We start from the raw sequence: 57,671 nt of genomic DNA, 5'->3' as shown, positions 1-57,671 counted from the left end.
TAGGTGGAGCTGGTTATACAGCAGGTGAATTAATTAGATTGTTAATTCATCATAAAGAAGTAACAATTGATTTTGTGTATAGCACTTCAAACGCTGGTAATCCAATTAGTGCGATTCATCAAGATTTAGTTGGATCTATAGATCAAAAATTTACAGACACAATTAATACTAATGTTGATGTTTTGTTTTTGTGCTTAGGACACGGGAATTCTGGTAAATTTCTTGCGAAATATCAATTTTCAGATACTACAAAAATTATTGATTTAAGTAATGAATTCAGACTTGTAAACAATAAAGTATTTCAAGGAAATGAATACATATATGGTTTACCTGAAATCAATAAAGAGGAAATAATTAATGCGAATTATATTGCAAATCCAGGTTGTTTTGCAACTGCAATTCAATTAGCAATTGCTCCTTTAGCATCAGAAAAACTAATCACAAATGACATTCATGTAAATGCTATAACTGGCGCAACTGGTGCAGGAACTAGCTTATCGAAAACTACACATTTTACCTGGAGAGATAATAACTTCTCCTATTACAAGCCTTTTACGCATCAACATTTAGGAGAGATTTATCAAACCATAGAAAAATTTCAATCAGAGAGTAAACACCAAGTTTTATTCTTACCAAATAGAGGAAATTTTTCTAGAGGAATATTCGCTACTTTATATACTGAGTTTTCAGGTTCAGAAGAAGAAGCTATTAAAATTTATAAAGAATTTTATAAAGACGCTGCTTTCACTTTTGTGGCTGACCAAACTTTACATCTGAAGCAAGTAGTGAACACTAATAAATGTTTAGTTCATGTACATAAACATGAAAATCAATTATTAATTACAAGTTGTATTGATAATTTATTAAAAGGAGCTTCTGGACAAGCAGTACAAAACATGAATTTAATGTTCGGTTTTGAAGAGACAGAAGGATTACAATTAAAAGCTAATTATTTCTAAATATTAAACTGATGAAAATAGCAATCATAGGAACAGGAAACTTAGGAAAATCAATAGCTAAAGGATTGATAAAAGGTCAGAACTTTAATTCACTGTACTTAACTAAAAGAAACGTAAGCGAATTAAACGATTTACCAAAACAAGAGAACATTATTATTACCAGTAATAATAGAGAAGCAATTCAAAATTCTGATGTTTTAATTTTTGCAGTTCAACCAAAGCAATTGGAAGAAATTTTGTTTCAATCAAAAAAATATATCAATAAAGAGCAACTTGTAATCTCCACAATCACTGGTTTTTCCATAGAAAAAATTGAAAATATATTAGGGCAAGATTTTTCAATCATAAGAGCAATGCCCAATACAGCTATTGCCGTAGAAAAATCAATGACCTGCATTTCTTCCAATACTAATGATACTAATAAAATTACTATTGTTGAATCTATTTTTAATCAACTTGGAAATACCATGATTATTCCTGAAAACTTAATGCAAGCTGCAACAGTAGTTTGTGCAAGTGGAATTGCTTTTTGGATGCGTTTAATCCGCGCTACAACACAAGCTGCTATTCAATTAGGTTTTGATGCTAAAGAAGCTCAAGAATTAGCCATGTTCACAAGTGAAGGAGCTGCTAATTTATTAATTCAATCTGGAAATCATCCAGAACAAGAGATCGATAAAGTAACTACACCGAAAGGATGTACAATTGAAGGTTTAAATGAAATGGAACACAAGGGTTTAAGTTCTTCATTAATTCAAGGAATGGTTGCTTCTTTCAATAAAATTAACACTATTAAAAAAGAACAAATATGAGTTTATTTAACGTTTATCCATTATTCGATATCACTCCTGTAAAGGCTAAAGATGTATATGTGTATGATGAAAATGGCACACAATATTTAGACTTATACGGGGGACATGCTGTGATTTCCATTGGTCATTCTCACCCTACTTATGTAGAAAAATTACAACAACAACTAGCAAATATTGGATTTTATAGTAATTCTATTCAAAATCCCTTACAACAACAACTGGCAGAAAAATTAACTTCCGTATCTAGATGTAAACTTTACGAATTATTTCTATGTAATTCTGGAGCAGAAGCAAATGAAAATGCAATAAAATTAGCTTCTTTTCATACACAAAAACATAAAGTAGTGGCTTTTAAAAATGCATTTCACGGTAGAACTTCGGCAGCTGTAGCTGCAACAGATAATCCGAAAATTGTTGCACCAATTAACGCTCAACAAACTGTTGATTTTGTTGAGTTTGGAGACATTGAAACTTTAACTAAGATTTTAGCTAAAGGAGATGTTTGCGCAGTAATCACAGAGATTATTCAAGGAGTTGGCGGTTTAGATGAAGCTTCTACAGAGTTTTACAAAACTGTAGAACAACTTTGTAAACAATTCGGAACCTTACTGATTGCTGATGAAGTTCAATCTGGTTTTGGAAGAACTGGTGATTTCTTTGCTTTTCAAAAACATGGAATAGAACCAGATATTATTTCAATGGCAAAAGGAATGGGAAATGGTTTTCCTGTTGGAGGAATTTTAATTCATCCGAAAATTAAAGCATCATTTGGTTTATTAGGTACCACTTTTGGCGGAAATCATTTGGCCTGTACTGCTGCATTAGCAGTTATAGAAACGATTCAACAAGAAAAATTATTAGATAATGTTGAAGAAATTTCGACTTATTTTATCGATAAAGTATCACAAATTTCAGAAATAAAAACAATTAAAGGACGGGGTTTAATGCTTGGTTTAGAATTTGACTTCCCAATTGCAGAATTACGTAAAGAATTGATTTATAATCATCAAATATTTACAGGAAGTTCTAAAAATCCGAACTTACTTCGTATTCTTCCTTCTTTAACAGTTAAGAAAGAACATGTAGATGTGTTTATCAATGCATTAACAAAAGCATTAGAGTTACAAAAAGTATAAAAATTAATTATCCGTCATGCTGTATTTTTTTTAGTATTTCATTAAATAAAGTTTAAAAAAAATTGAAATCCTGATATAAATTCAGAATGATCTTATACAAAACTCAATCCCATGAAAAAATATACTGAAATCAATGATATTAAAAATATACCCCAAACAATAACAGAAGCAATAGCATTAAAAAAAGCTCCATTTGAGCATAAAAACTTAGGTAAAAATAAAACCTTAGTGATGTTGTTTTTTAATGCTAGTTTAAGAACTAGATTAAGCACCGAAAAAGCTGCTAAAAACCTAGGAATGGATGTTATTTGTTTACAAATTAGTGACTCTTGGAATTTAGAATTTGAAGACGGAACTGTGATGAATTTATCAACATCTGAACATATTAAAGAAGCTGCAAAAGTAATTGCGCAATATGCAGATATAATTGCGGTAAGAGCATTTCCAACACTAAAAGATAAAGAATTGGATTATGCAGAAGTTATTATGAATAGTTTCTCAAAATACGCAGATGTTCCTGTAGTGAATTTAGAAAGTTCTACAGCTCATCCGTTACAAGCATTAGCAGATGCAATTACTATAAATGAATTTAATTCAGATGCAATGCCAAATGTTGTTTTGTCTTGGGCACCACATCCTAAAGCCTTACCGCAGTCTGTTGCAAATTCTTTTGTAAACATGATGCAAAAATTGCCGGTAAATCTAACAATTACACATCCAAAAGGTTATGAATTAAGTACTGAAATCACAAAAGATACTCAGGTAAATTATAATCAAGAAGAGGCTTTAAAAAATGCGGATTTTGTTTATGTGAAAAACTGGAGTTCATATGCGGATTACGGACAAATATTGAGCCAAGATAGCGATTGGATGATCACGCAACATAAGCTTAATAATGCTAAATTTATGCATTGCTTGCCTGTAAGAAGAAATGTAGTTGTTGAAGATGCAGTTTTAGATTCGGATAATTCTTTAGTAATAAATCAGGCAAACAATAGAACATATGCAGCTCAGGTTGTTTTAAAAAACATCCTCGAAAACTTATAATATGCAAGAATTAAAGATTATAAAAATTGGTGGAAACGTAATCAACAATGAAAAGTTATTAAATGATTTTCTTGATGATTTTGCAAAACTTGAATCACCAAAAATTTTAGTGCATGGTGGCGGAAGAGCTGCTTCAGAATTATCAGTAAAAATGGGAATTAGGCCTAATATGGTTAATGGACGTAGAATTACTGATGCTAATACTTTAGAGATTATAACTATGGTTTATGGTGGAAAAATCAACAAAAATATTGTTGCGCAATTACAAGCTAGAAAATGTAATAGTATTGGTTTTTCTGGTGCTGACGGCAATACAATTGTTTCTGTAAAAAGACCTATAACTACTATAGATTATGGTTTTGTTGGAGATGTTATTCAGATAAATACTGACACTTTACGGATTTTACTAGAACACAAAATTAGTCCTATTTTCTGTGCCATTACACACAATGAAAAAGGACAATTACTAAACACAAATGCTGATACTATTGCTGCCGAACTAGCAATAGCATTATCTAAATCATACAAAGTTGCGCTTTATTACTGTTTTGAAAAAAATGGTGTATTAACAGATATTAATGATGATGATTCCGTAGTTGAAAGGATTGATGAAAAAATATTTGAAGATTTAAAGCGTGAAGAAATAATTAATGAAGGTATGCTTCCTAAAATACATAACTGTTTACAAGCAATTAAAAGAGGCGTGAATAGTGTTCATATAGGAAATAACGCAATGCCTTTTAACACGAATGTAAAATGTACAACGTTTCAACAATAATGACACAAAAAGAACTTACCTATAGCGCTATCGATCTCTTAAAAAAACTTATAGAGATTCCATCGTTTTCTTCAGAAGAAGATAAAACTGCCGAGGTTTTAGCCTATTGGTGTACGATTCATAGTATTGATTATAAGAGAACAAATAACAATGTTTGGGCTGTAAACAAATATTTTGATGAAAGTAAACCAACTATTTTATTAAACTCTCATCACGATACTGTTTATCCAAATAACGGATACACAAAAGATCCACACAAAGCCATTGTAGAAGATGGAAAACTATATGGTTTAGGAAGTAACGATGCCGGAGGATGTTTGGTTTCTTTATTAGCAACATTTACTCATTTTTATCATCAAGAAAATTTAAACTATAATTTAGTTTTTGTTGGTTCTGCTGAAGAAGAAAGTAGTGGTCCGAACGGATTAAATAGCATGTTATCTATAATTCCTAAAATTGACGTAGCCATTGTTGGAGAACCAACGTTAATGCAATTAGCTATTGCGGAAAAGGGATTGATTGTTTTTGATGCTAAAGTAAACGGAACACCAAGTCACGCCGCACATCCTAATGAGGATAATCCAATTTACAATACAATAGAGGTTCTAGAATGGTTTAAAAACTACACATTTGATAAAACTTCAGAAGTTTTAGGTAATGTAAAAATGACAGTCACACAAATTAATGCAGGGAAACAACATAATGCTGTTCCATCTGCAGTAGATTTAGTTGTAGATGTCCGTGTGAACGATAAATATACCAACCAAGAGATTGCTGATTTATTACAAAAAGAAGCTCCTTGTGAAATTGTGCCGAGAAGTTTACGATTAAATTCATCATCAATAGATAAAAATCATGAATTAATTCAAGCTGGTATAGCTTTAGGCAGAGAAACTTATGGTTCTCCTACCCTATCAGATCAATCAGTTTTAAGTTGTCAGTCTGTAAAATTAGGTCCTGGTGATAGTAGACGTTCTCATACCGCAGATGAATTCATCTACATTGATGAAATTAAAGAAGGAATAGATATTTATATTAAAATACTTACTACAATTCTCACTGATCATTGATCAATTAACTAGTAAGTGATAACCGAAAACTGACAATTGAAAACATGAAACTTTGGAAAAAAGAATTTTCTCTAGATAAAGTCATTGAAGATTTTACAGTTGGGAATGACAGAGAAATTGATTTACATATTGCAAAATACGATGTGATTGCTTCAAAAGCACACGCAAAAATGTTGGCTTCAGTAAAGATTATATCTGAAAAAGAAGCAAACCTATTGATTCAAGCTCTAAACTCTTTACTTAAAGAAATAGAAAATGAGTCATTTATTATAGAGAATGATTTTGAAGATATACATTCAAAAATCGAATATGAGTTAACTAAAAAACTTGGTGAAATTGGCAAAAAAATTCACACAGCAAGGTCAAGAAACGATCAGGTTTTGGTTGCATTACAACTGTACTACAAATATGAGATACAATTCATTTTAGAAAAAGTAAGTGAATTATTCAATACTTTAATTTCGTTAGCTGAAAAGCATCAAGAAAAATTATTGCCTGGATACACACATTTACAAGTAGCAATGCCTTCATCTTTTGGTTTATGGTTTTCTGCATATGCAGAGACACTATTAGATGATATTGAATTATTAAAAGCTACTTTAAAAATTGTAGATCAAAATCCACTAGGCTCAGCAGCTGGTTATGGAAGTTCTTTTCCAATAGATAGAGATTTTACTACTAAAGAATTAAAGTTTTCTACTTTAAAATTTAATGTAGTAGCTGCTCAGATGTCTAGAGGAAAAAATGAAAGAATTCTATCAAGCTCTTTGGGTAATTTAGCAAATACTTTAAGTAAATTTTCTATGGATATTTGCTTGTATATGAGTCAAAATTTTGGTTTTATTTCTTTTCCTGATGAATTAACAACAGGAAGTAGCATTATGCCACACAAGAAAAATCCAGATGTTTTTGAATTAATTAGAGGTAAATGTAACCAAATTCAAGCATTACAAACTGAAATGTTGTTGTTAACAAATAATCTACCTAGTGGTTATCATAGAGATTATCAATTGTCAAAAGAAAACAGTATTAAAGCAATAGAAAACACAAAACTAATTTTAGACATCTTTAATTACAGTATCCAACAAATCATTGTTAAAAATGTTGATATTAATGATGAAAAATACAAATACCTCTTTACTGTAGACAACATTAATAATCTGGTAACTAATGGAATGCCTTTTAGAGAAGCATATTCAAAAATTAGTGGTGAAATTGAAGATAAAATATACGTTTCAGACACCTCAAAAAAACATACGCATATTGGAAGTATAAATAACTTATCATTAAATAAAATCAAACAAAAAAAACTTAATATTTATAAACTGTAGATCGATTAAATTTCTATTTTTACCAGAAATTGTCTAACCTAAAAAAACTAATTGTTATGAAGAAAAAAATACTTTCTTTATCTACATTTTTATTCTTATTTTTTTATTTACAAGTTAATGCAACTGTATATTATGTTAACTTAAATGCAACAGGAAACAATGACGGTTCCAGTTGGCAAAATGCTTTTAATTCTTTAGACACGGCATTAAGCTCGAGTACTTCTGGTGATGAAATTTGGGTTGCTAAAGGTACATATAAACCTTCTTTTGATGGATTTAATATTCCTAGTGGTGTAAAAATTTATGGAGGCTTTATTGGTAACGAAAGTAATCTTAATGAACGAGATTATTCTACTAATACTGTAACATTGGATGGAAACATAGGAGATTTATCTAAATCAACCGATAACGCAAATCATGTTGTATTTATGAGAAACGTTAGTGCCTCTACTAGATTAGATGGTTTTAAAATTATTAATGGTAGAGCTAATAATTTTTCAAATGACTCTAAAGGAGGTGGTTTATATAACTTAAATGGAGCACCTACCATTGCTAACTGTCAATTTTATGATAACTTTTCTGATGATTTTGGAGGAGGAATTTGCTCAGAAAGCGGAAATATAAAAATTGATAATTGTGATATTTCTAATAACACTGTAGAAGGTATTGGTGCTGGTGTATATTTAAGTCAGAATGGTACAGCTATTATAACAAATTCTAAAATTAATTCTAACACATCAATTTATAATAGTGGTGGTGGAATTGCTTCAGGAAATGGTTTTGATTCTTTAATTATAGATAGAACTGAAATATCTGGTAATACTGTTCAAGATTTTGGTGGAGCAATAACCATAGGAGATGATACAAGTTTAAAAATATATAACTCTTTATTCTTAGGAAATGTCGCCCGTTTAAGGATTATAAATATGCATACAACTTTTAACCTTCAATCTCATAAAGTTGTAAATTGTACTTTTTCAGGTAATAAAAGTACTGAAAGAGTTAGTAAATCTTCAACAATCGTTTTTAATGATAATACAGAAATTGCGAATTCTATTTTTTGGGATAATGAAGCTCCTGATGGGAATATTTATAGATTTAATACATTAATTGATCCATTAGTATCTAATTGTATTATTGAAAACGGACATGAATCTGGTAATAATAATATTACAAATTCTCCAGAATTTAACAATCCATCATCTAAAGATTTTGCTCCTTTTACAAACGAAAATTTAGATTATAGCTTAAAACCAAATTCTCTAGGCATTAATGCTGGTAATAATAACTTTTTATCAAATGCGTTTAATAAAGATTTTACAGGGGCACCACGACAATATGGTTCTAAACCTGTAGATATTGGAGCTTTTGAATTACAAAACGACTCTACTCTTAGTATTAAAGAAGATGATTTCTTTAAAACTAGAACTTTTTATAATAAAGAAAGCGAGAGCATTGAAATTATTAACTATAATCTTTATAATTTAAATTATATTATTTATGACATTAAAGGTCGTTCAGTTAAAAAAGGGAATACAACAAAAGATATTTCAACGATTAACTTAAGTAAACTAAGTAACGGTGTTTTTATAGTAAAAATAACAAATGAAAAGTCACTTAAAACAATGACTAAAAAGTTTGTAAAAATCTAACATTACAACATCTTTATAAAAATAGATTTAATGGTAACTTAAAAATGGATTAGCTACTAAAATTTAGTTAAAATTCTTTTTAAACTAATCTGTGAATAATTTAAAATGTACTTTGTGATAAATTTTTTTTTTATGAAAACTATTATCACTGGGTACATTTTTTTTCTTTCTTTTATTACTTATAGTCAAACTAAAAAAGTTGTCCCGTTAGATAAAAATTTTAAACAGTTTATAAGTTGTAGAGATTTCACTTTATCTTCAAATGGAAAGGAAGCCTATTTTACAATTCAAAATTTAAATGAAAATAAGGGAACTATTGTAAAATCTGAAAGAATAAATAACACTTGGACTAACTTTACAATAGTATCGTTTTCTGGTAAGTTTAGAGATATTGAACCTTTTTTAAGTCCAAATAATTTAAGGTTATACTTTTCATCAAATAGACCTAAAAACAATTCTACAAAAGAAGCAGATTATGACATTTGGTATGTAGAAAGAAAAACTATAAACTCTAATTGGTCTGAACCAATAAACTTAGGAGCTCCTATAAATACTAAACATAACGAATTTTATCCTTCTCTAAGTAAAAATTATAATATTTATTATACTTCAGATAAAAATGTAACAACTAGTAAAGATGACATTTTATTTGCTAAATGGAATGGTTCTAGTTACGATCAACCAATAGTTTTAAATGAAAATATTAATAGCAAAGGTTATGAATTTAATTCATATATCTCTCCTAATGAAGATTTTCTTATATATTCAATTTACAAGGCTAAAGATGGTTTAGGAAGCGGTGATTTATACATTAGTTTTAAGAATAAATCAGGAATTTTTCAGAAAAGAAAAAACCTAGGTTCAATGATAAATTCTAATAAAATGGATTATTGCCCTTTTTACAACAAAAAGACTAACACTTTATATTTTACAAGTAAAAGAGACGAAACAAAATCTAAAAAATCAAGTGATTTTTCTGAATTTAATTCAATTGCAAATAGTTATATGAACGGACAAAGTAGAATATATAAAGTGAAAGTTGATTTAGAAAAGATTCTAAAGTAATTTTTTAAGCTACAAAATATGAATTTAAATAAGCCTTATTATAACTCTTAATATCATTATCAAAACAAAGAGATATCAATTATTGATCATTAATAGTAAATTTATATCAACCTATTTTAGGAAGATTCATATTTCTTTTTAAATTTCTCTATGAGAAATACATTTCCAAATAACATGGTAAATGCATAACCTATATCTTCTACAGGTATTGTTACTAAACGAATTCCTAAGTTTTCCGTATTATTATACCATACTACTGGTTCTTCAATACCTGTTCCTGTTAATACTCCATTAACGATAAAAAAAGGAATTAAAATGATTAAAAAAGCAATATAAAAACGTCTTAAATATTCAATTCCAAAGAAAAAACCAATAAGTAACATCCCGATTAAAAAAGAATAATTTACAGTTGTATAAGCTTTCCCAAAATTTAAAATTAAAATAGGGGTTACAATAGCTATTGTAGCTAACGTAATTAATTTAGTATTCTTTTCAGAAATTAATAAGTTGGGTTTAAAGTATTCTAAAGAATAATGGATAAAAATACTTGCATAAGGAATACAAAAGAAAAATAACCATTCCTCTATCGGCATACCTAAAAGTAAAAACGATAAATGGTAATCTGGGTTAAATCCCCATACTCCATTTTTGGTAAAAATAGCATCCCAAATTAAAAAAACAGTTGATACTATAGTTAAAGATAGTAGAACAGCTTTCCAATGTTTGATAAAACGCATATTCTTTTCAAAAGAATATAATAACGGAATACTTAAAGAACCAAGATTTAAAAGTAAATAAAGATATTCCACTATTTTAAATATTCTTTAAAATATTTAAAGGGAACAAATAACATTCCGAAACATTCTCCTTCGTGTTTCCCTAATTTTTTATGATGAATTTTATGAGCTTTTCTTAAACCTCTAAAGTACCAATTGTCAGTTTTATCAAACCACTTAAATCGACGATGAATTAAAACATCATGTATTAAAAAATAAGCTAATCCATATAACAAAATACCTAAACCTATAAAAAACAAGAAATTAAGTTCTGGTCTAATACCAAAGAAAAAAAGCATCATACTTGGTATTGCAAAGACTACAAAAAAAGCATCATTTTTTTCAAAAACATGTGGATAACCAGGTTGATGATGATCTTCATGTAAATACCAACCAAAACCATGCATTACATATTTATGAGTGCACCATGTAATTCCTTCCATTAAAATAAATGTTCCTAGTGTAACTAAAGTAAATGTCATTAAATTAAGTTTAATTTATATTTCACATAACTTCTAGCCAACAAATTTATCTTCATTGGGTTAGAAATCCTAATTCTAGTATCCATAATTTTAGCTGATGGAGTTGCCTTTAATTTATTTAATAATTTTCTATAATAACGATATGCCATATATACTCCAAACTTAGCATCTACAGGTAGCTGTAAAATTCCATTAGAAAAAGCATAATCGAAATCTTCTTCAATTTCTGCTATTATTTCTTCTTTAGATTTATTATCTAATTCTTTCAAATTTACATTTGGAAAATACGAACGGTTTAGTAATTCTACATCATCTTTTAAATCACGTAAAAAATTTACTTTTTGAAAAGCAGAACCTAAACGCATTGCAGGGGCTTTTAAAGCTTCATATTTACTATTATCTCCTTTTACAAAAACCTTCAAGCACATTAATCCAACAACATCTGCAGATCCGTAAATGTATTCGTTATACTCTTCTTGAGTATTATATTCAGTTTTATGAAGATCTGCACGCATACTCTTTAAAAAAGCTTGTACCATATCATCTGTAATGTCGAATTTATTTACAGTATGCACAAATGAATTTAAAATAGGATTTAAACTTATTCCAGAATGTTTTGATAAATAATAATCCTTTTCGAAACGGTCAAGTAAATCTTCTTTGTCATAATCATGAAAAGTGTCTACGATTTCATCTGCGAAGCGCACAAAACCATAAATATTATAGATGTGAGATCTAATTGATTTCGATAACATTTTTGTGGCTAATGAAAAAGATGTACTGTAACTGTTGGTAACAATTTTGCTACACTTATAAGAAACGTCGTCAAATAAATTTTTCATGATAGGTGGTTTTTTAAAATTAAATCTGAAGCTATTTTACCCGAAATTAAAGACGGTGGTACACCAGGACCAGGTACTGTTAACTGTCCTGTAAAGTATAAGTTTTTAACCTTCTTACTTTTTATATTAGGTCTTAAAAATGCTGTTTGTGTTAAAATGTTTGCTAATCCATAAGCATTTCCTTTATATGAATTATAATCTTCTATAAAGTCATTAACACAATAGCTCTCTTTAAAGATAATATTTTGTTTAACATCTTGATTAGTTAAACGTTCTAATCTTTCTATAATTATGTTAAAATACTTTTCTCTTATCTCTTTAGTATCTTCTATACCAGGTGCTAATGGAATTAAAAAAGTACCTGCTTCTTTACCTTCAGGAGCAAAAGAACTATCGGTAATACTAGGAAAACTGGCATAAAACAAAGGATTCTCTGGCCATCTTGGTGTATCGTAAATATCTTTTGCATGCACATCAAAATTTGTATCAAAAAATAAAGTATGATGTTCTACATTTTTAAGTTTTTCACTAAAACCCACATAAAATAATAAAGATGAAGGCGCAAAAACTCTATTATCCCAGTATTTCTCAGAATATTGTCTCAAATTAGTACCTAATAAAGTTTCAGTATGATGATAATCTGCACCACTTAAAAGTAAATCAGTTACTATTTCTTCATTGTTGACAGTGATACTTTTGACTTCATTTTTTTCATTTACATTAATGCTTTGAACTGCTGAGTTATTTTTGAACTCAACTCCAAGCTGTTTTGCTAAAGTTACCATACCTTCAATAACTTTATACATACCTCCTTTAGGGTGCCAAGTTCCTAAACCAAAATCTGCATAATTCATAAAATTATAAAATGCAGGAGTGTTACTAGGTTTAGCTCCTAAAAACAAAACTGGAAACTCTAGTATTTGTATTAATTTTTGGCTTTTTATTTTTTTACGAACTTGTTTTTTAATAGTTGAAAAAAACTGTCCTACTCTAATTGCTGTTTTAGGAGTTATTAATTCTAACGGAGAAATTCCTGGCCTGTAAACGATATCTTTTACAGCTATCTCATAATTATCTTTAGCTGCTTTGATAAATTTTCTTAAATGTTTTGAACTACCTTTCTCTTCTTTTTCAAATATTTCACATATTTCTTCAAAGCTTCCCGGAATGGTTATGGAATCGTTTTCTCCAAAATAAACTTGATATGCAGGATCTAACTTTTCAAGAGTATAATAATCAGATGGTTTTTTACCAAAATCTGCAAAAAACTTTTCAAAAACATCTGGCATCCAATACCAAGTAGGACCTATGTCAAATGTAAATCCTTCATTTAAATACTGCCTAGCTCTTCCTCCTAGTGTATTATTTTTTTCATAGATAGTAACCTTATATCCAGCTTTAGCCATGTAACAAGCAGATGATAAAGAAGAAAATCCAGAACCTATTATTGAAATTGATTTTTTCAAAGTAAAATATTTATGATACTCTAAAGGTAACAAAAATATTTTTTGTTTAATGGTTTTAATTAAAAATTAAACAAAAAATTATAGGTTCTCTACCATTTCTATTACTGAAGAATAGATTTCAATATTAGAAGTAAAAACTTTACCTGAAGCTAACATTGCTTTTTTTCCAACTGCAACTAACTTATGCTCTGTACTTTTCAATATCGAATCTATTTCTGAAAAATATTCAAAAACCCTGTCATCGCTTGGCTGAACAGTCATTGAAGTAATAAAACACACTTTTAATTCTCCTTCGAAAAAATAATTAAGATTATTTAAAGGTAAACTTTGTCCTAAGTAAATAGTTTGACAACCTCTTAAAACCAATTCAAAATTCAAATACATTAAACCTATTTCATGAATTTCTCCATCAGGTAAGAAAAGCACATAAGTATAATCTTTATTTGTGGCAGAATACTCTAGTTTTTCTGTATTTAATTGAATTTTTTGTATTATTAAGTTAGAAATAAAATGTTCATGTGCTGGCATTAAGGTTTTTGTTTGCCATAACAAACCAATATGATTTAAAAAAGGAATGAAAACCTCTTTAAAAATTTGTCTGAATGTTTTCTTATGTAACAATTTTTCATATGTACTATTAAATAATACTTTATCAAACTGAAACATAGACATTTTGAAAGCATTTATAGCTTCATCATTTGCAGCAAATTTAAATGCCAACTCCCTAGTATTAATTAAAATTTGCTCATCAGACATTTGAGCAATTTTAGATATTTTATAATTATGTTTATTTAATAAAGCTACATTAAGTAATTTCAATAAACTATCTGAAGAGTAATATCTAATATTAGTATCTGTTCTATTCGGCTCTAATAAATTATAACGCTTTTCCCATATACGAATAGTATGTGCTTTGACTCCTGAGATGTTTTCTAAGTCTTTAATAGTAAATACTGTCTTAATATTGTTCAACGTTAATTGCTTTTTATTAAACAAATATAATAAATATAAAATTGATTTATAAAATTTTCTTAAAAAATACTGTAACATTTTATATATTTCGACTACTAACAATGTAACTAACCAATCAATATTGTGTCAAAAAGTCTAGAAGACAAATTTTTAGATGATTTCGAATCTAATCAAAATATAGTTCATAAAATTTGTAGAATTTACACTACAAATCAAAGTGATCACAATGATTTGTTTCAGGAAATAACTATTCAAGTATGGAAAAACTATGTCAAATTTAGAGGTGATGCTAAATTTAGTACATGGCTATATAGAGTATCACTTAATACAGCTATTTCTTTATTTCGAAAATCATCTAGAAAAGTTAAAACTCAAGATATCTCAGATATTGCTTTTAAGATAAAGGCTATAGAATATGACGATACCCAAGAAGTGCAGCTAAAAGCATTATATGGAGCTATTCAACATTTAAATGATATAGACAAAGCTTTAGTTTTTCTTTATTTAGAAGATAAATCGTATAAAGAGATTTCCGATACTCTTGGTATTAGCGAAGTTAATGCAAGAGTAAAAATGAATAGAGCAAAAGATAAATTAAAAAAAATACTAAACCCATAAAAAATTATATGGACGTATTAGAAAAATATAAAGAAGCTTGGGATAATCAACCTGAGAACTCAAATAAAGTATCTAAAAGTGAGATTTATAAAATGATGAAATCTAAATCTTCATCAATAGTTAAATGGATTTTTATAATAGGATTATTTGAATTTATACTTATTGGATCTTCATTTTTCTTTTTTGATATAGAGAAAAGTATAAAAGCTTATGAAAGCATTGGACTTAATAAGTATTTCATGCATTTTAATACTATAGTTGGTTTAAGTATAATTTTATATTTCCTTTATAAATTCTATGTTAATTTTAGATCAATTTCTACTACAGAGAATACTAAGAGTTTAATGAATCAAATTCTTAACACGAGAAAAACGGTTAGAAATTACGTGTTAATAAACCTATCATATTTGACTATTTTCTATCTTATAGCATTGGTTTTAATGATTAAAAAACAGTTTGCAGATCTATCGACAATTCAAACTATAGGGGTTGCTATAGCTTCTTTAATTGCTTTAGCTATTATGTTAGCTGTAATATGGCTTATTTACCAATTACTTTATGGAATTTTACTAAACAAACTGAACAAAAATTATAAAGATTTAGCTAAATTAGAAGAGTAAAAATTTTACTCATGAAAAAAACACTTTTTTTCTGTGCTCTTCTAATTAGTACAATTTCATTTTCTCAAGAAGATTCTAAAACGAATTTTTGGGATAATGTTCAATTTGGAGGTGCTTTTGGTTTAGGTTTTGGAAATAACTCTACAACAATAGCCATTGCTCCTAATGCTATTTATAATTTTAATTCAAATTTTGCTTTAGGTTTAGGCTTAGGATATCAGTATGCTAAACAAGGTGATTTCAAAAATAATGTATACAGTACTAGTATATTAAGTTTTCACAACCCAATAGAAGAAGTTCAAATTTCTGCTGAATTTGAACAATTATTTGTTAATAGAACTTTCGAAGGAAGCAAGGAAAGTTTTAGTTATCCTGCACTCTATTTAGGAGCAGGATATCGAATTGGAAGAAATATTTCTATCGGTTTTCGTTACGATATTTTATTTGATGAAAGCAAAAGCATTTATGCCTCTGCTTTTTCACCAGTATTTAGAGTTTTCTTCTAAGTTAAAATTTCAACATTTGATAATTCTGTAATGCTTGTAATAAAACCTTATGCATTTTATCAGTATAATCTAAATGCGTAACAATTCTTATTTTTCCTTCTCCCATTGAAATTAATAAAATTCCTTTCTCTTCCATATCTTTAATAAAATCATTGGCATTAATATTGTCGTTAACATAAAAGATCACAATATTAGTTTCGATTGGCTCTACTTTTTTCACATAAGATAATTGAGCTAAGGTCTCTCCTATTTCTTTAGCTTTTTGATGATCTTCTTGTAAACGTGCTACATGATGATCTAAAGCATAAATTCCTGCTGCAGCTAAATATCCTACTTGTCGCATAGCTCCACCAAATAATTTTCTAATGCGCAAAGCTTTTTCCATATGCTCTTTAGAACCAACTAAAACAGAACCAATTGGCGCACCTAAACCTTTAGATAAACATATAGAAATTGTATCAAATAATTTTCCGTATTGTTTAGGTGTTTCATTCTTTTCTACAAGAGCATTGAATAATCTTGCTCCATCTAAATGATAACTTAAATTAAATTGATCTGAAACTTTTTTAATGTTTTTTAATTCTTCAAAATCCCAACAAGCTCCTCCGCCTTTATTCGTAGTATTTTCAATACAAACTAATCGAGAATATGGAACATGAATATCAGATCTTCCTTCAGCAATATATTGTAATTGATCGGCTGTAAACATTCCTCGATCTCCATCAATTAATTTACAAGAAACTCCAGCATTAAAAGCTGCCCCTCCACCTTCATAATTGTATACATGAGCCCATTTGTCACAGAACAATTTATCTCCTGGTTGTGTATGTAGCTTTATTGCTGTTTGATTAGCCATTGTTCCTGAAGGAAAAAATAAAGCATCTTCCATTCCAAACATATCTGCTACTTTCTCTTGTAATAGGTTAACAGTTGGGTCTCCTTTAAATACATCATCACCTACATTAGCACTCATCATTGCTTTTAACATTCCTTCTGTAGGTTTAGTAACAGTATCACTTATTAAGTTTACTTGCATGCTGTAATATTTCTTTTTGTGTTGTTGTTTTATTTTATTTCATTCCTATTGGAGACCCATCAGGAATTTTTAAAGTTTTGGGTTTCTTATTGTATTTAGAAGGATTGCTTTTAAAATCCTTAATCAACAATAAAAACTCTTGGTCAATTGCCTTATCACTATTCTTCAAATCCATTACAATACTATTTATTTTTTCGTTAACAATAGCTTTTCCTTCAAAATAAATAGCATTGTTGTACAAATAAAATAGATTTGATAAAATTTCTTTTTTAACTACGTTATGTAATCCATTATAATAAGAGTCTTTATATTCTTTTTTGAAAGATTTTTTGATTACTGTTGTTAACATTTCATCTAATCCAAGCTGAGAATTATCAATATTATAATGTTGTAATAAACGATTTACTCGTTCTGGATGAAATAAATAATCTAGTGTAAACGCAACATTGGTTTGAACAGCTCCATAAGGATCGAAAGCTACGCCCGATTTACTTTTAAAACTTTCTCTAGTTCTACTATAACCATAAGCTCTAGGTGGAAAAAGTGCTAATAATCGTTTCGGAACTGCAATTTCATTTACAGCTATAGTTCTTAGTAATTGTTGCAAAGCTTCACGTTCTACATTTCCTTCTATTCGTTTTACAACAATATCTTTTTGACCTTTTACAGCATAAGTATAATCAAGTCCACCAATTAATTTTGAAGCTGCATCAGTTTGATATCTATGTAAGAAATACAAAGGAACAAATACATCTTCCAAAACCGAATAAGGTTGGTTACTTTTTATATTATCAATTGAAAAATTCTTTATAGCCTCGTTTCTAATTTCTAATATATTTTTTAATTCTTCAGAAGCACTTTTTCCGTTATCCCACAAATGTGCATATGCATGTGCACTTCCTTTTGGTCTTGCATCTGCGTCAGAAATAAATCGTAATCCTTTTTGCGAAGCTTCATCTAAGATTTTAACTAAACCTTCTTTTTCATTACTTGGAAAATCTTGATAAGCATAAGCAACTGTTATTTTATCCCAAGCTCCAATTTTATTATCGTAAGCATTAGAAAAGTCAATTTTACCATTTTTAAGTGTAAGTTTTGGATGCGGATAATCCATAACTGAAGACCTCTCATTTGTACTTGCAGCAAAATTATGCGCAAAACCTAATGTATGTCCGATTTCATGAGCTGATAATTGACGAATTCTGGCTAAAGCCATTTCTAAAGCAAATTTATCTTCATTTTTACCATTTGCATAAGGAGCTTGTAAAGCTTGAGCTATTAAAAAATCTTGACGAATTCTTAAAGATCCTAAACTTACGTGACCTTTTAAAATTTCGCCGGTTCTAGGATCTGAAATATTTCCTCCATAACTCCAACCCCTTGTAGAACGATGCACCCATTGAATTACATTATAACGAACATCTAACGGATCGGCATCTTTTGGTAACATTTTCAATTGAAAAGCATCTTTATAACCAATTGCCTCAAATGCTTGATTCCACCATCTTCCTCCTTCTAATAATGCTGAACGTACAGGTTCTGGTGTTCCTCTATCTAAATAATAAATAATAGGTTCAACAGCCTCACTAACTTTAGCGTTTGGATTTTTCTTCTCTAGTCTGTGTCTATAAATAAATCTTTTTCTAATGGATTGATCTACTGGAGTTGCATAATCTAAATATGTCATTTGCCAAGAACCACAACGAGGATCGTAAACTCTAGGTTTGTATTTATTATCTGGTAATTCTACGAAAGAATGATGCTGATGAACAGTTACTAAAGAAGCATTTGGAGTTACACTTCGAATATTATATCCTTTAGGTTTTCCTGAAAAAGTAAGCATTAAATCAAACTCCACATTTTTAGGAAAAGCTTTTGTTCTTTCTAAATAAAACGCACTTTTACTCTTATCTAATCTATAACTTCCCTGATTATTAGAAGCTAGCCTATCTGCTACTCCATGAGCATCACGCATTAAAAAATCGGTTGCATTAATTAAGAACTTACTATTTTTTTCTTCAGTAATTAAAAATCCATGTAATATCGATTTTGCAAACGCTTCTTTTACGGATTGTTTCTCCTCTATATTTTCTGTAACAGCTCTATAATTTTGATTGGGTTGAATTAATAATAGCTTATTACCTGCTTTAACAAACTTAACTACTACCCCACTTCCTAACTGACCTCTATCTAAACCAATATCATTAGAACCAACACCTTCTGACAATGCATTCACATACAATAACTCTGTGTTTAGTTTTGAAATCTCAAGGTAAATTTCATCAGTTTTTTCATTATAATAAAAAGGAATAAATCCTTCGTATTTCTTTACATTTTTCTTTCCATCAAAAAATTGTGAAAAAGTAGAAATAGCAAAAAAATAACAGATAAAAAATATTGTTTTTTTCATGTAGTAATTAGGTTTAGATTTAAAAGGCTGTTAAAAATACTAAATCTTTTTTTTACCTTATTTTTGCCATTATGATTACACACGACCAGTTAAAAAACATAAGTGAACGCGTAGAAAAACTTAAAGGTTATTTAGATATAGAACAGAAATTAATTGAAATTTCTAACGAAGAAGAAAAAACAGCCGATCCTAATTTTTGGAATAATCCTAAGGAAGCTGAAACTTTAATGAAATCATTACGTTTAAAAAAGAAATGGGTTAATGATTATAATGAAATCGTTGCTTTAAATGAAGATTTAAATGTTCTCTATGATTTTTACAAAGAAGGTGATGTTGAGGAGAATGAAATTACGGAACAATTTGAAAAGACAAATACATTCTTAGAAGATATTGAATTCAAAAATATGCTTTCCGAAGAAGGTGACAGTCTAAGCGCTGTTATACAAATTACAGCTGGAGCTGGAGGAACTGAAAGTTGTGATTGGACAGAAATGTTAACTCGAATGTATACGATGTGGGCAGAAAAACAAGGTTTTAAATTAAAAACTTTAAATTATCAAAGCGGAGATACAGCTGGAATTAAAACAGTTACTATTGAAATTGATGGAGATTATGCCTTCGGATGGTTAAAAGGTGAAAACGGTGTACATCGTTTAGTGAGAATTTCTCCGTTTGATAGTAATGCAAAACGCCATACTTCTTTCTCATCTGTTTATGTATATCCGGTTGCTGATGATTCTATAGAAATAGATATTAATCCTGCTGATATCGAAATTACAACAGCTCGTTCTAGTGGTGCTGGAGGACAAAATGTAAATAAAGTAGAAACAAAAGTTCAATTACATCATAAACCTACAGGAATTCAAATACAATGTTCTAATTCTAGATCTCAACACGACAATAGAGCTACTGCATTACAAATGTTAAAGTCTCAATTATATGAAATTGAACTACAAAAAAGACAAGCAGCTCGAGCTGATATTGAAGCTAATAAACTAAAAAATGAATGGGGAAGCCAAATTCGTAATTATGTAATGCATCCTTATAAATTAGTTAAAGATGTTAGAACTGCTCATGAAACTGGAAATGTAGATGCTGTAATGGATGGAAACATTAACCCATTCTTAAAATCTTATCTAATGATGATGGGACAGAAAGAGAACTAAAAATCTGAAGTCCCTAAATTTTCTTTTTATAATTCACTTTAATAATTAATTTATAAAAATATGATCAAAATATATCACAACCCTAGATGTTCAAAATCTAGACAAGGATTAGCTATCCTTGAAGAAAGTAAAAAAGAGTTTTCTATAGTTAAATATTTAAATGACACTTTAAACGAAACAGAACTAACTGAAATTATTACACTTTTAAATATTTCTCCAATTGATTTAGTTCGAAAGAATGAAAGTATTTGGAAAGAAAACTACAAAGGGAAAGAATTATCTGATAATGATATCGTTAAAGCTATGGTGGAAAATCCAAAATTAATAGAAAGACCAATAGTTATTCACAATAAAAAAGCTGTTATTGGTAGACCTCCACAAAAAATTTTAGAAATTCTGTAACAGATTCTTAAATATTAACACTTATTAACAGAGAAAGTTCAAAATTAAATTGCTTTCAGCGTATATTCGCGTCAATTATTAATACTTCAATTTACTATGAAAAAAGCTGTAAAACTATTTACACTAGCACTATTTGTGTCCCAAATAGTAGTAGCACAGTCTACAAAAATCCCAAATGACCCTTCTGTTAAAACAGGTAAATTATCTAATGGTTTAACTTATTTTGTAAAACAAAATGCAAAACCTGCAAACAAAGTAGAACTTCGTTTAGCAATTAAAGCTGGTTCAGTTTTAGAAGATGAAGACCAATTAGGTTTAGCTCACTTTATGGAGCACATGAACTTTAATGGAACTAAAGATTTTAAAAGAAACGAATTAGTTGATTACTTACAATCTATAGGTGTTAAATTTGGAGCACACTTAAACGCATATACAGGTTTTGATCAAACTGTATATATTTTACCTATCCCAAGTGATGATCCAGCAAAACTTGATAAAGGTTTTCAAATTATAGAAAACTGGGCTCATGGAGCATTATTAGAAGGTAAAGATATTGATGAAGAACGTGGTGTTGTTCTTGAAGAATATCGTTCTCGTAGAGATGCAAACTCTAGAATGTTAGAAAACTACATCGATAAAATTGCATATGGATCAAAATACGCAAAAAGATTACCTATCGGTACAAAAGAAAACATCGAAAACTTTAAACATGAGAGTATCCGTCGTTTCTTTAAAGATTGGTACAGACCAGACCTAATGGCTGTTATCGCTGTTGGAGATGCAGATGTTGCTGTTTTAGAGCAAAAAGTAAAAGATTATTTTTCAAAGATTCCAGCGTCTAAAAATCCAAGAAAAAAAGAACACTACACTTTAAAGAATCACAAAGAGACATTTATTGCTATTGAAGCAGATAAGGAAGCTCCTTTCTCTAGTGTAGAGATTATGTACAAAGATCGTGAAGATAGAAAACCAGTTACTACTATAGACGGTTACAGAAAATCTTTAATCAACAACTTATTCGATCAAATGATTAACAATAGATTTGACGAATTAAGAAATAGTGAAAACCCTCCATTTACCTATGGATTTAGTTACTATGGTGGAACATTAGCTAAAGACAGAGGAGCATTCCAATCTCAGGCTGGAACAAGTGCTGATGGTCAATTAAAAGGATTAACTGCTTTATTAACTGAAAACGAAAGAGTAAAACGTTTTGGTTTCCAAAAGGGAGAATTTGAAAGAGCTAAAAAGAATATTATTTCTCGTATCGAAAAATCTTTTAAAGATAGAAACAAAAGAGAATCTAACCGTATTGTAGGATCACTAGTTAGTGGTTTTTTAGGTGATAGACCTGTGGCTAGCGTTGAGTGGAGTTATAAAAACACACTTAAAATGTTACCTTCAATTCAATTATCTGAAGTAAATGATTTAATTAAAAATTACTTACATGACGACAACAGAGTAGTTGTTATCACTGGTTCAAAAAAGACTGTTACAGAAGCACAAGTGTTAAAAGCTTTAAACGATGTAAAAACAAAAGAGTTAAAGCCTTATGAAGATAAAGCTGTAGCTTCTTCTTTAATTACTAAAGCTCCTACTGCAGGAACAGTAACTAAAACTACTTCTAACGATAAGTTAGGTACAAAAACATTAGTTTTAAGTAATGGTGCTAAAATTACGTTTAAAAAGACTGACTTTAAAAACGATGAAGTTTTATTTACGGCATATAGCTATGGAGGAACTTCTTTATATTCAGACGAAGAACTTAAAGCTACTTCTTTTGCAAATGGAGGTTTAACTGAAGCTGGAATTAATGGTTTCAACTTAAACGATATGAGTAAAATGATGTCTGGTAAAATTGCACGAGTTCGACCATATATTGGTAGTATTAGTGAAGGTTTTTCTGGAAGTGCATCTCCTAAATATTTAGAAGAACTTTTCCAACAAGTTCACTTATATTTTACTGCTTTAAATAAAGATGAAAAGGCATTTAAATCTTTTGTAAACAAGCAAAAAAGTTTCTTAGGGAATGTTTTAGCCAGCCCTAGATTTTTCTTCCAAAAAGAAATGGGTGATTTCATGAACGAAGGAAACTCTCGTTACAGTGGATTCCCTTCTCCTGAAAAATATGAAGCAGCTGATTATAATTTGGCTTATAAAAAGTATCAAGAGCGTTTTGCTGATGCTAGCGATTTTAATTTCTATTTCGTTGGAAATATTGATGAAAAGAAACTTACTGAATTAGCTACTAAATATATTGCTAGCTTACCTAGTACAAATTCTAAAGAGTCTTATAAAGTACATAGTTTCCGACCAAAAACTGGATCTCATACTAAAATCGTTGCTAAAGGAAAAGATCCTAAAAGTACTGTAAGTATTAGATACCAAGGAGAAGCTGATTACAATGATAAAGATGCTTTAATTTTTGATTTTATAGGAGAAGTTGTTGGTATTAAGCTTACGGAAAAATTACGTGAAAAAGAAAGTGGAGTATACTCTGCTGGAGCTCGTAGCGGAATGAGTAAATTACCATATGGAAGTTATAGTTTCTCTATAGGATTCCCTTGTGCTCCTGAAAATGTAGATAAATTAAAAGATATTTCTATTGCAGAAGTAGAGTCTTTAATTAAAAATGGTCCTTCTGAAGAAGATTTAGAAAAAGCTAAAAAAGCTATGATTAACGATCATAAGGAAGATATTAAAAAGAATAGATTTTGGTTAAATACAATACAAGGAATTGATTTTTCAAATGACAATCCTGATGATGTATTCACTTTTGAAGAAAGAGTAAATGCTATTACTACAAAAGATATTCAAAGATTAGCTAAGAAATATCTTTCTAATGGACCAATTTTAGGTATTTTAAATCCCGAAAAATAAGATTTACATATTATCATATATTATAAAAGCTCGCCAATGGCGAGCTTTTGATTTTCTATATTAATATTTATTTTAAATATTATGAATTAACTTTTCACTAATGCTTTTGTTCTTCCAAAATAACAGATATACGCATAACAAACTAATGTTAATATAAATGCTGTTTTAAAGCCAAAACTATCTATTAAACCTCCAAATATAAAAGGTACAATTGCTCCACCAACAATTGCCATACAAAGTAATCCTGAAGCTTGTGCTTTTAAATCTCCTAATCCTTCTAAACTTAAAGTAAAAATAGTTGGAAACATAATAGAGTTAAATAATCCTACCGCTAAAATAGACCACATAGAAATCAACCCTGTTGTAGAAATAGAAACAAAAATCATTGTAACTGCCAAAATTGCAAAAATTGCCAAAACCTTACCTGGGGAGATAATTTTTGTTAAATATGCTCCAACAAAACGTCCAATCATAGCGCCTCCCCAATAGAAAATCACAAAAATTCCTAATAACGATTTTGGATCTGAATTTGAAAATGTTTTATTAAAAACACTAGCTATAGTATTTGCTATATTCATCATAGTTTCATTCTGAGAAATGATAGTTGCTAAGTTCATGTCTTGGAAATAATTCACTAAAAAACTACCAATAGAAACTTCAGCTCCGACGTAAACAAAAATCCCTAATGCTCCTAATAACATTACTTTATTTTTTAATAATGAAAGATAACCTCCTTTCGGACTTTCTTCCATTACTTTTGGTAATTTAATAAACGAAAACACCAATGCTAAAATTGCTATAAACCCTGCAATAAAAAGAAATGGAGTTTGCACGGTAGCAGCTTCTGCTGCATAATATTCAGATTTTGCAACTTCTGATAATTGTTCTATTTCTTCTGATGTTTTTACTGTATCACTTAATAAGAATAATGCTCCTACAATTGGCGCTATAGTAGTTCCTAAAGAATTAAATGCTTGTGATAAGTTTAATCTACTTGATGCTCCATTTTCATTTCCTAATAAAGCTACATAAGGATTTGCTGCAACTTGTAATACCGTAATTCCTCCAGCTAAAGTAAAATATCCTATTAAAAATACGGAGAAGCTTCTATAAGAAGAAGCTGGGTAAAATAATAAACAACCTAGAGCCATAATAGTTAAACCTAATACAATTCCCTTTTTATATCCAATTTTACTTAACAATTTCCCTGCTGGAACAGAAATAACAAAGAAAGCTGTAAAAAAAGCAAATTGAACTAATACTGTTTTCGCATAAGACATTTCGAAAACATCCTTCAAACGAGGAACTAACGAATCTACTAATACGGTAATAAATCCCCATAAAAAAAATAAAGTCGTTAAAAATATAAAAGCTGTTTTGTAAGATTTATTGGTTGTTGTCATAAGTTATTATTTATCTTTTAAGTAAAAATCTGATTTAATATTGTTATATCCATTAGTATCAAACATACTAAAACTAAACCACTCATGAATAGCATAGCTTCCTATTTCTCCTTTTTTATTCATAGCAATATAACAAACTTGAAAGTCTTTAAAATTACTATTAGGCTTTGTAACTATTCTTTTAATAGCTTCTTCACATGCTTGTTGTGGTGACATTCCTTGTCGCATTAATTCTACAATTAAAAAACTCCCTACTGTTTTTAAAACTTCTTCTCCTAAACCTGTAGCTACAGCCCCACCAACTTCATTGTCAATAAATAATCCCGATCCAATAATTGGTGAATCTCCTACTCTACCTCTTAGTTTATATGCTAAACCACTTGTTGTACATGCTCCTGAAAGATTTCCTTCAGCATCCATCGCTAACATTCCTATAGTATCATGATTTTCAATATTGATTATCGGTTTGTATTCTGATTTCACTTTCCATTCTTCCCAAGCTTTTTTAGAAGCTTCAGTTAAAAGATCTTCTTTTTGAAATCCTTTTGAAACCGCAAATTGCTCAGCTCCTTTCCCCGATAATAATACGTGAGGTGTATCTTCCATAACCTTTCTTGCTACAGAAATTACATGTTTAATATTTTCTACACCAACTACAGCTCCGTAATCACCTTTTTCATTCATAATACAAGCATCTAAAGTCACAAAACCATCTCGGTCTGGTAATCCTCCAATTCCTACAGTTTGATTCTTAGGATTTGCTTCTTCTACTCTACATCCTTGTTCAACTGCATCTAAAGCTGTTCCTCCGTTTTGTAAAACTTTAGCAGCAGCATTTACTGCTTCTGGTGTATTCCAAGTTGCAATTACTAAAGGTTTATTTACGGTGGTAACTGTTTGAACTTTTACTGATTCTTCTGTTTTTTTTTCTGTTTTACAACCTGTCATTAAGACAGTAGCTAACAAACCTACACTAAATAACGTTTCTTTATTTATCATTTTTCTTCCTTTAGTTCTATTATTTTATCATTATTTCGTCAATAAATATCCAAGACTTGCCATTATGTTTGTATCCTAAATGCCATTCTGGTAAATCACCTAATTTTTTAGCTACAACTTTTACATATCTAACATTACTTCCTTTCAGGTGCATTGTTACTTCTTTAATACTCGTATTTTCTTTAGGTTTTGCTGAATCAATTTTTAAGTCAGCTACTTGCTTATACGATTTTCCATCAACAGAAGTATAATACACAACCGATGTTGGTAAGAATATCCAACTACGTTGATCTTCTAAATAATTTGTACTAATACTTTCAACCCATTTTTCTTTTCCTAAATCAACAGTTGCAATTATATCTACATTAGAATATCCTTGCCAAGTTCCAGTTCTAAAATCTCTTGCTCCTTTTATTCCATCGATTAGTGCATTATCACCTCCAGCATTATATTGATTTGCATATGCTGTTTCTAATGAAATTTTAATATTCGGATCAATTTTCACAAAATTAGTTTCAATAATAGCACTTTTGGTTTCCCCTATTTTTGCATAAGCTGATAACTTTGTTTTTTCTGAAAGTTGAATCGGTTGTTCATATTTTTTAAATTCTCCATCATTTAATTTGAAATACACTTCAGCATTTGTGTCAGCATTTGCTAGTACAACTTGAGTATTTCCTTTAAAAGCAACTTCTCCTTTTTCTATAAATGGAGCAGGAACGATCAAATGATCTTCTATACTACTCTTTGGTAAAGCATTTTCTTGAGTTCCCCAATTACTTGGTGAATTTGTCATTTCAAATTCTAAAGAACCTCCGTTTACAATTTCCTCATGTCTAATAAAAGTTCGATCTAAAGTTTTACCATTTAATCTCGCGTTTTTAATATATTTATTTTCATCGCTGATTCCTTCAGCAACTACTGTAAATGTTTTACCATTTTCTAAATAAATTGTAGCTTTTTTAAGTAATGGTGTACCAATAATATATTTGTTAGAACCTGGCGTAACAGGATAAAATCCTAACGAATTAAAAATGTACCAAGCACTCATTTGTCCGCAATCTTCATTTCCAGAAATACCATCTGGAGCATTGGTATATTGTTCTGTAAGAATTTGATATATCTTCTCCTGTGTTTTGCCTGGTTTTCCTACATAATTATATAAATACGCCATATGATGACTTGGCTCGTTTCCATGTGCATACTGACCAATTAATCCTGTAATATCTTTCTGGTGACGACCTGAAGTATTTGATTCAGCAGCAAAAAGTGTATCTAAATTCTTTTCTAAAACAGAAGCTCCACCTAATAACTTAATATACCCTGAAATATCTTGTGGAACATAATTACTGTATTGCCAAGCATTCGCTTCTGTATAATTAAAGTTTACTTCATACGGATCGAAAGGTGCAAACCAAGTATTTCTGAATCGACCTCTCATAAATTGTGTTTTCGGATCGAAGACATTTTTGTAATACTGTGCGCGTTGAATGTATTCTTTATAATCTTCTTCTTTTCCCATTTGTTTAGCCATCTGAGCGATTGTCCAATCGTCGTAAGCATATTCTAATGTTTTAGATACTGATTCACTTTCTTCTTCAACAGGAATATATCCTAAAGATTTATAAGATTTTAATCCTAATTTATCTCTTGTCGCAGAATGTTTCATTGCTTGTAAAGCTTTTTCAACATCGTAATCTTTAATTCCCTTTAAATATGCATCTGCAATTACTGGAACGGCATGATAACCAATCATACAACCCGTATAATTTGCGGATAAATCCCAAATTGGCATAATACCACCTTCGTCATACTTTGCTAAAAATGTATTAATGAAATCGTTCGTTCTATCTTGCTCAATAATCGTGTATAGTGGATGAGTTGCACGATAAGTATCCCAAAGAGAAAAAACTGTATAATAATCGAAATCTTTAGTTTCATGAATTTTTAAATCCATTCCTCTATAACGACCGTCAACATCTTGATATAAATTCGGAGCAATCATTGTGTGATACATCGATGTATAGAAATTGACTTTATAATCTTCATTATCACTTTCAACAACTATTTTTCTTAATTGCTTTTCCCAAGTTTCTTGAGCTTCTTTTTTAACTGATGAAAAAGTTTTATCTCCTATTTCTTGCTCTAGATTCTTTTTCGCTCCTTCTATATCCACAGCAGAAATTCCTATTTTAACATAAACAGGTTCATTATTTGGATTAATGAATTTAAATGAAGAGATTCCTTTAGTAGCTTTAATATCCTCTACAGTTGATACTTCACTATTTATTTTAACAGGACTTAATGCATGTGAAAATTCTATGTAATAAAAAAGTTTTTGATTTGTAGCCCAAGCTTTTGAAAATCGGTATCCTTTAATAATCTTATTATTCTCTATCTCAAAATTTATGACTCCTTCTAATAACTCATCTCTATGCTCAATATCTATTGTGACAAATTGATTTTCAGTCGAAGGAAACTGATACTTATGCATTCCACTACGTTTAGAAACAGTAAGTTCAACATTAATATCGGTGTCATCTAAATGTACTTTGTAAAATCCTGGTTCTGCTTTTTCTTTATCATGTGAAAATTTAGAACGGTAACCTTCTTTACCATCTGCTCCATTATTGAAAATTACTTTATTGGTTGGCATCAATAAAATATCTCCATAATCAGAAACACCTGTTCCACTTAAATGTGTGTGTGAAAACCCGTAAATATATTCATCTGAATAATGATAACCAGAACAACCATCCCAACCATCTAAACGTGTATCTGGACTTAATTGCATCATTCCGAAAGGCATTGTTGCTCCTGGATATGTATGTCCATGACCACCAGTTCCTATAAAGGGATTAACATAAGTTAATAACGATTTTGTATCTTGTGCAAGCGAAATTTCTCGCTTTTTACAACTAACAATTAAAAAAATAATTAGTATGAATAGCTGTTTACTAAAATTCATTTGGTTTGTTGTTTTTTAAAAATCCTAAGATAATAAAATGAAGTCGTATCTCTTTTTAGTAATTCTATGTTTTTGTTTTTTAACCTGTACAAAACAAAACTCAAAAAATGCTCCTATTTCTCCAAATATTATACCTGTGCCTTTAGAACAAGAAATAAAAGAAGGTATTTTTAATCTTACAAAAGATACATTTGTTACTGGTGAATCAGAATTTAAAAATGTTATTAAATATTTGAGATCTTATCTTGACGATCAATTACAATTACACAGTAATAGTCCTTCTGCTGAAAATGAAATAAACTTTGTTACTGATACTAATATAACAGATGAAGAGGGTTATTCTCTTGAGATAAATGAAAACTCAATAATTATTGGGTCTAAGACAAGTAAAGGTGCTTTTTATGCTGTTCAAACTTTATTACAATTAATACCTGTGGTGAACAATGGAGAAGAAATTCCTATTCATTGTATAAAAATAAAAGATAAACCTAGATTTAAATATCGAGGAATGCATTTAGATGTAGGTAGGCATTTCTTTTCTGTAGATTTTATAAAAAAATATATTGATGTTATAGCCTCATTAAAATACAATACATTCCATTGGCATTTAACAGAAGATCAAGGTTGGAGAATTGAAATTAAAAAATATCCTAAACTTCAAGAAATTGCTGCTTATAGAGATGAAACTTTAATAGGACACTATAATAGCCAACCACAACAATTCGACGGAAAAAAATATGGAGGATATTATACGCAAAAAGAAGTAAAAGACATTGTAACCTATGCTAGCGAACGTTTTGTTACTATTATTCCAGAAATTGAAATGCCTGGGCACTCTCAAGCTGCTATTGCTGCATATCCAGAACTAGGTTGTTCTGACACACCTATAAAAGTAGCTACAACTTGGGGAGTTTTTGATGAAGTATATTGCCCTACAGAAACTACATTTAAATTTTTAGAAGATGTTATAGATGAAATTGTTGAACTGTTTCCTGGAAAATATATTCATATTGGTGGAGATGAAGCTCCAAAAACAAAATGGAAAACATCTTCTTTTTGTCAGCAATTAATCAAAGAAAAAAACTTGAAAGATGAACATGGCTTACAGAGTTATTTTATTACTCGTATGGAAAAATACATTAATAGTAAAGGGAAACAAATTATTGGCTGGGATGAAATCTTAGAAGGTGTTTTAGCCCCAAATGCAACTGTGATGTCTTGGAGAGGAATTAAAGGTGCAGTTAAAGCAGCTAAAGAAAAACATCATGTAATACTTACACCTACCTCTCATTGTTATTTTGACTATTATCAATCAGAAGATGAAAATGAACCTTTGGCTATCGGAGGATATTTACCATTAGAAAAAGTATATCATTTTAATCCTATTCCTGAAGATTTGACTAAAGAAGAGGAAAAATACGTTTTAGGAGCTCAAGGAAATGTATGGACAGAATATATGAAAACCCCTGAAAAAGTGGAGTATATGGTTTTTCCTAGAGCAATTGCTTTATCAGAAGTACTTTGGTCTAGTGAAAATCAAAAAAAATATGCTAATTTTATAGCGAGATTAACACATTTTCAACAAAGATTTAACGCAAAAGATATTAATTACGCAAATAATTTACATATAATTAAAGGTGATTTATTAGAAAAAAAAGGAAAACTTATGTATCAACTTTCTACTTCTAATAATGAAAAAATTATTTATACTATAGATGGAACTGAACCTACTTCTAATTTATCGACAGTATATGTAAATCCAATCATAATTAATAAAACTACTAACCTCAAAGCATTAGTTTTTGATAATCATGGTAAAAAAATAAGTTCACTTTTTTCTACTAAAATTAATTTACACAAAGCTATTGGAAAAAAAATAACATTAAGTACAGATCCGCATCCGTCTTATAATGCTGGAGGAGCTAAAGCTTTAATTAATGGTATTTCTGGCAGTAGTAAAAGATATGGTGACAAAGAATGGTTAGGTTTTTTTGGAAAAGATGTTAATATTTCAATAGATTTTGATACTCTAACTCCTATTAACTCAATAAAAATTCGTTTTCATAATGGAAACGGACAATGGATTTATGCTCCTAAAAAAATAAAATTTGATTTCGTTAGTACTGAGAATATAAAACAACAACAAGATTTTACCCCCATAAAAAATCGAGATTCTTTATTGTGTAATGTACATGTGAAATTTAAAAATGTAAAAGCTTCAAAAGTTTTTATTGACATCCCAAATTATGGAATTATTCCTGAAGGTAAACAAGGGGCTGGATATAATGCTTGGACTTTTATTGACGAAATAATTATCAACTAATGAAACTAGAAATTTGTGCTAATTCATATCAATCTGCTATTCATGCTCAAGAAGCTGGTGCTCATAGAATTGAATTGTGTTCTGAATTACAATTAGGAGGTATTACTCCATCTTATGGCTTATTAAAACTTATAGCTAACAATATAAATATTCCATCTTTCGTTTTAATACGACCTAGAAGTGGAGATTTTAATTTCTCCCCTGTGGAATATAAAATAATGAAGGAAAATATTTTATTGTGCAAAGAATTAGGTTTTTCTGGAATTGTCTCTGGTGTATTACATAGTGATAATACTATAAATATGGAGCGTACAAAAGCGTTAATAGAATTAAGTAAACCACTTCCTTTTACTTTTCATAGAGCTTTTGATATCACTCCTGATCCTTATGAAGCAATAGAACAACTTATTGATTTAGGTGTAGATCGTGTCTTAACATCTGGACAAAAAAATACTGCAGAGGAAGGTTTAGCTCTAATTAAAGATTTACATGAAAAATATGGGGATAAAATTACCATTTTAGCTGGTAGCGGAATTACCCCTAATAATGTTGAATTGTTTAAAAAAATAGGTTTAGAAGAAATTCATACTTCTGCTTCTAAAAAAATAAAATCTAAAAATAAAAATGCCAATTGTTTTGGAAATACTGATCAAACCATTTCGAATGATCAAATCATTAAAGATTTAATGAATAGAATTTTTAATTAAGCCCTTACAAATCGTTTTCACCTAACTCAATACATTTATAATTATTATTAAGATATTGTGGTACTAAATGCTTAATTTCAAATACTACTTTATTTAATTTTTCATCATAAAGCATTTCTAAAAAAGGTCTCATTATCTTTTTCTCTCTATCATACTTAAATGATAGCTCACATATTTGCATGCTGTCTAAAAGTAAAATTCTACTTTTATTTATTTTATTTATGATTTCAGGTGTAATAAGATTGTTTTTTAAGAGAATTATAGTATCATTTTTAATTGATTTTGTTCTATCTTTCCCTACTCCATCTTTATAATATTTAAAATGAAAATCGTTAGTTAATAACTCATATAGAGAATCATTATTGATTACATTTATTAATCCCACTTTAACTTTATCGTCAATTCTTGAATTACAGGAAAATAAAAGGAAAATAAAAGGAAAATTACTATTATTAGATACTTTTTAAACAAACTTAAAATAATAGTTTTAATTTAAATCACACCTTTAAAATAATCTATAACCTTAAGTAATCCTTCATCTAATGGAACTTTTGGTTCCCAATTATTCAATGTTTTCTTGGCTAAAGAAATATCAGGCTTACGCTGCATTGGGTCGTCTTCAGGCAATGGCTTAAAAATTAATTGAGATGTTGAATTTGTAATATCTATGATTTTTTTAGCTAAATCCAAAATAGAAAACTCTCCTGGATTACCGATGTTTATTGGACCAGTTACAGAATCATCAGTATTCATCATACGAATCATTCCCTCTACTAAATCATCTACATACTGGAAACTTCTAGTCTGACTTCCATCTCCATAAATAGTAATATCTTTTCCTTTTAAAGCTTGTACAATAAAATTAGAAATTACCCTACCATCATTCGTATTCATTCTAGTTCCATAAGTATTAAAAATTCGAATAATTTTAATTCGAACATTATTTTGCTTATGGTAATTCACAAATAAAGATTCTGCGCATCTTTTTCCTTCATCGTAACAAGATCTTAAACCAATAGGATTTACATTTCCCCAATACGACTCTGGTTGTGGATGAATTTTAGGATCTCCATAAACTTCACTCGTTGAAGCTTGTAAAATTTTTGCATCAATTCTCTTTGCTAATCCTAACATATTTGTTGCACCAACAACAGATGTTTTAATCGTTTTAATAGGATCATGTTGATAATGAATTGGTGAAGCTGGACATGCTAAATTATACACTTCATCTACTTCTGCATAATAAGGTTCAGTAATATCGTGACGAACTACTTCGAAATAAGGATTATTTAAAAGATGAATTATATTTTTTTTACTACCAGTAAAATAATTATCTAAACTAATTACTTCATTACCTTCATTCAATAATCGCTCGCATAAATGTGAGCCAATAAAACCTGCTCCTCCTGTAACTAATATTCTTTTCACCTACTTAAAAAATAATTTTGGAAATTGTGTTTCCGGATTTCTGTTTAATAAGCGAATGTAAAAAGTAGATTTCAAAAAAGCCAATCCGTAACCAAAAAATTGAATAAATACTGCATAAATAGATAAAAATCCAACTTTAATACTTTTGTTTAGAATTGTAGAGTGTACAAATAAAAGTAATAAATAACTTACTAAAGGAATTAAAGCAATAGAGTTTACAAATATTCCTCCTATTAAAGATAAAACTGTAAAAAGAACAAATAAGGTTGGAAACCAAAATGTTATTTTAGCTGTAACTGGATGCCACTTGGTTAAAATTGGTCGTACTAAGCCAAATTTTTTGACTTGTGTATGAAATTTCTTCCAAGAAATTCTTCTTTTATGATATACATATGCATCTGGTAAAAAACCTGTAGTAAATCCTTTATTTACTATTCTTTGAGATAAATCAGGATCTTCTCCCGGATGAATTTTAGAGAAGCCTTTTGTTACTTCAAAAGCTTCTTTAGAAATCCCCATATTAAAACTTCTTGGTTCAAACTTTTGAACTTTAACTTTACCACCTCGTATTCCTCCTGTAGTAAAGAAAGATGTCATTACATAATTTATTGCTTTTTGAAGATCTGTAAAACTTTCATGTGCAGCATCTGCTCCACCAAAGCAATCTAAATAATTTTCTGATAGAAATTTATCAATAGTAGATAAATAATGACTTGGCAATATTACATCAGAATCTAATATAATGAAATAATTTCCCCAAGCTCTTTTCATACCATAGTTTCTTGAATCACCTGGACCACTATTTGGTTTAAAAAAATAACTGATATTTAATAAAGAAGTATATTTATTAACAATGGTTTCAGAAGATTCTGTTGAACCATCTTCTACAATTACTACTTCATACTTCTTTTTGAAATCTTGTTGAATTAAGCTTTCTAAAAGTTCTTCTATTTCATCAGGACGATTGTAAACAGGTATTACAAGTGATATCTTTATTTCACTCATGCTAAAACCGATTTCTTAATTTTTTCTTCAATCCCATTCCATAAATTAATACGCATTTGCATTGATTTTCTGGCATATTCTAAAACATCATTCCATTTTTGCTCATCATTCCCACATAACTCACTAATCATTTGTAACGATAATGGTCCATGTTCATCTCCGTCTAATTCAATATGTCTTTCAAGATAATATTTAAGCTTTGTAAACTTTTTATTCTCATTTAACTCTGCTTTATTTATAATTTCTAAAAACATATCTGGAATAATATCCTCTCTACCAAACGTAAAACATGCAGCAATAATATGTGGTTGATTAATTTTTATTACATTAAAAGTAAAAGCAACAAAATTTCGGGTTGTTTCATTTATTTTAACACACTTTAATGCATTTGTTATAGAATTGACATCTGTTATTTTCTCAATAAATATGTCTATTTCAGAAGTATTTGCTTTTACTTCATTCATAGCATCTAAATACATTTCAAAATGACTCTTAGGTTCACCTAACTCATTAATATCTGTTTCTTCTCCATGCACAATTTCATTTATAAATCTTGCCGTAACCGAATTTTCTACAGGTAACCAAGGAACATTTGTATTTGTTAAATGGTATTGTAATGCTTTTAGTAACGACATAAAATCCCAAACAGCAAATACATGCTCTTCCATAAAAACTTTAATATCTTTTATGTTTTTTAATGTAGCATATAGAGGGTGAGTTTGTAATTCTTTTCTTAAATCCTGTAATTGGTTCTCTATAAATTCTATGCGCATTTTGTTGGTAATTATTACAAAAAATGCAAATCTAACGATTTGCATTTTTTGTATATAGATTATTTTCTTTATTCTTCAGTAAAACGCTCCATAACAGCATCACTAACACCTACATTAGAGAATCCTCCATCATGAAATAAGTTTTGCATAGTTACTTTTTTTGTTAAATCAGAGAATAATGAGATCGTATAATCAGCACATTCTAAAGCAGTAGCATTTCCTAATGGAGACATTTTTTCAGCATAACTGATAAATCCATCAAACCCTTTAACTCCTTGTCCAGCTGTAGTTGGTGTTGGAGATTGAGAAATCGTATTTACACGAACATTTTGATCTCTTCCGAAGAAATATCCAAAGCTTCTAGCAATTGACTCTAAGAAAGCTTTATTATCTGCCATATCATTATAATCAGGAAAAACTCTTTGTGCAGCCATGTAAGTTAAAGCTACAATACTTCCCCATTCATTCATTGCTTCTTTATTGTATAAAACGTTCATTGTTTTATGAAAAGAAACCGCAGAAACGTCCCAACCTTTAGTTGTAAAATCGTATTTAGGATCTGTATAAGCACGACCTTTACGAACGTTAACAGACATTCCTATAGAGTGTAAAACAAAATCTAATTTTCCTCCTAAAATTTCCATAGACTTTTCAACTAAATTCGTTAAATCTTCCATAGAAGTTGCATCTGCAGGAATAATTTCAGAACCAGTTTTTTCTGCTAATTCTTTTAATTGTCCCATACGCAATGCAATAGGTGCATTAGTTAAAACAAATTCTGCTCCTTCTTCGTGAGCTCTCTCAGCTACTTTCCATGCTATAGAGTTTTGGTCTAACGCCCCAAAAATAATTCCTTTCTTACCTTTTAATAAGTTATACATAATTTAGTGTTTATTATCTTATTGGTTAATTAATTTCAATCTTTGTATTAGACTCATTTTTTTTCTTACTCTGTTAATTGAAGCATAAATAGAGTCTAATGTTTTATTATTTAGTGTTTCTTTAATTGCTAACTTATAGTACTTATGGGCATTCATGATCTCTCCTTTTAACTCATAAGCTTGTGCCATTTTGTTAAAAATTGTAGACTTATCTGGTGTTGATAATTGTCTTACTTTGTTGCCAAATGTAATCATTTCATCATTAAGATTCATATCGATTAATAGATATGAATAATTACTATATGCTGCATGATAATCTGGTGCAAATTTAATAGCTAACTCTAAGTGTTTTTTAGCCTTAGGATAATTATTAAATTTTAAATTATACAACCAACCCAAATGATTGTGTGCCCTACCATAATCTGGAAATTCTGCCAAAAGATCAATAAGCATTTCTTTTGCTTCTATAATTCTATTCTCATCAATTAATTGATCTGCTTCAAAGAATAAATTTTCTGCTCTATTATCACTCATAACTTCTTAATTTAATAATTCTTTAGCATGAATTAAAGCGCTATCAGAGATATCTTTACCGCTTAACATTTCTGCTATTTCTACAATTCGTTCTTCTTTGGTTAATTGCTTTAAATTAGAAGATGTTACTCCATCTACTTCTTCTTTATATACTTTAAAATGTGACACTCCTTTAGAGGCAATTTGAGGTAAATGGGTAATAGCAATTACTTGCATAAAATTCCCCATTTTTTGCATAATATCTGCTATTTTATTTGAAACTTCACCAGATACTCCTGTATCAATTTCATCAAAAATAATAGTTGGTAATTTCGTGTTTTGAGATAAAATCTTTTTTACAGACAACATTATTCGAGATAGTTCTCCTCCTGAAGCAACCTTTTTAAGCTCTCCATAATTACCTCCTTTATTTGCAGAAAATAAAAACTGTAATTCATCCTTACCATTAGACAAGTATTTTTCTGTAGGTTGTACAGCTATAGAAAAAGTTGCATTTGGCATCCCTAATTCAGAAAGTAAAAATTCTAGTTCTTTTTTTAATTTAGGAATCGATTTTTCTCTAGCTTCAGTTATTAACTCAGCAACACTATCTAACTTAATAGCTACTTCTTCAATCTCTTTTTGTTTACTGGTTATAATTTCTGAAGCATTTTCAACTGAACTTACTTTAACTGCTAAACTTTCAAAAATGGCCAATAACTCATCAATAGTTGCTACTTGATGTTTCTTTTGTAAACTATACAGTAATTGAAGCCTATCGTTTATAGTTTCTAATTCATCAGGATTAAATTCGACTGTTTCATTAGAATTTTCTAGTTCAATAACAACATCATCTACTTCAATTTTCACACTAACAATTCTTTGATAAAGTTCTTCATACTCTTTAGAAAAACCACTTATTTTTTGTAAATTATTCTCTAAAGAACTTAATAAATTTTGAACTCCAAATTCCTCACCTGTAGTGATTTGAATTGCTTCAGATAGATTTAACTTAATATCCTCTATATTATTTAAAACATCTAGTTTCTTTTCTAACTCTTCTTGTTCATCAAGTTTAAAATCAGCTTCTTCTAATTCTTTATATAAATGTAAATTATATTCGTATTGTTGCTGTTCTTGTTCTTGGTTTTCTTTAAGTTTTTTAAGTTCAGAAATTAATATATTATATTGTTTTAAACCTCGTTTGTATGAAGCTATTTTTTTATCATTCTTTGCTAAGGCATCTAAAATAGAAAACTGAAAATCTACATCAGACAATTGTAAGGTTTGATGTTGAGAATGAATATCTATTAACTTAGATTTTAATTGACTTAAATTACTAAGATTAACTGGAGTGTCATTTACAAATGCTCTTGATTTCCCCGAAGGAAGAATTTCTCTTCTAATGATTGTATTTTCTTCATAATCTAAATCATTTTTTGAGAAAAAGCGTTCTAATTTATATGCTGCTAAATTAAATTCAGCTTCAATAATACACTTAGTATCGCCTTTTTTTAATGAAGATAAGTCTGCCCTGTTTCCTAAAACTAAACCTAAAGCTCCTAAGAGAATAGATTTACCAGAACCAGTTTCTCCTGTTATAATAGAAAGACCTTCAGTAAAATCAATAGATAACTTATCTATTAACGCATAATTTTGTATGAATAATTTTGCTAACAAATTCCAACATTTAGAGCCTATAAAAATACGGAATTTAAGTAAAAGAGGAGTCGGAAATTTCTTAGTATAATCTTAAAAGAATTCTAAGATTTAATTTCTTTCCACTGACTGCTTAAAGTTGGTGATATTCGTTGTAAAGTTTCTTTAATTTTATTCTCCATACCTATCGTTTTTCCTTGAGAAAAAGTTTCTCTTATCTCATTCGATTTAGCATCAAGAAAAACTCTGATCATGTAATTACCAACAGTAATATTGAATAATTTATCTAATTGAAGAATACTATTTGCAATATTTTGTTTTGCTTCTCTCTCTTTATCTGCAAATAAATCGAAACCTTTTCTGTGATATTCATAATAAATAGAACGTAAAGTTCCGAACTTAGATGACAACAAACTATCTATTAAAGCAAAACGGTTTTGTTCTCCTATTTTATTTTCCCAACCAGATTCACCTCCTTGTTGAGCCTGAAGCATTACATTTTCAGCTTGTTTAAAATAATTTTCTCCTCCTCTTAAAGCAAACGTATCAGCATCTACACCCAATATAACATAAACATAAAATACAATTGTAGAAACTAAATTAGAATCAAAAGAATTCGGGTTGAATAACAATTGTTCAAACTCATTATATTGAAAGTTTAAATTCGTATCATTAATATTTAACAAAGGAGTTTCGTAAGAAGAATTATAAACAGGCCTTGAAGATTGAACTTGTAATGTAGCGGTAAAATTATTTGAATTTTGCTCATTAATTATAATCGTAAATGCGCAATTGATTCTTTCTTGAGAAGAAAACTTCTTATTCGTCCATTTTGTTTGATTAATAAATTCCGTTAGTGATTGCTCTAAGGTACTAAATACTTGTTTGTTTGTACTTTGAACTCTATCTGCATTAACAACAACTACAGCATTTAGTTCTTCTTGAGCTATTATTGTTAATGAAGACAATAATGCTACTAATAAAAAAACAAGTCTTTTTTTGGCAATCATAATACTAGGTAAATATTAAATTAATATCGTTTGAAATAACAAAAAACTTTAATTACTTAGCTTTTCAACGATTTCATTTATGATATCTTTGGCTACTTCTTTTTTAGATTTTAAAGGAAATGTTTTCTCGTTAAAATCTGTATCAATAATAGTGATTTTATTTGTATCTCCTGCAAATCCAGCTCCTTTATCCCTTAAAGAATTTAAAATAATTAAATCTAAATTCTTCTTTTGTATCTTCTTCTGTGCATTTGACACTTCATCATTAGTTTCTAAAGCAAAACCAACTAATAGTTGATCTTTCTTTATTTCACCTAAAGATTTTAATATATCTTTTGTAGGTTCTAACTCAATTACTAACGAAGCATCTTTCTTTTTTATTTTTTGAGAAGCTACATTTTTTGGTCGATAATCTGCAACTGCTGCAGAAAGAATAGCTATATCAACATCATTGAAGTATGTATGACAGGCATCATACATGTCTTGAGCTGATGTTACATTTATTCTATGTACTAGAGAATGTTTTATTGTTTGATGAGATGGTCCAGAAACTAGAAATACTTCTGCTCCTAAATTTGCAGCAGCATTAGCAATAGCAAATCCCATTTTACCAGAAGAATGATTTCCTATAAAACGTACAGGATCTATTGCTTCATAGGTTGGTCCGGCTGTTAACAATAGCTTTTTCCCTTTTAAAGGCAACTTTGCTAATATATCATTCTCTATAAAACTAACTATATCTTCTGGCTCTGCCATTCTTCCTTCTCCAACTAAACCACTAGCTAATTCCCCTGAAGTTGCTGGAATCATTATATTTCCAAAACTCTGTAAATTCTCTAAACTAGATTTTGTTGAAGGATGTTTATACATATCTAAATCCATTGCAGGTGCAAAATACACTGGACATTTTGCTGACAAATATGTTGCTAACAATAAATTATCACAACTTCCATTTGTCATTTTAGATAATGTATTGGCTGTAGCAGGCGCTATAACCATAATATCTGCCCATAACCCTAAATCGACATGATTATTCCATAATTCATTCTCATCTTCTTTGTCATAAAAGGTAGAATGAACAGGATTTTTAGATAAGGTAGATAAAGTTAAAGGTGTTATAAAATCTTTAGACGCAGGAGTCATAATTACTTTGACTTCTGCGCCTGATTTTATAAATAAACGAACTAAACTAGCCGTTTTGTATGCTGCTATACCAGCGGTAATACCAAGTAATACCTTTTTGCCGTTAAGTATAGACATTAATTATTTCTTTTTATCAATAGTAGAACGGTGATAAATTTTGTCGTTTAACCACTCCTCAACAGCAATAGCCGTTGGTTTTGGTAATCTTTCGTAAAATTTAGAAACTTCGATTTGCTCTTTGTTTTCGAAAACTTCTTCTAAGCTATCGTTATAAGTTGCAAACTCATCTAACTTATCAACTAACTCTTTCTTTAAATCAGAATTAATTTGAGTTGCTCTTTTAGCTATGATAGAAATAGCCTCATAAATGTTATCAGTAGATGCTTCAATAGCTTCTCTATCATAAGTCACTGTACTAACTGGGGCTTTAGTTTCTTTGTAATTCATATTTAACTTTTAACTAATTGTTTTTGTATGTCTTGTTCTATCTCTTTTAAAGTAGCGTACATTTCTTCAGATTCCTTCTCATATTTTGTCTTAGGAAAATTACGTTTTAATTTTTCGTACGCTTTAATAGCAACTTTAGTACGTTCAGATTTTTTTCTTAACCTACTTTTTACTGCTAAATCATGTGCTGCTTTTAATCTGTAAAATAATGCCTCCTCTTTATACGATGTTCCTAAAAAATCTGATAATAAATTATCAAAAGCAACAATTGCAGCTTTGTAATTTCTCGGATCGGTCTCTGCAGTATTATAATAGTTTTTAGCTATTTCAAAAGCTTTACTTTCTAACATGTAACGTAACTCTTGATAATATTTGTTTGCCTCAGTTAATCTAGGAGAATCTGAATATTTATCAATAAAAGACTGAAAAGCATCTATAGCTTTATTTATATTCGTTGGATCTTTAGTATATGTTGGTGCTGCTTTATAATAACTTAAAGCCGAAAGAAAATCTGCTTCTTCTCTCTTAGAACTTTTAGGGTAATTATCTGAAAAACGTCCAAAATAATACCCTGCCATTCCATAATTCTTTTCATTAAAATTAGAATTAGCTACCATATATTGTATACGCTCCATTTGAGGTTTACCTCTATATGAAGGAGTTATTTTTTCAAATAAACGTAAAGCCTTATTATATTTTTCGGCTTCATACATCTTAATCGCCATCTTATATTGCTCTTCTGTAGTACCACGATTTAAAGCTCTATGATATTCTCCACATGAAGTTAACATTAAAAATGTAAATACTGCGTAAACTATTCTCTTCATTTTTTGCATTTTGCAAAATTACTAATTAATTATGTATTATTAAAATTGAATTTTTATTGAAATTCTCAAGCAATAACGGATAAAGTAATTGAAAAAGCTACTAAACGTATGTTAAATTTATTTTGTTATTATTTATTATGTTTTTATTCTCTACAAGAACTTGGATATTTCGCCTTGCTTTTACAAGGTCTATACCAACGTACAGGTTCTCTTGCTAATTCTGATATTATTGGATTAATAACCTCTGCTCCTCCTTTAAATGGTTTATAAACACCTACAACTCTTGGTGAAATTACAATATCACCTTTATTTTCTCCGCTTTCATCATCCTTTGGATCAGATGTATATAATTGAGCTTTTATAGTTCCTATGGAAAGAATTGCATTTTGAATTGTTGTTTCATTAATTTCGCTTGGCAACGGCAATGCTGAAGAAACACTTTTACCAGTTATACCTAATGTTTGTACACTTAAACTCCCTTTTAGCTTTCCTGCTTTTGCTTCACTTCCAATTACTCCTAATCCAGATAAATTAACATCTGCATCTAAAACTGTAACTCTAGCTACAACTCTTAATCCTACTCCTATATAAACAGGAACTACTTTTTCTTGCCAATCTTTTTTATCGTCAGGTAAAGAAGCTACAACTTGCTTCTTCTTTGTTTCATAATTATGAACTGTATTATTTTCTAAAGAATTTCCTTTTAAATAATCATATCTTACACTTGGTTTTAACTCATAATCTATCTTTTTTTCATTTTTCCCTTTTGAATTTGTCTTGTAATATTCTTTCTCTCTATAAAAAAAAGGAATTTGAGTTACATCAACATTTACATAATCTAATGTAACTTCATAAGTTTCATTTTTAGCTGTAGCTTTTACTACACTTCCATAAGTAATGGAGCCATCTACATTCAATTTTGCAATTGATAATCGAACTGTTTGATCAGGAAATGAGTTTAATAATGATTTATAAGGAATATCTTGACCAGGTTGGCAAGGTTCACAACTATTACCCATTACTGTTGATACAGGAAAAGGATCTATTGGCACATATGAATATGAAGAATTCTCTTCTCCTAAAGTTTCTGCTTGTGGTAATTTTCCCGCTCCACAACTACTTAAAAATAAGCTTAACAGAAAACAAAAAAATATTTTGATAAGTTTCATATTTGTATAGTTTAATCATTATTAAACTTAGCAAATATTGACAGGTAGAAAATAAAATAAACCACAAAACCATATGCTTAAGGTATAAGCGTATGGTTTTGTGGTTTATTTTATTAGAGTTTTATAAACTATCTATAAAATCTGAAATTTGAGTTTGTAATTCTTCCGAAGCTTTAACTAAAGGTAAGCGAACTTCATCTAAACAAATTCCTTTTTTCTGTAATAGAGATTTAATTCCTGCAGGATTTCCTTCAGCAAATATTAAATCTATACTATCCATTACTTTGTAATGTAAGTCATATGCTTCTTTAGTTTTTCCTTCTAATCCTAATTGAATCATAGAAGAAAACTCTTTTGGTAATCCTTCACCTATTACACTAATAACACCTGCTCCTCCAGCTAAAGTCATAGGTAAAGCAATCATATCATCTCCAGAAATCACTAAAAAGTCTTCGGGAGCATGTTGTATAATTTGCATAGCTTGAACCATATCTCCTTTTGCTTCTTTTACAGCAATTATATTATTGAAATCATTTGCTAAACGCACTACAACTTCTGGTGACATATTAGAAGAAGTTCTACCAGGAACGTTGTATAATATGATAGGTTTTTCTGTAGCTTCTGCAACTGCTTTAAAATGTAAGTATATACCTTCTTGAGTTGGTTTATTGTAATAAGGAGAAACTGATAAAATCCCATCAAAATGAGTTAAATCAGTATTTTTAATTTCTTCAACTACTGCTGCTGTATTATTTCCTCCTATGCCAATAACTAATGGTAACCTTCCATTATTTACATCAATAATCTTAGATTTAACTGCTTCTTTTTCTTCCTGTGTTAAAGTAGCTGGTTCTCCTGTGGTTCCTAAAACAACTAAATAGTTTACACCATTGTCTATTTGATAATTTATCAATCTTTCTAAACCATCAAAATCAATACTTTTATCTTCATTAAAAGGAGTTACTAACGCTACTCCTGTACCTATAAACTGTTGCATGTTAAGTGTTCAAATTTTTAGGTAAAATTAATGCTTTATTTAATTAAAACAGGGGTTTTGACAAGAATACACAAATTTTTATTTGATGTTTAATTTTTTTTACATTCTTAAAAATACAAGTTAAGTATAACTTCAATAAAAAAAACTTTTTTTGAAAAGATAATAAACTTTAACCGTCTATATAAAAAACAAAATTCATTTACCATGAAAAAACATTTACCATTAATGCTTAAAATTATTTCTGGAATAATTATGCTACAAACTTTATTTTTCAAATTTACTGCAAATGAAGCTAGTGTTGATTTATTTACTAAAGTAGCTGGTGAAAATGAAGCTTTAATGCGAATCGGAACTGGAATTATCGAATTAATTGCTACAATTTTACTTTTTCTTCCGAAAAGAACTTGGTTAGGCGCATTAATAACTATTGGAATAATGTCTGGAGCTATTTTTTCTCATATCACTAAAATAGGCATTATTCATAATAATGATGGCGGAGCATTGTTTATAATGGCTATTATTACCCTTATAAGTGGAGGAATATTATTATTACTTCATAAAAAAGAAATTCCTTTTTTAAATCTTTAAGTTGCTTTTTGCAATCATTCCCTTACAAATATAAAATTGAGCCACAATATAAGTTATCATGATCACACTTGAGAATATAGGTTGCTCACTGTAAAACTTGTTTAGTGCTATAACACTATCTGATAAAATAAAAATTAGAGCTCCAATTAATAACCATAAATTTTCTGTTGTTTTATTATGAATATAATTTAACAATGCTGTTGTCCCAAACATGGATATTACTAATCCATATACAATTACAGGGAGAAGTAACTCTTTAAGGTTATCTTTAATTAAAAAAACAATTACGGAGAAATACATTAAAAACGCTAGAAATGAAAGAATTTTTGTACTGATTTCAATTTTATTGAAATACCCTGAAACAATTTTAATGTAAATTACATGTGTTATCAAAAAGGACACCAATCCTAAAACAAAAAAATCTTCTGGAAACAACAATAACACATCTCCCCAAAATGAGAAAAAAAGAGCTGAAACAAACCAAAAACTTGGCTTTGAAACATTAACTAAATACAAAAGAACTAACGTAACAGCAATTAGTGGTTTAAAAATAAGTTCTAACACCCTGTAATTATATATTGTTGCTAAAACCTCAACACAAGAAACCAACAAAAATAACACAGAAAAAATAACTTTTTTATTCATAATATTTCTTTAAACATATTTTAAGGTAAACCCTCTAAAAAACAAATAGTTTGATGTAAAATAAATAATGTATGCTACAAATGTGTAATACATATTATAATTATTAAACATAACAATTGTTAATATTGAATCGGACACAATTCTTGCTGCAATGGCTAAAAACAATATGTAATTAGCCTGTATCATCATTTTTAAATAATTTGTAAATAATAATGATGTAACTAAAGAAAGAGAAACACCATATATAAATATAGAATTATAAGCAGTTCCTTTATTATCTATTGAAAAAAAGAAAACAATTAGAAATAAGATTAAAAATATCACAAAATACTTAATAATTTCTTTTCTTAATTTTTTCTTGAAAAAACTCCAACTCAAATAAGATAAAATAATAAAACTTAAACTATGAAAATATAAACCTAAACCGAATTTAGCGAAATTAACAATAATCACATCACCTAAAATAATACTTAAAAAAAAAGCAAAAATTCGTTTATCAAACTTTTTCAGCAATTGCAAAGATGAAAGTGCTAGCATTAAAGTAGGTAACAGTTTCAGACTGTATTTATATTCATGATACACTAGAATATATAAAGACAATACACCTAATAAGGCATAAATAATTAAAAATGGAATTTTAAAACTTTTTTTTATACTCAATAGTTATTTAATTTATCATTTTTAAAAAATCTTCTTCAGAAATAATAGGAATACTTAAAGACTCAGCTTTTGCTAACTTACTAGGTCCCATATTATCTCCTGCTACAATATAGTTTGTTTTTTTAGATATTGAACTACTAACCTTACCTCCATTATCCTCTATTGCTTTTTTAAGTTCATTTCTACTCATTTGATGAAAAACTCCAGAAACCACAAAAATTTTACTCTCTAATCTATTAGTCTGATTCGCTAGAGCTTCTTGAGAAACCTCTAATTGAACACCATGGATTTTTAATCTATTTATAATTTCGATATTATTTTCATCGGATAAGAAACCTATAACACTTTCCGCAATCCTATCTCCTATTTCATCTACAGCAACTAAATCCTCAAAAGTAGCTGAAGACAAACTATCAATAGATTTAAAATGTTTTGCTAACTTTTTTGCTACTGTTTCTCCTACAAATCGAATTCCTAAAGCAAATAACACTTTTTCAAAAGGTATTTCTTTTGATTTTTTTATTCCTTCTACCATATTCATAGCAGATTTTTCTGCCATTCTTTCTAAAGGAATAATTTGCTCAACAGTTAATTCATAAAGATCTGCATAATTTTTAATTAATCCTTCTTTATGTAACAAATCAACGGTTTCTGATCCTAAACCATCTATATCCATCGCTTTTCTACTGATATAATGTTGGATTTTTCCTGTAATTTGAGGTGCACATCCAAATTCATTTGGACAATAATGTTTTGCATCTCCTTCAGTTCTTACTAATGGAGTATGACAAACCGGGCAATGTTCCTTATATTTTGTTGGTAAAGAATTTTCGGCTCTTTTTGACAAATCTACTCCCATTATTTTAGGAATAATCTCACCTCCTTTTTCAACAAAAACTGTATCTCCTATACGAACATCTAACTTTTCTATCTGATCTGCGTTATGTAAAGAAGCCCTTTTAACAATTGTTCCTGCTAAATGAACAGGCTCTAAATTTGCTACTGGTGTAATTGCTCCAGTACGGCCAACTTGATAAGTAATTTCATTTAGAACTGTAGTAACTTGCTCTGCTTTAAACTTATAAGCTATTGCCCATCTTGGGGATTTAGATGTATATCCTAATTCTTCTTGTTGGATTAAAGAATTTACTTTTATCACCACGCCATCAGTCTCGTAAGGTAAATTATGGCGTTCAACATCCCAATGATTTACAAACTCTAAAACTTCATCTATAGATTTTGCCAATGTAATAGTATCAGGAATTTTAAATCCACAATCACGAGCTGCATTTAAACTTTCATAATGAGTTTTATATTTTCTTTCATTAGTAACCACCTGATATAAAAGGCAATCTAAAGGTCTTTTAGCTACCTCTCTACTATCTTGAAGTTTCAAACTTCCACTTGCCGTATTTCTTGGATTTCTATAAGGATCTTCACCATTAGCAATACGCTCTTCGTTCATTTTATTAAAACCATCCAAAGGCAAAATAATTTCACCTCTCATTTCAAAATTAGAAACAAAATCATTTGACAGTGTTAATGGAATAGATTTAATAGTACGAATATTTGTTGTTACTTCGTCTCCTTGAAAACCATCACCTCTTGTTACTGCACTAGCAAACACACCATTTTCATAAGTTAAATTGATAGATGCTCCATCGTATTTTAACTCACATGTATACTCTATATTTTCAGTTCCTAAATTCTTTTGAATGCGCTTTTCCCAATCTAATAAATCTTCTTTAGAATATGAGTTATCTAAAGAATACATTCTATTTTTATGAGTAATTGTCTGAAAATTTTTTGTAATTTCTCCTCCTACCCGTTGCGTTGGAGAATTTAAATCAAAAAACTCTGGATTCTCTTCTTCTAGTTTTTCTAACTCTTTTAATTTAATATCAAACTCATAATCAGAGATTGTTGCATTATCTAAAACATAATAATTATAATTATGTTGATTTAGTTCTTTTCGAAGCGATTCAATTTTATCTTTTGTTGTCATTTATCTTCTTACTTTTCCCGTTAAAAAACTAGGGCCTTTAGGTAAAGGATTTCCCGATGTACGACGGAAAGTTACTATTTGTCCGCAATGCCAAATTGCATCTGCTATAGGTCCATTTAACTGATTCCAAAAAGGATACTCTACCACATTATTATTTCTTCTAGGAATTTTCATTATATATTTTGACAGATCATTTGAAGATTTTAAAATTTCACTAGCTTTTTTAAAATTTTCTAATGTTAATTTTCTCATTTCTGAAAATGTTAATGTTCCTTCTTCTGGAAAACTCATTTCTACTTCTTCAACAGCACTTAATGTCATTATTGATAATACTAAAATATGATCTACAGTATCAAATAAGTTTCTTGCTTCATCACTAGGTTTAAATTTTAAATCTTTTTCAGTTAAACCTTCAGTTGCCCAATAATAACGAAAACCTAAACCATCTATCATTCTACTTGCAACAGAACCTGCTGTATAGGAATCAGAAGCTTTTGGAATTTCATAATATGGTAAATTTTGTGCTTGTGTTTGAGTTGACATCATAAAAAAAATAAGTCCTAAAGTAAATAGTTTCATTTTAACAAAAGAATAATAAAGAGATGCAATTTACTATTTTTAATTAAAAAAGTTCGAAGCAAATGCTCCGAACTTTTTAACATATATCAGATGAAATTTACTACTAATAGTATGTAAATCTACGAACTTTAGCAATATGTTTCGCTAAACGCATAACTTGATGAGAATACCCATATTCGTTATCGTACCATACATAAATTACAATTGTATCTCCATCAACAATTGTTGCTTTACTATCAAAAATTGATGGTGCAGTTGTTCCTACAATATCAGAAGAAACTAATTCGTTACTTAAAGAATATTTAATTTGCTCCACTAAATCTCCTTCTAAAGCATACTGTTTCATGATCGCATTAATAGCATCTACAGTTGTTTCTGAATTTAATTGTAGATTTAAAATAGCTAAAGATCCATTTGGAACTGGAACTCTAATAGCATTAGATGTTAATTTTCCTTCTAAAGCTGGTAATGCTTTTGAAACAGCTTTTCCTGCTCCTGTTTCTGTAATTACCATATTTAAAGCTGCTGCTCTACCTCTTCTATATTTTTTATGCATATTATCTACTAAATTTTGATCATTAGTATATGCATGAATTGTTTCTAGATGGCCTTTTTTAATTCCGTAGTTATCTTCTAAAACTTTTAAAACAGGAGTAATAGCATTAGTTGTACAAGATGCAGCAGAGAAAATATCGATGTTATCAGGATTATTTTCTAAATGATTTACCCCGTGTACAATATTTGGAATTCCTTTACCTGGCGCAGTTAATAAAACTTTTTCTGCTCCTTTAGCTTGTAAATGTCTACTTAAAGCTTCTTTATCTCTAAATGCTCCAGTATTATCAATAATTAAAGCATCGTTAATTCCGTAAGCTGTATAGTCAATATCCTCTGGTGCAGCAGCTGAAATCATTTGAACTGAAGTCCCATTAATAATTAACGCATTATTTTCTGCATCTACACTTACAGTTCCTAAGAAATCACCATGAACAGAATCAATACTCAACAATGAAGCTCTTTTCTCTAAAACACTTTCATCAATCTTTCCACGAGTAACAATAGCTCTTAATCTTAATTGAGAACCTTTACCCATTTTACTACTTAACTCTCTAGCTAATAAACGACCGATACGACCAAAACCATAAAGAACAACATCTTTTGGTTGAATATCATTTGCAGCTTTAGCATCTTTCAATTGTTTTTTTACAAAATCAACTTTTTCTAAGTTTGTATCATCTATCAAATGATACTCATAAGCTAATTTTCCAATATCTAATTTTGAAGCTGGTAATTCTGTAGATTGAATTGCTTTAGCAATATCTAACGCATCCTGAATAGAAATTGGTTTTGCTACAAATTCTTTTGCATAATCAATTAAATTTAATACTTCACTAGCTCTTTTATCTACTAATGGATTTCTAAATAATACTAATTCAATTGATTTATCGTACCATAAATCATTTACAATATTGATAAATTCAGTTGTAGCTCTTCTAATTTGAACTTGACTAGCAACTTCTTCTTCGTAATTTGTTATTATTGACATAGTTGTGTGAACTAATTTTTAAAAAATTTGCTGCAAAAGTAGTTATTTCAAACGATTTCGTAACTTTTTTAAATAAAAAAAACTCGATATTTTTCATATCGAGTTTTTATCTTTATAATCACTAGAACCCATATCGTTCAACTTGACCTGTCGGGCTTATCATTTCTAATATAAATCTTTTTCTTGTTCTTGGTGAATAGGTATCTAAAATGTTTTTCGCTTCAGAAGCGCTATGAATTTCTTTATTATTAATTTTTGTTATTACATATCCCTTCCCTACCTTAAACTGCTTAAATGCAGGATGACTAGTTCTCAAAATTTTAACCCCGTATGATATATCTCTTTTCTCTTTTTCTTCTTCTGTCAAATCTTTCAATTCAATTCCAAAACTCTCAGAAATAAAAGAATCTCTTTTTGATAATTTCACAGTCTTAGTTAATTCTGTTCCATTTCTATCTACTGTAAGATTTACCAATTCACCAGGTCTTTTAGCTGTTAATTGACCTTTTAAATCCGAAAACTTAGCTATCTTCACATTATTTACCTTAGTAATCACATCTCCCTCTCTTAAACCTGCTTTTAAAGCTTCACTCCCTTCGTCTATATTACCAATCTTTACACCTTCTATTTGATTATAAGAAGCATCTATATTAATACCTATAATCGCTTCTTGAACATTCCCATACTCAAGTAAATCATCTACAATTTTCTTTGTAATATTCGAAGGCACGGCAAAAGAATATCCAATAAATGAACCTGTTCTAGAAGTAATCGCTGTATTAATTCCAATTAATTCTCCTCTTGTATTCACTAAAGCCCCTCCACTATTTCCAGGATTAACTGCCGCATCTGTTTGTATAAATGATTCGATATTAGTGTTTCCTTCTAAATCGCGCCCTTTTGCACTAACAATTCCAGCTGTTACTGTAGAATTTAAATTATATGGATTTCCAACTGCTAAAACCCACTCTCCAATTTTGGCATTATCAGAATTACCAAAAGTGATAAATGGCAACTCCATGTCAGTTTCTATCTTTAATAAAGCGATATCGTTTTTAGGATCAGCTCCAATTAAATTGGCTTTTAATTTTTTTCTATTATTAAGTGTGATTTCAATATCTGTGGCTCCATCAATAACATGATTATTTGTTACGATATATCCATCAGAAGAAATAATCACACCACTTCCTGTTCCTACTTGTTCTCGTTTACTTCTTCCATTGCCACGACCAAAAAACTCTTCAAAAGGATTATACACTTCTTTTACTGCTGTGTTTTTAACATGTACTACTGTATTCACCGTTTTTTCAGCAGCATCTGTAAAATCTGTAGGTACAGAAGATGTATTTAAAACTGCTGGCGTATAGCTTGCCTTAACAGTTTGTAACTGTGGCTCTACTGATTTTTCAATAACCACCTGAGGTTGTTCAACAAATAATTTATAACCTCCTAAAGCAGTTGCACCTCCTAAAAATGCAACGCCTATTATTCCAAAAATTCTCTTCATATTGTTCTAAAATTTTTTGTTACTCAAATATACAATTTTAACATTTTAAGCTTATCTGTTTAACTTCATTTTAACGCACTTTAACCAGTGTTTAACATCTCTTTTTTCCTAAGTAAATACATATATTTGTAATTTCATATGGAAATTACTTTTTATAAATACCAAGGAACAGGAAACGACTTTGTTATGATCGATAATAGAGCAAAAACCTTTCCAAAAGATAACGCCAAGCTTATTTCACAACTATGTCATAGGAACTTTGGTGTTGGTGCAGATGGATTAATCTTATTAGAGAATGATGATAATACCGATTTCAGAATGGTTTATTATAATGCTGATGGAAATGAAAGTACAATGTGCGGAAATGGTGGTAGATGTATTGTCGCTTTTGCCAATAAGCTTGGTGTTATTAATAATAAAGCTACATTTATAGCTATAGATGGCTTACATATTGCTGAAATCAATAATGAGATTGTGAAATTACAAATGATCGATGTTGATACTGTAACGATTCATGAAAATTATGCTTTTGCTAATACCGGTTCTCCTCATCATGTAGAGCTAGTTGAAAATATTGAAGATTATGATGTTTTTTCAAATGGAAGAAAACTAAGGAATTCTATTTATGGAAAAGAAGGAAGTAATATCAATTTTGTAGAACAAACAAATACAAATTCTTTCCGTGTTAGGACATATGAAAGAGGTGTTGAAAACGAAACTTTAGCTTGTGGAACCGGTGTAACTGCTGTTGCTTTAGCCATGCATAAATTAAATAAAACGGAAAATAACACTGTAGACTTACAAGTAGAAGGCGGAAATTTAGCAGTTACCTTTGAATACACCGACAATAGTTATAAGAACATTCATTTAATAGGGCCTGCTACTTTTGTTTTTAAAGGAAGTATTAAAATTAATGAAGACTTTAGAAAGTGATCATATTGTCTTAAGAGCAATTGAACCTGAAGATTTAGATTTTCTATTTACTATTGAAAATGATGAGTCCTTTTGGGAAGTAAGTCATACCCAAACTCCATTTTCACGTTTTTTACTAAAACAATATATTGAAAATTGTCATTTAGATTTATATGAAGCTAAACAACTTCGTTTAGTTATTATTGAAAAGGGTTCGAATAAAAGAGTTGGGTTAATCGACTTATTTGATTTTAACCCACAACACCGAAGAGCTGGAGTTGGAATAATTATTCATAAAGACTTTCAAAATCTAGGATACGCTTCTGAGGCTTTAAAAATTTTAATTAACTATAGTTTTTTAACCTTACATTTACATCAATTGTACGCCAACATTACAGAAGATAATCATAATAGTTTATCACTATTTAAAAAGCATCGTTTTAAAAACGTTGGGATTAAAAAAGATTGGATATTAGTTAATGGAAAATATAAAAACGAAATTTTATTTCAATTAATTCATGAAGAATAAAATCATATACATAACTCTTGGTTTATTTATAATATTAGGAATTGTAGGATTTACTTATTACCAAAAAATTTTCGCTCCTGCTGTTACTAAAAGTGGAGATATTTTTATTCCTTCTAAAACTACAATGACAGAACTTAAAGAGTTACTTAGTGATTTTATAAATGATACAGATGATTTTAATTGGGTTGCAGAAAAGAAAAAATTCACGAAACCTAAAGGTGGTAAATATTCTTTAAAAGAACGAATGAGTTTAAATGATCTTGTTAACTTACTTCGCTCAGGAAATCAAACACCAGTAAAAGTTTCATTCAACAATCAAGATACTTTAGAAAAATTAGCTGGTAGAATTGCGCAACAACTAGAAACAGACAGCATTACTCTTTTAAACTCTTTTAGAGATAGTGATTTCTTAAAAAAACAAAATTTTACTGAAGCTTCTGCTCTTGCCATGTATATTCCTAATCAATATGAATTCTATTGGAATACTTCCGCGGATAAGTTTAGAAACAAAATGCTTTCCTATTATAATAAGTTTTGGAATACCTCAAGGTTAGCAAAAGCAAAAAAACAAGGTTTAACAAAAGATCAGGTAATTACTTTAGCATCTATTGTTCAAAAAGAAACTGCAAAAATTTCTGAGCGATCAAAAGTAGCTGGATTATATTTAAATCGTTACAAAAATAAATGGCCTTTAGAAGCTGACCCTACTATCATATATGCTTTAAAACAAAAACATGGTCAAGATTTTGTAGTTAAGAGAGTCCTTTTTAAAGATTTAGAAACAAAATCACCATATAATACTTATAAAAACGTTGGGCTTCCTCCTACTTTAATAGCTATGCCCGATATATCTTCTATAGAAGCAGTTTTAAATCCAGCACAACACGACTACTTTTTTATGTGTGCTAGTGTAGATAACATAGGCTTCCATGAGTTTGCAAAAACATTATCGCAACACAATAGAAACGCCAAAAAATATCAGTTTTGGATTAATAATCAAGGAATTAAGCGATAATTTAACAAAAATTTATTTCAACTTAATTAACTCATTTTAAAAGAATTTAACACTGAATTTATACCCTTATTTATATATTCATTAAAATAAAAACGAATTTTTACGAATAATTAAAAATCATGAAATCTACAAAATCCTAAGATTTGTTTTAATCCTTTTTTTTGTCATATATTTGCGCCCGCCAAATAGAAAGTATATTAATTATCAGAAAATTAGGGATATTATTAGTTAGTATTACGCTTATAAGTTTTACTACAAAAAAAATAGAAAAGAAATACGAAAAAGGTGTAACAACACCAGTAAACTACGAAGTTACTAAAGACATTCTTAAACTAGAAAAAAACTTTGTTGGATTTAAAGAAGCTTTGGCTTTTAAAGAATCTCAAGGTAGATATTATGTGGTTAACACTCATGGTTTTTTAGGTAAATATCAGTTTGGTAAAAGTACTTTAAAGAGATTTAAAATTTACGACACAAAAAAATTCCTGAAAAACCCTGAACTACAAGAGAGGGCTTTCACTGCTCTTTGTAGGGTGAATAAATGGATTTTAAGAAGGGATATTTCCCGTTTTGTTGGTAAAAGAATAAATGGAATACTTATCACTGAGTCTGGGATAATAGCTTCTGCTCATTTAGCTGGACCTGGCAATGTAAAGAAATTCTTACGTTCTTATGGAAATTACCAATTTAAAGATGCTTACGGAACATCTATCAAAAGTTATATGAAAAAATTTGCTGGATATGATTTATCACATATCAAGGCAGATAAAAAAGCAACTGTATAAGAAACTCTATTCTTTAAAACTTTTTAATTTGATTACGCTTGAATAATAAAGATAGCAGGTCTTTTGTGTAAATCAACGTTTTCAGTTTTCCATTTTTGAATTGGAAAAGTTTTAATGTATTCTGTAGGTAAAGAAATATCACAAGCTACACACAATTGAGTATTCGATTGTAATGTAGCTTTTAAATCATCAAGCATTTTATTATTTCTATAAGGAGTTTCAATAAATAACTGTGATTGTTCTTTATCTCTTGATAATTTTTCTAACTCTTTAATTTTTCTTTTTCTATCGGACTTATCAATTGGTAAATATCCATTGAAAGCGAAATTCTGTCCATTTAAACCAGAAGACATTATTGCCATTAAAATAGAAGAAGGTCCAACTAACGGAATTACTTGTATTCCTTTTTCATGTGCTTGCTTAATTACAGTAGCGCCAGGATCAGCAACACCAGGAACACCCGCTTCAGAAAGTATTCCTACAGAGATACCTTCATCACAAACATCTAAATAGTTTCTGGTTTCTAGTTCGTGTGAATATTTATCAATCATCATAAAGTTTAAAGATGATTGTGGTTTATTTGGTGTTATTTTTTTAATATATCTTCTTGCTGTTTTTTCATTTTCAACAATGAAATAATCTAAACGTTCAATAACTTTTTTTACAGAAATAGGCATAACCTCTAAAGGCTCTGTATCTCCAAGTGTAGTAGGAATTAAATATAACTTACCAATCATAATTATTGAATTTTAGATGCGATTACTTCACATGCTTCATCAAGCATATTATATACATTAACAAATCCTTGATCTCCTCCATAGTAAGGATCTGGAACATTTAAATTTTCTTCCGGTGAAGATTCATTTAATATCATTCTCACTTTATTAACATCTTCTTCATTTCTTGAAAGCTGAATAATATTATGATAATTACTAGAATCCATAGCATAAATCATATCAAAGTTATCAAAATCATTTGCAGTAAACTTTCTTGATCTTTGATCTGTAATATCTAAACCATTTAATCTTGCTATTTCTATAGATCTTCTATCTGGCAATTCTCCACTATGGTGACCAGAGGTTCCAGCAGAATCAACAAAATGCTCAGCATCTAATTTGGATTTTAAAATCCCCTCTGCTAATGGTGAACGGCAAATATTACCCAAACAAACCATTAGTATTTTCATTATAAATTAAATTAGAATGTTAATTTCTTTGTTAAATCTTCAACGTACTTTCTAAATTGTTTATCAGTTTCTGTTAAGTTATCTACAGTTTTACAAGCATGAAGTACTGTAGCATGATCGCGTTGTCCTATTTGACTTCCAATACTGGCTAAAGAAGATTTTGTCATACGTTTAGCAAAATACATCGCTAATTGTCTAGCCTGTACAACATGTCTTTTCCTTGTTTTAGACTGTAAAGTAGCTACATCCATATCAAAATATTTTGAAACTACTTTTTGAATATAATCTATAGACACCTCTTTCTTGGTATTCTTAACAAATTTATCAACAATTTGTCTTGCTAAATCTAAGGTAAACTCTCTTCTATTGAATGAAGCTTGAGCAATCATAGAAATAATTACCCCTTCAAGTTCTCTAACATTTGTTTTTACATTTTTAGCTATGTATTCAACTATATCTTCAGGCATCTCGACACCATCTCTAAATAGTTTCTTCTGTAAGATAGAAATACGAGTTTCATAATCAGGACTTTGAAGTTCAGCTGAAAGTCCCCATTTAAAACGAGACAATAATCTCTGTTCAATATCTTGCATATCTACAGGTGCTTTATCTGAAGTAAGAATCACCTGTTTTCCATTTTGATGTAAATGGTTAAAAATATGAAAAAACACATCTTGAGTTCCAGCTTTACCAGATAAAAACTGAACATCATCAATAATTAAAACATCTATCATTTGATAGAAATGAATAAAATCATTTCTAGTGTTAGATTTTACAGAATCTATAAATTGCTGAGTAAATTTCTCAGAAGAAATGTATAAAACTGTTTTATCTGGATATTTATCTTTAATATCAACACCTATGGCATGAGCTAAATGTGTTTTTCCTAACCCTACTCCTCCATATATCAATAAAGGATTAAAAGATGTTCCGCCTGGTTTATTAGCTACAGCCATACCAGCAGATCTAGCTAATCTATTTGAATCTCCTTCCACAAAATTATCAAAATTGTAATTTGGATTCAATTGAGACTCTATCTTAACCTTCTGTAAACCAGGTATAACAAAAGGGTTTTTCAATTCTCTTTTATTTTCTAAAGGAACTGTTACTTTTTGTGGTTTAAGAGGGTTTCTATTTGCACTAGGAATTTTAACAATTTGAGGATTATTACTACTATAAGTATTCTCCATACGAACATCATAAATTAATTTCGCATTATCACCTAGTTCACGAACTAACGCTACTCGTAATAATTTAATATAATGCTCTTCCAACCATTCATAAAAGAATTTACTTGGTACCTGAATTGTTAATGCCTCTCCAGATAATTTAACTGGTTTTATAGGCTCAAACCATGTTTTATAGGCTTGAAGCTTTATATTGTCTTTTATAAAAGACAGGCAATTTAACCATACTAATTCAGCAGTTTTATTCAT

At 29.3% G+C, this 57,671-nt stretch carries 54 protein-coding genes (1 of these 54 running past the window's edge); 22 read left to right on the top strand and 32 right to left on the bottom strand.

Translation table 11 applies throughout. The features are described 5' to 3' along the window. The 9 genes from argC to AC2TEO_RS00230 all read left to right on the top strand — a co-directional run. Positions 1–959 carry the 3' portion of an N-acetyl-gamma-glutamyl-phosphate reductase gene (gene argC / locus AC2TEO_RS00270; protein ID WP_442266184.1) on the top strand. It extends 19 nt beyond the left edge of the window, so 959 of the gene's 978 nt are visible here — the last part of the coding sequence; the start codon falls outside the window, past its left edge; it ends in the stop codon at positions 957–959. Between the two features lie 11 nt (positions 960–970). After that, complete coding sequence (gene proC / locus AC2TEO_RS00265; protein ID WP_442266183.1) at positions 971–1,771, top strand: pyrroline-5-carboxylate reductase; 801 nt, start codon at positions 971–973, stop codon at positions 1,769–1,771. After that, complete coding sequence (locus AC2TEO_RS00260; RefSeq protein ID WP_442266182.1) at positions 1,768–2,907, top strand: aspartate aminotransferase family protein; 1,140 nt, start codon at positions 1,768–1,770, stop codon at positions 2,905–2,907. The genes proC and AC2TEO_RS00260 overlap by 4 nt, the downstream gene beginning before the upstream one ends. Before the next feature lie 111 nt (positions 2,908–3,018). Continuing rightward, a complete protein-coding gene (locus AC2TEO_RS00255) occupies positions 3,019–3,954 on the top strand; it encodes a Rossmann-fold NAD(P)-binding domain-containing protein (protein ID WP_442266181.1) in 936 nt (311 codons plus the stop codon). A gap of 1 nt (position 3,955) precedes the next feature. Next, positions 3,956–4,732, top strand: a complete 777-nt coding sequence (argB, locus tag AC2TEO_RS00250; RefSeq protein WP_442266180.1) for an acetylglutamate kinase — start codon at positions 3,956–3,958, stop codon at positions 4,730–4,732. Next, positions 4,711–5,802, top strand: a complete 1,092-nt coding sequence (locus AC2TEO_RS00245) for a M20 family metallo-hydrolase (protein ID WP_442266179.1) — start codon at positions 4,711–4,713, stop codon at positions 5,800–5,802. Before argB ends, AC2TEO_RS00245 begins: the two co-directional genes overlap by 22 nt. A gap of 44 nt (positions 5,803–5,846) precedes the next feature. Continuing rightward, a complete protein-coding gene (gene argH / locus AC2TEO_RS00240) occupies positions 5,847–7,133 on the top strand; it encodes an argininosuccinate lyase (RefSeq protein WP_442266178.1) in 1,287 nt (428 codons plus the stop codon). Between the two features lie 56 nt (positions 7,134–7,189). Then, a complete protein-coding gene (locus tag AC2TEO_RS00235; RefSeq protein ID WP_442266177.1) occupies positions 7,190–8,785 on the top strand; it encodes a right-handed parallel beta-helix repeat-containing protein in 1,596 nt (531 codons plus the stop codon). Between the two features lie 132 nt (positions 8,786–8,917). Then, positions 8,918–9,850 (top strand): hypothetical protein, encoded by a 933-nt coding sequence (locus AC2TEO_RS00230; RefSeq protein ID WP_442266176.1) that lies wholly within the window; start codon positions 8,918–8,920, stop codon positions 9,848–9,850. 116 nt (positions 9,851–9,966) lie between these two features. On the opposite strand, the gene AC2TEO_RS00225 is transcribed toward AC2TEO_RS00230, so the two are convergent. The 5 genes from AC2TEO_RS00225 to AC2TEO_RS00205 all read right to left on the bottom strand — a co-directional run bounded on the left by AC2TEO_RS00225 (position 9,967) and on the right by AC2TEO_RS00205 (position 14,388). Beyond that, positions 9,967–10,659 (bottom strand): lycopene cyclase domain-containing protein, encoded by a 693-nt coding sequence (locus AC2TEO_RS00225; RefSeq protein ID WP_442266175.1) that lies wholly within the window; start codon positions 10,657–10,659, stop codon positions 9,967–9,969. Then, positions 10,659–11,108 (bottom strand): sterol desaturase family protein, encoded by a 450-nt coding sequence (locus tag AC2TEO_RS00220; RefSeq protein ID WP_442266174.1) that lies wholly within the window; start codon positions 11,106–11,108, stop codon positions 10,659–10,661. The genes AC2TEO_RS00225 and AC2TEO_RS00220 overlap by 1 nt, the downstream gene beginning before the upstream one ends. Then, complete coding sequence (locus tag AC2TEO_RS00215) at positions 11,108–11,950, bottom strand: phytoene/squalene synthase family protein (protein WP_442266173.1); 843 nt, start codon at positions 11,948–11,950, stop codon at positions 11,108–11,110. The genes AC2TEO_RS00220 and AC2TEO_RS00215 overlap by 1 nt, the downstream gene beginning before the upstream one ends. Then, positions 11,947–13,416, bottom strand: coding sequence for a bifunctional phytoene desaturase/3,4-desaturase (gene crtID, locus AC2TEO_RS00210; RefSeq protein WP_442266172.1), 1,470 nt, complete (start codon positions 13,414–13,416; stop codon positions 11,947–11,949). Before crtID ends, AC2TEO_RS00215 begins: the two co-directional genes overlap by 4 nt. Before the next feature lie 78 nt (positions 13,417–13,494). Further along, complete coding sequence (locus AC2TEO_RS00205; protein ID WP_442266171.1) at positions 13,495–14,388, bottom strand: MerR family transcriptional regulator; 894 nt, start codon at positions 14,386–14,388, stop codon at positions 13,495–13,497. Positions 14,389–14,511: 123 nt separating this feature from the next. Between AC2TEO_RS00205 and AC2TEO_RS00200 the strand changes: the two genes are divergently transcribed. From AC2TEO_RS00200 to AC2TEO_RS00190, 3 genes are read left to right on the top strand one after another with little or no spacing between them, the layout of a single operon-like run. After that, entirely contained in the window at positions 14,512–15,006 is a 495-nt protein-coding gene (locus AC2TEO_RS00200; protein ID WP_442266170.1) for an RNA polymerase sigma factor, read from the top strand. 8 nt (positions 15,007–15,014) lie between these two features. Next, on the top strand, positions 15,015–15,626 hold the full coding sequence (locus AC2TEO_RS00195; protein WP_442266169.1) for a DUF8845 family protein: 612 nt from the start codon (positions 15,015–15,017) through the stop codon (positions 15,624–15,626). 11 nt (positions 15,627–15,637) lie between these two features. Next, positions 15,638–16,132, top strand: a complete 495-nt coding sequence (locus AC2TEO_RS00190) for a hypothetical protein (RefSeq protein WP_442266168.1) — start codon at positions 15,638–15,640, stop codon at positions 16,130–16,132. A 1-nt stretch (position 16,133) separates the two neighbouring features. Here the strand turns inward: AC2TEO_RS00190 and AC2TEO_RS00185 are convergent, their stop codons facing one another. Next, positions 16,134–17,168, bottom strand: coding sequence for a threonine aldolase family protein (locus AC2TEO_RS00185; RefSeq protein WP_442266167.1), 1,035 nt, complete (start codon positions 17,166–17,168; stop codon positions 16,134–16,136). A 34-nt stretch (positions 17,169–17,202) separates the two neighbouring features. Continuing rightward, positions 17,203–19,578, bottom strand: coding sequence for a zinc-dependent metalloprotease (locus tag AC2TEO_RS00180; RefSeq protein WP_442266166.1), 2,376 nt, complete (start codon positions 19,576–19,578; stop codon positions 17,203–17,205). Positions 19,579–19,649: 71 nt separating this feature from the next. Between AC2TEO_RS00180 and prfB the strand changes: the two genes are divergently transcribed. From prfB to AC2TEO_RS00165, 3 genes are all read left to right on the top strand, one after another. Then, the gene (gene prfB / locus AC2TEO_RS00175) at positions 19,650–20,744 is read left to right on the top strand and encodes a peptide chain release factor 2 (protein WP_442266165.1); all 1,095 of its coding nucleotides are present in this window, start codon (positions 19,650–19,652) and stop codon (positions 20,742–20,744) included. A 60-nt stretch (positions 20,745–20,804) separates the two neighbouring features. Further along, complete coding sequence (gene arsC / locus AC2TEO_RS00170; RefSeq protein ID WP_442266164.1) at positions 20,805–21,146, top strand: arsenate reductase (glutaredoxin); 342 nt, start codon at positions 20,805–20,807, stop codon at positions 21,144–21,146. A gap of 96 nt (positions 21,147–21,242) precedes the next feature. Next, positions 21,243–24,026, top strand: coding sequence for a M16 family metallopeptidase (locus AC2TEO_RS00165; RefSeq protein ID WP_442266163.1), 2,784 nt, complete (start codon positions 21,243–21,245; stop codon positions 24,024–24,026). Positions 24,027–24,112: 86 nt separating this feature from the next. Here the strand turns inward: AC2TEO_RS00165 and AC2TEO_RS00160 are convergent, their stop codons facing one another. The 3 genes from AC2TEO_RS00160 to AC2TEO_RS00150 are packed head-to-tail and all read right to left on the bottom strand — an operon-like array spanning position 24,113 to position 29,396. Further along, the gene (locus tag AC2TEO_RS00160) at positions 24,113–25,429 is read right to left on the bottom strand and encodes a sugar MFS transporter (protein ID WP_442266162.1); all 1,317 of its coding nucleotides are present in this window, start codon (positions 25,427–25,429) and stop codon (positions 24,113–24,115) included. Positions 25,430–25,435: 6 nt separating this feature from the next. Then, on the bottom strand, positions 25,436–26,428 hold the full coding sequence (locus AC2TEO_RS00155) for a glycosylasparaginase (RefSeq protein ID WP_442266161.1): 993 nt from the start codon (positions 26,426–26,428) through the stop codon (positions 25,436–25,438). A gap of 19 nt (positions 26,429–26,447) precedes the next feature. Then, the gene (locus AC2TEO_RS00150; RefSeq protein WP_442266160.1) at positions 26,448–29,396 is read right to left on the bottom strand and encodes a GH92 family glycosyl hydrolase; all 2,949 of its coding nucleotides are present in this window, start codon (positions 29,394–29,396) and stop codon (positions 26,448–26,450) included. A 37-nt stretch (positions 29,397–29,433) separates the two neighbouring features. Here AC2TEO_RS00150 and AC2TEO_RS00145 point away from each other — a divergent pair, with 37 nt between their 5' ends. Both AC2TEO_RS00145 and AC2TEO_RS00140 read left to right on the top strand, forming a co-directional pair. Next, a complete protein-coding gene (locus tag AC2TEO_RS00145) occupies positions 29,434–31,719 on the top strand; it encodes a beta-N-acetylhexosaminidase (protein ID WP_442266159.1) in 2,286 nt (761 codons plus the stop codon). Further along, the gene (locus AC2TEO_RS00140) at positions 31,719–32,426 is read left to right on the top strand and encodes a copper homeostasis protein CutC (RefSeq protein WP_442266158.1); all 708 of its coding nucleotides are present in this window, start codon (positions 31,719–31,721) and stop codon (positions 32,424–32,426) included. The genes AC2TEO_RS00145 and AC2TEO_RS00140 overlap by 1 nt, the downstream gene beginning before the upstream one ends. Positions 32,427–32,430: 4 nt before the next feature. On the opposite strand, the gene AC2TEO_RS00135 is transcribed toward AC2TEO_RS00140, so the two are convergent. From AC2TEO_RS00135 to dapA, 13 genes are all read right to left on the bottom strand, one after another. Further along, positions 32,431–32,811, bottom strand: a complete 381-nt coding sequence (locus AC2TEO_RS00135; protein WP_442266157.1) for a hypothetical protein — start codon at positions 32,809–32,811, stop codon at positions 32,431–32,433. A gap of 107 nt (positions 32,812–32,918) precedes the next feature. Further along, the gene (locus tag AC2TEO_RS00130; protein WP_442266156.1) at positions 32,919–33,854 is read right to left on the bottom strand and encodes a UDP-glucuronic acid decarboxylase family protein; all 936 of its coding nucleotides are present in this window, start codon (positions 33,852–33,854) and stop codon (positions 32,919–32,921) included. Beyond that, on the bottom strand, positions 33,855–34,859 hold the full coding sequence (locus tag AC2TEO_RS00125) for a glycosyltransferase family 2 protein (protein WP_442266155.1): 1,005 nt from the start codon (positions 34,857–34,859) through the stop codon (positions 33,855–33,857). Continuing rightward, the gene (locus tag AC2TEO_RS00120) at positions 34,856–35,677 is read right to left on the bottom strand and encodes a DUF3050 domain-containing protein (protein WP_484730872.1); all 822 of its coding nucleotides are present in this window, start codon (positions 35,675–35,677) and stop codon (positions 34,856–34,858) included. Before AC2TEO_RS00120 ends, AC2TEO_RS00125 begins: the two co-directional genes overlap by 4 nt. A 23-nt stretch (positions 35,678–35,700) precedes the next feature. Then, positions 35,701–36,513 carry an enoyl-ACP reductase FabI gene (locus AC2TEO_RS00115; RefSeq protein WP_442266153.1) on the bottom strand — a complete coding sequence of 271 codons (813 nt, stop codon included), beginning with the start codon at positions 36,511–36,513 and terminating at the stop codon, positions 35,701–35,703. Between the two features lie 18 nt (positions 36,514–36,531). Continuing rightward, on the bottom strand, positions 36,532–37,047 hold the full coding sequence (locus AC2TEO_RS00110; protein ID WP_442266152.1) for a tetratricopeptide repeat protein: 516 nt from the start codon (positions 37,045–37,047) through the stop codon (positions 36,532–36,534). A 6-nt stretch (positions 37,048–37,053) separates the two neighbouring features. Continuing rightward, positions 37,054–38,706, bottom strand: a complete 1,653-nt coding sequence (gene recN / locus AC2TEO_RS00105; RefSeq protein ID WP_442266151.1) for a DNA repair protein RecN — start codon at positions 38,704–38,706, stop codon at positions 37,054–37,056. A gap of 83 nt (positions 38,707–38,789) precedes the next feature. Next, a complete protein-coding gene (porD, locus tag AC2TEO_RS00100) occupies positions 38,790–39,695 on the bottom strand; it encodes a type IX secretion system protein PorD (protein ID WP_442266150.1) in 906 nt (301 codons plus the stop codon). Positions 39,696–39,743: 48 nt separating this feature from the next. Beyond that, entirely contained in the window at positions 39,744–40,955 is a 1,212-nt protein-coding gene (coaBC, locus tag AC2TEO_RS00095) for a bifunctional phosphopantothenoylcysteine decarboxylase/phosphopantothenate--cysteine ligase CoaBC (protein ID WP_442266149.1), read from the bottom strand. 3 nt (positions 40,956–40,958) lie between these two features. Then, complete coding sequence (locus AC2TEO_RS00090; RefSeq protein ID WP_442266148.1) at positions 40,959–41,285, bottom strand: DNA-directed RNA polymerase subunit omega; 327 nt, start codon at positions 41,283–41,285, stop codon at positions 40,959–40,961. 2 nt (positions 41,286–41,287) lie between these two features. Continuing rightward, positions 41,288–42,112, bottom strand: coding sequence for an outer membrane protein assembly factor BamD (bamD, locus tag AC2TEO_RS00085; protein WP_442266147.1), 825 nt, complete (start codon positions 42,110–42,112; stop codon positions 41,288–41,290). A 143-nt stretch (positions 42,113–42,255) separates the two neighbouring features. After that, entirely contained in the window at positions 42,256–43,281 is a 1,026-nt protein-coding gene (locus AC2TEO_RS00080) for a hypothetical protein (protein WP_442266146.1), read from the bottom strand. A gap of 121 nt (positions 43,282–43,402) precedes the next feature. Continuing rightward, entirely contained in the window at positions 43,403–44,278 is an 876-nt protein-coding gene (gene dapA / locus AC2TEO_RS00075; RefSeq protein ID WP_442266145.1) for a 4-hydroxy-tetrahydrodipicolinate synthase, read from the bottom strand. A gap of 204 nt (positions 44,279–44,482) precedes the next feature. On the opposite strand from dapA, the gene AC2TEO_RS00070 reads away from it, so the two are divergent. Then, the gene (locus AC2TEO_RS00070; protein ID WP_442266144.1) at positions 44,483–44,866 is read left to right on the top strand and encodes a DoxX family membrane protein; all 384 of its coding nucleotides are present in this window, start codon (positions 44,483–44,485) and stop codon (positions 44,864–44,866) included. Here the strand turns inward: AC2TEO_RS00070 and AC2TEO_RS00065 are convergent. From AC2TEO_RS00065 to AC2TEO_RS00040, 6 genes are all read right to left on the bottom strand, one after another. Next, positions 44,855–45,511, bottom strand: a complete 657-nt coding sequence (locus AC2TEO_RS00065; protein WP_442266143.1) for a lysoplasmalogenase — start codon at positions 45,509–45,511, stop codon at positions 44,855–44,857. The two genes, AC2TEO_RS00070 and AC2TEO_RS00065, sit on opposite strands and share 12 nt — an antisense overlap. A gap of 9 nt (positions 45,512–45,520) precedes the next feature. Next, positions 45,521–46,171, bottom strand: a complete 651-nt coding sequence (locus tag AC2TEO_RS00060) for a lysoplasmalogenase family protein (RefSeq protein ID WP_442266142.1) — start codon at positions 46,169–46,171, stop codon at positions 45,521–45,523. Between the two features lie 7 nt (positions 46,172–46,178). Beyond that, a complete protein-coding gene (gene ligA / locus AC2TEO_RS00055) occupies positions 46,179–48,176 on the bottom strand; it encodes an NAD-dependent DNA ligase LigA (RefSeq protein ID WP_442266141.1) in 1,998 nt (665 codons plus the stop codon). Next, the gene (locus AC2TEO_RS00050; RefSeq protein WP_484730871.1) at positions 48,177–48,755 is read right to left on the bottom strand and encodes a DinB family protein; all 579 of its coding nucleotides are present in this window, start codon (positions 48,753–48,755) and stop codon (positions 48,177–48,179) included. 103 nt (positions 48,756–48,858) lie between these two features. After that, positions 48,859–50,301: a glyceraldehyde-3-phosphate dehydrogenase gene (locus AC2TEO_RS00045; protein ID WP_442266139.1), complete on the bottom strand. Its 1,443-nt coding sequence runs from the start codon at positions 50,299–50,301 to the stop codon at positions 48,859–48,861. A gap of 121 nt (positions 50,302–50,422) precedes the next feature. Beyond that, complete coding sequence (locus tag AC2TEO_RS00040) at positions 50,423–51,808, bottom strand: trypsin-like peptidase domain-containing protein (protein WP_442266138.1); 1,386 nt, start codon at positions 51,806–51,808, stop codon at positions 50,423–50,425. 138 nt (positions 51,809–51,946) lie between these two features. Between AC2TEO_RS00040 and dapF the strand changes: the two genes are divergently transcribed. From dapF to AC2TEO_RS00020, 4 genes are all read left to right on the top strand, one after another. Then, complete coding sequence (gene dapF, locus AC2TEO_RS00035; protein ID WP_442266137.1) at positions 51,947–52,741, top strand: diaminopimelate epimerase; 795 nt, start codon at positions 51,947–51,949, stop codon at positions 52,739–52,741. After that, on the top strand, positions 52,722–53,249 hold the full coding sequence (locus AC2TEO_RS00030) for a GNAT family N-acetyltransferase (protein WP_442266136.1): 528 nt from the start codon (positions 52,722–52,724) through the stop codon (positions 53,247–53,249). Before dapF ends, AC2TEO_RS00030 begins: the two co-directional genes overlap by 20 nt. Further along, positions 53,239–54,264, top strand: a complete 1,026-nt coding sequence (gene mltG, locus AC2TEO_RS00025) for an endolytic transglycosylase MltG (RefSeq protein WP_442266135.1) — start codon at positions 53,239–53,241, stop codon at positions 54,262–54,264. The genes AC2TEO_RS00030 and mltG overlap by 11 nt, the downstream gene beginning before the upstream one ends. A gap of 161 nt (positions 54,265–54,425) precedes the next feature. After that, positions 54,426–55,049, top strand: coding sequence for a peptidoglycan-binding protein LysM (locus tag AC2TEO_RS00020; protein WP_442266134.1), 624 nt, complete (start codon positions 54,426–54,428; stop codon positions 55,047–55,049). Between the two features lie 32 nt (positions 55,050–55,081). Here AC2TEO_RS00020 and AC2TEO_RS00015 read toward each other — a convergent pair whose 3' ends face one another. Genes AC2TEO_RS00015 through dnaA form a run of 3 tightly spaced genes read right to left on the bottom strand, consistent with a single transcriptional unit; the run spans position 55,082 to position 57,671 of the window. Then, positions 55,082–55,786: an SAM-dependent methyltransferase gene (locus AC2TEO_RS00015; protein ID WP_442266133.1), complete on the bottom strand. Its 705-nt coding sequence runs from the start codon at positions 55,784–55,786 to the stop codon at positions 55,082–55,084. 2 nt (positions 55,787–55,788) lie between these two features. After that, positions 55,789–56,235 (bottom strand): low molecular weight protein-tyrosine-phosphatase, encoded by a 447-nt coding sequence (locus AC2TEO_RS00010; RefSeq protein WP_442266132.1) that lies wholly within the window; start codon positions 56,233–56,235, stop codon positions 55,789–55,791. A gap of 11 nt (positions 56,236–56,246) precedes the next feature. After that, entirely contained in the window at positions 56,247–57,671 is a 1,425-nt protein-coding gene (gene dnaA, locus AC2TEO_RS00005; protein ID WP_442266131.1) for a chromosomal replication initiator protein DnaA, read from the bottom strand.

This window comes from Tenacibaculum aquaeponti, from assembly GCF_057221555.1.
Note: the sequence above shows the minus strand (reverse complement) of the source record. Positions and strands in the feature narration are given on the sequence as shown.

Coding starts and splice junctions, on each gene's coding strand:
- AC2TEO_RS00155 (WP_442266161.1), bottom strand. CDS start 26,428: ATGATAAATAAAGAAACGTTATTTAGTGTAGGTTTGTTAGCTACTGTC.
- AC2TEO_RS00090 (WP_442266148.1), bottom strand. CDS start 41,285: ATGAATTACAAAGAAACTAAAGCCCCAGTTAGTACAGTGACTTATGAT.
- AC2TEO_RS00255 (WP_442266181.1), top strand. CDS start 3,019: ATGAAAAAATATACTGAAATCAATGATATTAAAAATATACCCCAAACA.
- prfB (WP_442266165.1), top strand. CDS start 19,650: ATGATTACACACGACCAGTTAAAAAACATAAGTGAACGCGTAGAAAAA.
- ligA (WP_442266141.1), bottom strand. CDS start 48,176: ATGACAACAAAAGATAAAATTGAATCGCTTCGAAAAGAACTAAATCAA.
- AC2TEO_RS00190 (WP_442266168.1), top strand. CDS start 15,638: ATGAAAAAAACACTTTTTTTCTGTGCTCTTCTAATTAGTACAATTTCA.
- dapA (WP_442266145.1), bottom strand. CDS start 44,278: ATGCAACAGTTTATAGGTACAGGAGTAGCGTTAGTAACTCCTTTTAAT.
- AC2TEO_RS00140 (WP_442266158.1), top strand. CDS start 31,719: ATGAAACTAGAAATTTGTGCTAATTCATATCAATCTGCTATTCATGCT.
- argH (WP_442266178.1), top strand. CDS start 5,847: ATGAAACTTTGGAAAAAAGAATTTTCTCTAGATAAAGTCATTGAAGAT.
- AC2TEO_RS00150 (WP_442266160.1), bottom strand. CDS start 29,396: ATGAATTTTAGTAAACAGCTATTCATACTAATTATTTTTTTAATTGTT.
- AC2TEO_RS00070 (WP_442266144.1), top strand. CDS start 44,483: ATGAAAAAACATTTACCATTAATGCTTAAAATTATTTCTGGAATAATT.
- AC2TEO_RS00080 (WP_442266146.1), bottom strand. CDS start 43,281: ATGAAACTTATCAAAATATTTTTTTGTTTTCTGTTAAGCTTATTTTTA.
- AC2TEO_RS00045 (WP_442266139.1), bottom strand. CDS start 50,301: ATGTCAATAATAACAAATTACGAAGAAGAAGTTGCTAGTCAAGTTCAA.
- AC2TEO_RS00015 (WP_442266133.1), bottom strand. CDS start 55,786: ATGATTGGTAAGTTATATTTAATTCCTACTACACTTGGAGATACAGAG.
- AC2TEO_RS00220 (WP_442266174.1), bottom strand. CDS start 11,108: ATGACATTTACTTTAGTTACACTAGGAACATTTATTTTAATGGAAGGA.
- coaBC (WP_442266149.1), bottom strand. CDS start 40,955: ATGTCTATACTTAACGGCAAAAAGGTATTACTTGGTATTACCGCTGGT.
- AC2TEO_RS00260 (WP_442266182.1), top strand. CDS start 1,768: ATGAGTTTATTTAACGTTTATCCATTATTCGATATCACTCCTGTAAAG.
- AC2TEO_RS00065 (WP_442266143.1), bottom strand. CDS start 45,511: ATGAATAAAAAAGTTATTTTTTCTGTGTTATTTTTGTTGGTTTCTTGT.
- AC2TEO_RS00030 (WP_442266136.1), top strand. CDS start 52,722: ATGAAGACTTTAGAAAGTGATCATATTGTCTTAAGAGCAATTGAACCT.
- AC2TEO_RS00125 (WP_442266155.1), bottom strand. CDS start 34,859: ATGAGTGAAATAAAGATATCACTTGTAATACCTGTTTACAATCGTCCT.
- AC2TEO_RS00215 (WP_442266173.1), bottom strand. CDS start 11,950: ATGAAAAATTTATTTGACGACGTTTCTTATAAGTGTAGCAAAATTGTT.
- AC2TEO_RS00115 (WP_442266153.1), bottom strand. CDS start 36,513: ATGTATAACTTATTAAAAGGTAAGAAAGGAATTATTTTTGGGGCGTTA.
- AC2TEO_RS00160 (WP_442266162.1), bottom strand. CDS start 25,429: ATGACAACAACCAATAAATCTTACAAAACAGCTTTTATATTTTTAACG.
- AC2TEO_RS00050 (WP_484730871.1), bottom strand. CDS start 48,755: ATGAAACTATTTACTTTAGGACTTATTTTTTTTATGATGTCAACTCAA.
- AC2TEO_RS00110 (WP_442266152.1), bottom strand. CDS start 37,047: ATGAGTGATAATAGAGCAGAAAATTTATTCTTTGAAGCAGATCAATTA.
- AC2TEO_RS00245 (WP_442266179.1), top strand. CDS start 4,711: ATGTACAACGTTTCAACAATAATGACACAAAAAGAACTTACCTATAGC.
- AC2TEO_RS00230 (WP_442266176.1), top strand. CDS start 8,918: ATGAAAACTATTATCACTGGGTACATTTTTTTTCTTTCTTTTATTACT.
- dnaA (WP_442266131.1), bottom strand. CDS start 57,671: ATGAATAAAACTGCTGAATTAGTATGGTTAAATTGCCTGTCTTTTATA.
- dapF (WP_442266137.1), top strand. CDS start 51,947: ATGGAAATTACTTTTTATAAATACCAAGGAACAGGAAACGACTTTGTT.
- AC2TEO_RS00165 (WP_442266163.1), top strand. CDS start 21,243: ATGAAAAAAGCTGTAAAACTATTTACACTAGCACTATTTGTGTCCCAA.
- proC (WP_442266183.1), top strand. CDS start 971: ATGAAAATAGCAATCATAGGAACAGGAAACTTAGGAAAATCAATAGCT.
- mltG (WP_442266135.1), top strand. CDS start 53,239: ATGAAGAATAAAATCATATACATAACTCTTGGTTTATTTATAATATTA.
- AC2TEO_RS00010 (WP_442266132.1), bottom strand. CDS start 56,235: ATGAAAATACTAATGGTTTGTTTGGGTAATATTTGCCGTTCACCATTA.
- AC2TEO_RS00040 (WP_442266138.1), bottom strand. CDS start 51,808: ATGAAGAGAATTTTTGGAATAATAGGCGTTGCATTTTTAGGAGGTGCA.
- AC2TEO_RS00185 (WP_442266167.1), bottom strand. CDS start 17,168: ATGCAAGTAAACTTAATAAGTGATACTGTTACTAAACCTACAGAAGGA.
- AC2TEO_RS00180 (WP_442266166.1), bottom strand. CDS start 19,578: ATGAAAAAAACAATATTTTTTATCTGTTATTTTTTTGCTATTTCTACT.
- argB (WP_442266180.1), top strand. CDS start 3,956: ATGCAAGAATTAAAGATTATAAAAATTGGTGGAAACGTAATCAACAAT.
- porD (WP_442266150.1), bottom strand. CDS start 39,695: ATGATTGCCAAAAAAAGACTTGTTTTTTTATTAGTAGCATTATTGTCT.
- arsC (WP_442266164.1), top strand. CDS start 20,805: ATGATCAAAATATATCACAACCCTAGATGTTCAAAATCTAGACAAGGA.
- AC2TEO_RS00195 (WP_442266169.1), top strand. CDS start 15,015: ATGGACGTATTAGAAAAATATAAAGAAGCTTGGGATAATCAACCTGAG.
- AC2TEO_RS00235 (WP_442266177.1), top strand. CDS start 7,190: ATGAAGAAAAAAATACTTTCTTTATCTACATTTTTATTCTTATTTTTT.
- AC2TEO_RS00145 (WP_442266159.1), top strand. CDS start 29,434: ATGAAGTCGTATCTCTTTTTAGTAATTCTATGTTTTTGTTTTTTAACC.
- bamD (WP_442266147.1), bottom strand. CDS start 42,112: ATGAAGAGAATAGTTTACGCAGTATTTACATTTTTAATGTTAACTTCA.
- AC2TEO_RS00120 (WP_484730872.1), bottom strand. CDS start 35,677: ATGCAAATCGTTAGATTTGCATTTTTTGTAATAATTACCAACAAAATG.